Below are 42,272 nucleotides of genomic sequence, written 5' to 3'. Positions count from 1 at the left end.
CAGCTCGTAGGCGTTGGAGACGATCGTCTTGATCTTCGTGCCGAAGATCTTGTCGGCCTCGCGGAGCTTGTTGATGTCGCGCTGCGTTGCGCCCTCGGGTGTCACTTGACGCAGACACCTCCAATGGGTTGCATACCTTCTGTGATCACATACCGGACATCGGGAGCCGCGCCATGGACCCGGTGATCGTCGTCGGCGCGGGACCCGTCGGGCTGTCCCTGGCGCTCGCCCTCGCCGGCTCGGGCGTGCCCTCCGTCGTGCTCGACGAGCGGCCCGGCAAGGAGGAGGTCCGGCCGGCCCGTACGGTCGTCCTGCACGCGGACACGGCCGCCATGGCCCACCGGCTGGGCTGTACGACGCTGCGCGACGAGGGGGCGTACTTCGCCGCCTGGCGCACCATGCGGCGCGGCCGGGACACCCACCGGCTGACCTTCGAGGACCACCCGGCCCCCCTGCACGTCCCGCAGCACGCGCTGGCGCGCGGACTGCGCGACGCCGCCGCCGCGCACCCCCTCGTCCAGCTGGTCCGCGACAGCAGGCTGGACTCCCTCGAACAGGACGAGCGGGGCGTCACCGCGCACACCCAGGGCGCGGAGACCACCTGGTGGCGCGGGAGTTACGTGGTCGGCTGCGACGGGGCCCGCTCCACCGTGCGCAAGCTGCTCGGCATCCGCTTCCCGGGCCGTACCGCCGTCGAGCGGCACGCCGTGGCCGCGCTGCGCACCGAACTGCCGTGGCCCGGCGAGGCCCTGCTGCACCGCAGCGCGCCGCACGAGGTCACCTCGCGGCCGCTGCCCGACGGGGTCTGGCGGCTGGACTGGCTGCTCCCGGCCCGCGGGGAGCTGGTGACCCCCGACGCGCTGGTCACGCTGATCCGCGACACCCTCGCTCAGTGGTGCGGCGGCACGACTCCCCCGTACGACCTGCTCGACACCGGCGTGCACACCCTGCACCACCGGCTGGCCCGGCGCTGGCGCGACGGGCGGGCCTTCCTCGCCGGCGACGCCGCGCACCTGCTGGGCGCACTCGGCACCCAGGGCGTCGAGGAGGGGCTCCGGGACGCCGAGAACCTGGCGTGGAAGCTCTCCCTGGCCTGGCACCAGGGCGCCTCCGAGGCCCTGCTCGACAGCTACGAGGGCGAACGGCGCACCGCGGTGGCCTCCCGGCTGCGCGCGGCCGACCAGGCGATGGCGACCCTGCGGTCCGGGGGCGGCCTGCGCAACTACCTCCCCGGGGCCTCGCGTTCCGCCGAGTCCCTGCTCACCGACGGCCACCTGGGCCGGGGGCCGCTGGGCGCGGAGCCGGCGTACGCGCCGCCCGTCGCCGTGCGCGAGGTGCCGACGGCCACGGAACCGGGCGGTCCGGTGGCGAACGTCCCGGTCACCGCGCCCGACGGGGCCACCGTGCCACTGCGCGACCTGCTGGGTCAGGGCCGGCTGCTGGCGGTCCTGGTGGCCCCGGGCACCGGGGTCTGGGACCGGCGCCACTGGCTGGGTGCCGGGCTGATGCCCCGGCTGGCCGCGGCGGTCAGCGCCCTGCCGGTCCGCACCGACCTGCTGGTGGCCGACAGCTACCCGGGGGCCCCGGCGCACACCGTGCTGCTGGTGCGGCCGGACGGGCATCTGGCGGCGACCTTCGCCGGGGTCCGCCCGGCGGAGCTGTACGAGGCGGCGGACGCCGTCCGGGCCGGCGCTCCCGCGTCCAGGGTGCCCTCGCCCTCGTCCTCGTCCCCGTCCTCGACGACGCCGACCGTGGTGATCGATTGACCGTGCGCGGGGCCGCATGGTTCACTCGCGAAATGACCGGCAACGACGTACGCCTGTGGCGGAGGGTCCATATGGACCTGCTCCGCTACGCGGGCTGCGTGTGTCGCCCTTCCTGCTGATTCGCCCTTTCCTCCGCGCGCCCCGTGCCGTCCTCCGGCCTGCGCGCACTTCCGCGAACCCAGGAACGGTCACCTTCCATGTCTGTGTCTGTACCCGCGCCCTCGTACGCCCCCGAGCCCGTGCGGGCCGGGGGCCCCACGGCCACCGAGCTCCTCGACTTCGCCCTCCGCACCGCGGCCGACCCCGAGATCACGGCCTCGCTGCCGCTCGATCCCGAGGGACGCACATGGATCCGTCTCGACGGGCCCGGCGGCAGCGAGGCCTGGCTGATCGGCTGGCCCCCCGGCACCGGCACCGGCTGGCACGACCACGCCGAATCGCTCGGCGCGTTCGCCACCGCCCGCGGCCAGCTCACCGAGCGCTCGCTGGCCGTGCGCCTGCCCTCGGAGGGCTGGCGGTCGCTGGAGCTGGCGCCCGGTGTCGACCGCAGCCGCACGCTCGCGGCGGGCGGCGGGCGGGCCTTCGGGCGTCACCACGTGCACGAGGTCCTCAACGAGTCGCCGGACGAGCACGCCGTCTCGGTGCACGCCTACTACCCTCCGCTGCCGCTGATCCGCCGGTACAGCCGCAGCGGTCCCGTGCTGCACCTGGAGCACGTCGAGCGTCCGGCGGACTGGCAGTGAGCGCCCAGGCGGACCCGAGCGGCCCGGTCACCCCGGCAGCCCCGGTCGGCATCGACGAGCTGCTGGAACGCGTCAGGGCGGGATACACCCGCGTCGACGCGCAGGAGGCGTACGCGGCCTCGGCGGCCGGGGCCCTCCTGGTGGACATCCGCTACCAGGCCCTGCGGGAGCGGGACGGACTGATCCCGGGGGCACTGGTGGTCGAGCGCAACGAGCTGGAGTGGCGCCTGGACCCGACGGGCAGCCACCGCGCCGCCGAGGCCACGGGCCACGACCTCCAGGTCGTGGTGATCTGCAACGAGGGGTACGCGTCCAGTCTCGCCGCGGCCTCGCTGCACGCCCTGGGCCTGCACCGGGCAACCGATCTGACCGGTGGCTTCCAGGCGTGGAAGTCGGCCGGGCTCCCCGTCGTCCCGGGCACGGCGCCGCCGCACGGCTGATCGCCGCGGGCCCGCACCGCCTGAGCGGTGCGGGCCGGCTCACGGCTGCCAGGGCGTTCCTAGCCCTTCGCCGTGGCGACCTCCACCGGGGCCACCCGCAGCGCCATCCGGCCCGGGAGGGCGGTGGCCGCCAGGGCCAGCAGTCCGGCCACACCCACCACCGACGCGTACGCGACCGGCAGCAGCGCCGGCGCCGCCACGCCCGTCATGCCCACGCTGAACGCGGTCAGTACGGCCAGTGCGATGCCCGACCCCACGACCGTCCCGATCAGGAGCACCGCCAGGGCCTCGGTCCGCAGCATCCGCAGGACCTGGCGCCGCCGGGCACCGGCCAGCCGGAGCATCGCGAACTCGCGGAAGCGCTCGGCGGTCGACATCGCGAGGGTGTTCACCACCGAGACGGCGGTGAAGGCCAGCACGAGTCCCATGGCGAGGAGGTTGATCCCGGCGCCGGCGTCCTGCTGCCGGGCCCGCGCCGCGTCGGCCTGCGCCGCGGAGAGCACCGCCACACCGGGGAAGTCCCGTACCGCGTCGGCCAGCTGCTCCCGTCCCACCCCTGACCCGGGCTCCGCGGCCACGAGCACACCGGCCGCGAGCGGATTGTCCACGTGCGCCGCCACCAGGCCGTGCGGCAGCGTGAGGTCGCCGAAGCCGAGGCCGCGCGCGTACACGGCCGTCACCGTGAGCGTGGCCGGGGTGCCGTCGCCCAGGGTCAGCCTCAGCGGGCTTCCCGGCTTCAGCCCCAGTTGGTCGGCGGCGAGTTCGCTGACCGCTGCCGTGCCCTCGGTGAAGCCGTCCAGGGTCCCTCCGGTCACCCGGGGGTCCCAGGTACGGCTCAGTCCGGCCGGAGTCACGCCCTGGGCGGCGTACTTCACCAGCCCCACCCGTACGGAGGTGTGCACGATCTCGGTGGCCGCCGCGACCCCGGGGGTGCGCCGGACCCGCTCGGCGGCCTCCCGCGTGACCCCGGGGCCCTGCGCGGCCAGCGCCCAGTCGGCCCGGATGCCGTCACGGGCCTGGGCCCGGGCGGCGTTCCCGAGGGTCGGGGTGACGCAGAGCACGGTGCAGGTCATGCCGATCAGCAGCGCGAGCGGGGTGACGGCCGAGGCCATCCGGGTGGCGTTGCCGCGCAGATTGGCGGTGGCCAGGTGGCCGCCCGGGCCGAGCAGCCCCAGCGGACCGGCGAGCAGCGCGGTGGCGGCCCGTACGAGCAGGGGGCCGAGCAGGGAGACCGCGCCGGCCAGGACCACCACGGCCAGGAAGGTGACCGGGGTGGACGCGGGCTCGGTGCGCAGCGAGCCCAGTACGACGACCAGGGCCGCCCCGCCTGCCAGCAGCAGCGTCCCGGCGACGGCGCGGACCGGGCCGGGCCGGCCCCGGTCGACGGCGGCTTCGGCCAGCGCCTCGGCCGGACGGATCCGGGCGGCCCGGCGCCCGGTGACGCGTGCGGCGGACCAGGATCCGAGCAGGCCGGCGGCGACGGCCGCGAGCATCGGAAGAATGCCGGGGGTGCGTTCCAGGGTGGCGGGCACGACCCCGCCGGCGACGAAGCGGCCGTGCAGCCAGGCGGCGAGCGGGAGTCCGGCGAGCGCTCCGGCGATCCCGGCGGCCACGCCGACGAGCAGTGCCTCCCGGCCGAGCAGCTGCCGCAGTTGTGCGGGGGTGGCGGCGACGGCCCGCAGCAGGGCGAGTTCGCGGTGGCGCTGCCGGACGGAGAGCGCGAAGGTGCCGGCCACGACGAGGACCGCGACGAGCAGGGAGGTGCCGCCCATCGCACCGCCCATGGAGACCAGTGTGATGCGGGCGCCGGCGGCGTCCGGGAACTCCACGGGTCCGCGCCCGTCGCCGGTGCTGACCTGTGCCGTGGTGTCCTTGAGGGCCTGCTCGACCCGGGCGGCGAGCTCCGTCGCGGTGACTCCGGGGGCGGGCAGCACGCCGATGGCGCTGACCCGGCCGTCGCGGGCGGCGAGCCGGTGGGCCTCGTCGTCGGTGAAGAAGAGGGCGCTCTGGTGGGCGAGGTCGCCGCGGGGAGTGTGCGCGATGCCGCTGACCCGGTAGGTCCGGGGCTCACCGGTGGACTGCACGGTGAGTGCGGAGCCCGGCCGCAGTCCGGCACGGGCGGCCAGCGCACGGTCCACGACGATCTCGTCGGCGCTGCGGGGTGCCCGGCCGCCGTCGGCGATCGTGAAGGGGGTCAGGGCCGCGGAGCTCCAGGCGTGCCCGTACGCGGGCCCCGGCCCGGCCAGGGTGCCGGCCAGGGGGACGGCCTGGAAGGTCAGCTCGGGCACGACCCGCTCGACGCCGGGGACGGCGCGGACCGTGTCGGCGGTGGCGGCGGGCAGCCAGGCCCGCTCGGCGACCGGCTTGGCCTTGTGCTTGGTCTTCGTCCCGCCCTTCTTCTCCTTGACCGTGGTCTCGTGGACCATCCGGTCGGCGGAGACGAGGACCGGAGCCGCCGCGTAGCGCTCGGTGCGGATCGTTCCGCGGAGTCCCGTTTCGAGGAGGGTGCCGCAGGCGGTCACGAGGGCGGCCGCGCACATCAGTGCGACGAAGGCGCCGAGGAATCCGGCCTTGCGGTCCCTGACGGTCTGAAGGGCGTAGCGCAGCATCATGGGCCCAACTCTGCTGCGCGGGCCCCTCCTTGGCATTGGAGTCGCCCGGCGTCCCGGCCCGGGGGCTGCCCCCACCCCGGGCCCTGCGGCTCACTCCCCCGGGTACCCGAGCTCGTCGGCCTCCTCGCCCTCCGCCTCCAGGGCCCGGCGGACCACTCTCAGGGCCATGCCCTCCGGGTAGCCCTTGCGGGCGAGCATCCCCGCGAGGCGCCGGATCCGCTTGTCCCGCTCCAGTCCCCGGGTGGAGCGGAGCTTGCGCTCCACCAGCTCGCGGGCGGTCTGCTCCTCCTGGTCGGAGTCCAGCTGCCCCAGGGCCTCCTCCACGAGGGTGGCGTGCACCCCTTTGGTCCGCAGTTCCTGGGCGAGCGCCCGGCGGGCCAGGCCGCGGCCGCGGTGGCGGGACTCGACCCAGGCTCCGGCGAAGGCCGCGTCGTCGATCAGTCCCACCTCCTCGTACCGGGAGAGGACCTCCTGCGACACCTCGTCGGGGATGCCCCGCTTGTGCAGGGCGTCCGCGAGCTGTCGCCGGGTGCGCGGGCTCCCCGTGAGCAGGCGCAGACAGATCGCCCGCGCCTGCTCCTCGGGGCTCTGGGGCGGCAGCTCCTGGCGGCCCTCACGGCCGCCCCGGCTCCCGCCGCCCCCTTCCTGCTCGCGCACGGGTCAGCTCTTGGCCACGGCGGCCTTGGCCGTCGTCTTGGCCTTCGACGCGGGCGCGGGCACTGCCGCGGCATCGGCGGCGGGTGCGGCGGCGGCAGCCCCGGCCGCGTCCTCGCCGTCCTTGCGGACGCCCACGCCCAGCTTCTCCTTGATCTTCCGCTCGATCTCGTTCGCGAGATCCGGGTTGTCCTTGAGGAAGTTGCGGGCGTTCTCCTTGCCCTGGCCGAGCTGGTCGCCCTCGTACGTGTACCAGGCGCCGGCCTTGCGGATGAAGCCGTGCTCCACGCCCATGTCGATCAGGCCGCCCTCGCGGCTGATGCCCTGGCCGTAGAGAATGTCGAACTCGGCCTGCTTGAACGGCGGCGCGACCTTGTTCTTCACGACCTTGCAGCGGGTGCGGTTGCCGACCGCCTCCGTGCCGTCCTTCAGGGTCTCGATGCGGCGGATGTCGATGCGCACCGAGGCGTAGAACTTCAGCGCGCGGCCACCGGTCGTGGTCTCCGGCGAGCCGAACATCACGCCGATCTTCTCGCGGAGCTGGTTGATGAAGATCGCGGTGGTCTTGGACTGGTTGAGCGCACCGGTGATCTTCCGGAGCGCCTGGCTCATCAGGCGGGCCTGCAGACCCACGTGCGAGTCGCCCATCTCGCCCTCGATCTCCGCGCGCGGCACGAGGGCCGCCACGGAGTCGATGACGATCAGGTCGAGGGCACCGGAGCGGACGAGCATGTCCACGATCTCCAGCGCCTGCTCACCGGTGTCCGGCTGCGACAGGATGAGGTTGTCGGTGTCGACGCCGAGGGCCTTCGCGTACTCGGGGTCGAGCGCGTGCTCGGCGTCCACGAAGGCGACGGTGCCGCCGGCCTTCTGCGCGTTGGCCACGGCGTGCAGGGTCAGGGTCGTCTTGCCGGAGGACTCCGGGCCGTAGATCTCGACGACGCGGCCGCGCGGCAGACCGCCGACGCCCAGGGCGATGTCCAACGCGGTCGACCCGGTGGAGATGACGTCGATGGGGTCGTTCGGCTTGTCGCCGAGGCGCATGACCGCGCCCTTGCCGAATTGCCGTTCAATCTGTGCGAGAGCGGCGTCGAGAGCCTTCTCGCGGTCGGTGCCTGCCATGGGTTCCACCCGGTTTGCTTGAGTCGATCGCTTCACGCCATTGACGCTAATGCCTGCCACTGACAATGCGCCTCCACGACCGGTTCGGCTGTGGATAACTCATCAGAATGGATGTTCGATTTCCCTGTCAAGCTCGCCACGCCCAGAGCGCTATGCCCCGATTACGTAGATATCCTATGAAGTGTGATCGAGTCTGGACGGCCGCGACTTCGTAGGCGCCCCGGCCCGGGAAGGCTTGTGCGGCTGTCGCCGGTCATCCTGACCATCGTCATCGCCAGCCTGGCATACAACACTCCGCCGGAGATGGCCTTCAGCCGCCTCCTGCCCGCGGCGCCGGCCCTCGCCGCCGCCATGTGGCCGGTGCTGCCCACCGTCCTGCTCGGAACCGTCTGCCTCATCCTGATGATCGGCCTCAGCCTCGTCTTCCCGGACCTCGGGACGTGGTGGACGGCCGCGGGGATCATCGCGGTCACCGTGGCCGCCGCGTACGGGAGCCACGTACGGCTCCAGCGGGAGCGCACGCTCTTCCAGGTACGGCTCGTCGCCGACGCGGCCCAGCAGGTGGTCCTGAGCCCCATGCCGCGCCTCCTCGGCAGGATCGAGATCGAATCGCTGTACCTCGCGGCCGCGGCGGAGGCCCGCATCGGCGGGGACTTCTACGAGGTGGTCGACACCCCGCACGGGGTCAGGCTGCTCATCGGCGACGTACGCGGCAAGGGGCTGCCCGCCGTGGGGGCCGCCGCGGCCATCGTCAACGCCTTCCGGGAGGCCGCCTACGGCGAGACCGACATGGTGGAGGTCGCGCGCCGGCTGGACGCCAGCAGCACCCGCTACAACGCCGCCTTCCCTCCCGAGGGGCCGATGGAGCGCTTCGCCACCGCCCTGCTCGTCCAGATCCCGCACGAGGGCAGGCGCATCGACATCCTCAACTGCGGACACCCCCCGCCCCTGCTGCTGAACCGCGGCGAGCTCCGCACCCTGGAGTCGGTCACGCCCTCGCCGCTGCTCAGCCTCGCGGACCTGATCGGCGACCGGTACAGCATCGACAGCTTCGACTTCGCCCCCGACGACCTGCTGCTGCTCTACACCGACGGGATCGCCGAGGCCCGCGCCCGCGACGGCGAGTTCTTCCCGCTGGCCGCCTGGATGGGCCGACAGCCCCCGACACCGCCCCACGAACTGCTCGCGGCCCTCCACCGCGACCTCCTGCGCTACAGCAGGGGGCGCCTCGACGACGACATCGCGGCCCTCGCCGTCCGCCTGCGCGGCCCCCTGGCCGCGGATCCGCCGTGAGCGCCCCGCGCGCCGCTTTAATCCACCGACACGCGGACGTGATGTCCATACGATCGCCACATGATCGAATTCCTGTATCCGCCCAAGCCCCGTCCGGGGGACCGGATCGCGGTCCTCTCCCCCTCGGCCGGACTGCCCGGCATCTTCCCGCTCCCCTACGAGCTGGGCCTGCGCAGGCTCCGTGACGACTTCGGGCTGGAGCCCGTGGAGTACCCGACCACGCGGAAGATGGGCGCGACGCCCGAGGAGCGGGCCGCCGACATCCACGCCGCGTTCGCGGACCCCGACATCAAGGCGGTGATCGCCAGCATCGGCGGCGACGACCAGATCACCGTCCTCCCCCACCTCGACGGCGACCTCCTGCGCGCCCACCCCAAACCGTTCATCGGCTACAGCGACAACACCAACCTCCTGCTGTTCCTGCGCAACCTGGGCATCGTCGCCTACCACGGCGCCTCGGTGATGGTCGAGTTCGGCCGGCCCGGCGCGATGCACCCGGCCACCGCCGACTCGCTCCGGGCCGCGCTGTTCACCTCGGGCCCGTACGAGCTCAACCGGTCCGGCGAGTACGGGGACGTCAACCTCCCCTGGGAGGACCCGCACACCTTCGAGTCCGAACCCCCGATGGAACGCTCCTACGGCTGGACCTGGCACAACGACGACCGTGTGGTCGAGGGCGCCGGCTGGGGCGGCAACCTGGAGATCCTCGCCTGGATGATGGCGGCCGACCGCGCGGTGCTGCCCGCGGACGCGTACGCCGGCGACGTCCTCTTCCTGGAGACCTCCGAGGAGATGCCGCGCGCGGAGGAGGTCTACCGGATGCTCCGGAACATGGGTGAGCGCGGCCTGCTGCGGCAGTTCCCCGCGCTGCTGATGGCGAGGGCGAAGAGCTGGTCGTTCGAGAACCCGTTCGACACCGCGCAGAAGGAGCGGTACCGCGAGGAGCAGCGCGCGGCCGTCCTGCGCGCGCTGCGGGAGTACGCCCCCGACACCATGGCGGTCTTCGACGTGGACCTCGGCCACACCGACCCGCAGCTCGTGATCCCCGTGGGCGGGCGGATCCGGGTGGACGGGCCCGCCCGGCGGATCACCGTCACCTACTGAGCCCGCCCACCGGGCCGCCCCCGCCCGGCCCGGGCGAGAGCGCGACGCCGAGCGACACGGCGGCGAAGGGCCTCGGCGCACCCTCCTGGTAGAAGACGTCGAGTTCCGTGACCGTGAATCCGGCGGCGGTCAGCAGCGCGACGGTCGGCCGGGTGAGGTGGCACCCGCCGCACAGCCGCTTGTGCAGCGGCTCGATCCGCCGCTGCGCACGGCGCACGCGCGGGTGCCCTTCCGGCGCCAGGCCGTGCTCGACGAAGTGGAGGCCGCCCCCGGGCCTGAGGACGCGCCGCACCTCGCGCAGGACCGCCGCGGGATCCGGGACGGTGCACAGGGTCCACGTGGACAGGGCGGCGTCGAAGGTGCCGTCGCCGAAGGGCAGCGACCGGCCGTCCGGGCCGGCCCGGCGCACCGGGACCGGCGAGGCCCGTACACGGTCGGCCGCGAGCTCCCACCCCAGGTCGGAGGGCTCGATGGCGGCCACGCCGGTGACGCCCGGCGGGTAGAAGGGGACGTTGTGGCCGGAGCCGAAACCGATCTCGACGACCTCCCCGGCCAGGCCGGCGCAGACGCGCCGCCTGAGCGGCCGGGCCGTCCGCGCCCCGCACGCGAGGTCGACGATCCGCGGAACGATCCGTTCGGCGTAGAAGCCCATCGCCACCTCCGAGTCCGCTCCCAGCATGGCACCGGGGGCGGCACGAGGAGAGCACCACCCGCCATCCGCCGTCCGCCATCCGCCATCAAGTGACAACCCGAGGTTGACACCCTCTCGACTGTCAACCTAGGGTTGCACCTATGACGAACCCTTCGGTGGAACCCGTTCGCATGACCAATCCGGTACGCCTCGACGACCTGATCGAGGCCATCAACAAGGTCCACACCGATCCCCTGGAGCAGCTCAGCGGCGCCGTCGTCGCCGCCGAGGCCCTCGGGGACGTCGCGGACCACCTCATCGGCCACTTCGTCGACCAGGCCCGCCGCTCCGGCGCCTCCTGGACCGACATCGGGCGCAGCATGGGCGTCACCCGCCAGGCGGCCCAGAAGCGCTTCGTCCCCAAGGCGGACAAGGAGGGCACCGGCGCCCTCGACCCGAACGCGGGCTTCGGCCGCTTCACCCCGCGCGCCCGCAACGTGGTCGTGACGGCGCAGAACGAGGCCCGCGCCGCCGGCAACACCGAGATCCGCACCGAGCACCTGGTCCTGGGCCTGATGGCCGAGGCCGACGGCCTCGCGGGGCTCGTCCTGCGCGCGCAGGAGGTCTCGCCGGACGACGTACGGGCCGCCGCGGCCGCCGCGCTCCCGCCGGCCCAGGACGACCTGCCGGCCCTCGTCCCCTTCGACGCCTCGGCGAAGAAGGCCCTGGAGCTGACCTTCCGTGAGGCCCTGCGCCTGGGGCACGACTTCGTCGGCACCGAGCACGTCCTGCTCGCGCTCCTGGAGCTGGAGAACGGCGAGGGCCTGCTGAGCGGCCTCGGTCTGGACAAGGCCGCCGCCGAGGCGACCGTCAACGAAGCCTTGGCAGCCGTACTCGGCGGCGCGGACGAGAAGTAGAGGAGTCCGCGTCGCTCGTCAGCTCGTAGCGCCTGACGTACGCGCCGAGGAAGGCCTGGAGCGTGGCGACGGCCGGGATCGCGATCAGCGCCCCGACCGCGCCCAGCAGGGCGGTGCCCGCGATGACCGATCCGAAGGCCACGGCCGGATGGATGTCGACGGTCTTCGAGGTCAGCTTCGGCTGGAGCATGTAGTTCTCGAACTGCTGGTAGACCACCACGAACACGAGGACGTACAGCGCGTACCAGGGATCGACGGTGAAGGCGAGCAGGACCGGCAGCGCGCCCGCGAGATAGGTGCCGATGGTGGGGACGAACTGCGAGACCAGCCCCACCCACACGGCGAGCGCGGGCGCGTACGGCACCCCGAGGACCGCCAGCACGACGTACGTCGCGACACCCGAGATCAGCGCCATCAGCCCGCGGGAGTAGAGGTAGCCGCCCGTCTTGGCGACGGCGATCTCCCAGGCGCGCAGCACCTCGGCCTGCTTGGCGGGCGGGAGTACGGAGCACAGCGCGCGCCGCAGCCGCGGTCCGTCGGCGGCGAAGTAGAAGGAGAACAGCCCGATCGTCAGCAGCTTGAAGAGCCCGCCGAGCACGGTGGCGGACACGTCGAGCACGCCGGACGCACTGTTCTGCACGTACTTGCGCAGCCAGTCGGAGCGCAGCACGCTCTCCTGGATCTCCAGCCGGGAAAGATCAGTGTGGAAGCTGGAGTTGATGAAGTTGATCACCGAGTCGATGTAGCCCGGGAACCCCTCCACCATGGCCACGATCTGACCGGCGAGCAGGGAGCCGAGCAGCGCGAGGAACCCGACGGACACGACGAACACCGCCGTGAACATCAGGAAGGTGGCGAGCCCCCGGCGCATGCCGCCGGCCGCCATCCGGGCGACCGCGGGCTCGATCGCGAGCGCGAGGAAGAACGCGATCAGGATGTTGACGAGCAGCCCGATCAGCTGGTGGAAGGCCCAGCTGCCGAGCTGGAAGCAGGCGACGAGTCCCAGCACGAGGACGACCGCGCGCGGCAGCCAGCGCGGCATGCGCTCGTCACCCCCGGCCGGTGGAGCCCCGGCCGGCGGCCTGCCGGGGCCTGCGGGCCCGCGCGGCGAGGCGGGATCGGCGGGCCAGGCCGTTCCCGCGCCCGCTCCGCCCGGCTCCGGCTCCGGCTCCGCGCCGGGGGCGCCCGGTGCGGCGGGGGCGGCATCCGGGGCGGCCGCCCGGGGCGGCGGCAGCGCGCCCTGGGCGGTTGCGCTCTGGTCGGTCGTCTCTTCGGTGGCTCCCACGCGGCCAAGTCTGTCCCACCGACGGCCCGCGCCGCGAAAGGGCGCTGCCGTCCCGCGCCCGGCCCGCCGTGCGCGCCGCGCGGCCGGCCGGCGCGTCAGCGCAGCGAGGCCGGCACGTCCATGGCCGAACACACCGCGCGCCACACGTCCTTGGTCTCCCAGCCCGCCTCCAGCGCCTGGTGGACGGTCAGGCCGCCCAGCTCCGCCATGACGTGGTCCCGCGCGAAGGAGTCGGCATAGCCGGCGCCGAAGTGCTCGGCCATCCGCTCCCAGAAAATCGTCAACCGCATGCCCCCAGTATCCCGCCCCGGGAGAGTGCACCGGCGGCGTTCGCCCCGCGCCCCCGCGTCACCGCGCCCTACGTTGCAGGCATGCCCGGAGACGAAGCTTCCCCGCGATCCCCGCAATCCCCACAGGCGCCGCTCCCCCCGTCGGCCCCGCTCCCCCCGCAGACCACCCGCTCGCCGTCGGACCCGCAGCCCGCCCTGGCCCGCGCCGAGCGGTTCGTGTGGCTCACGGCCCGCGTGCTGGAACAGCGTCGGTTCGCGTTCCACTTCCTCGGCGGGGACGCCGACCCGGTGGACACCGCCCTCGGTTCGTACCTCAACCCCGACGGCGGCTACGGCCACGCCCTCGATCCGGATCTGCGCGGCCCGTTGAGCCAGCCCCTGCACACCGCGCACGCGCTGCGGGTGCTGGACAGCCTGGGCCGCTGCGCCGGGCAGCGCATCGAGCGGCTCTGCCGCCACCTGACGGGGGTCTCCACCGCGGAGGGCGCCCTCCCGGTGGTCTTCCCGGCGCCGCACGACTACCCCGCGGCCCCGTACCACCCGGTGCACGACGACCCGCCGGGCGAACTGCTGACCACCGGTCCGGTCGTCGGCCTGCTGCACCGCAACCGCGTCTGGCACGCCTGGCTCTTCCGGGCCACGGACTTCTGCTGGGACCGGGTCGAGAACCTGCACCGCACGCATCCGTACGAGGTCCAGAGCGCCGTGGCCTTCCTCGACGGCGTTCCCGACCGGGCGCGCGCGGCGACGGCGGCGGACCGGCTGGGACGGCTGGTGCGCGAGCAGCGGCTCGTCGTGCTCGATCCGCGCCGGCGGGCGGAGTTCCCGCCCGCTCCGGGCTACGCACCGGGCGAGCAGCTGTTCCCGCACGACTTCGCCCGGCGGCCCGAATCGCTGGCCCGCGGCTGGTTCACGGACGAGGAGATGCACCGCTCGCTGGACTTCCTGGCCGCCGCGCAGCAGCAGGACGGCGGCTGGCCGGTGCGCCGCGAGGCCTGGGCTCCGGGGAGTTCCCTGGAGCGGCGGCCGATCGCGACGCTGGAGGCGCTGCTGACCCTGCGGGCGTACGGGCGCCTGCCGGCGCAGGTCAGCCGCCCAGGGCCCGTACCCCCGCGGTGACGACGACGGCGGCCGCGACCACGACCAGGAACGGGGCCCGCAGCAGCAGCGCGAGCCCGGCTGCGGCCAGACCGGCGGCGCGGGCGTCGACGACGAGGGCGGACCCGGTGCTGAAGGTCTGCTGGGCCGTGAGCGCGGCGAGCAGCGCGACCGGCAGCAGCGCGGCCAGGCGGCGCACCAGGGGCCGCTCCAGGGCCCCGGCGGGAACGAGCAGTCCCGCGTACTTCACGGCGTAGCAGCCGACGACGGTGAGCCCGATGGCGATCCAGACGTTCACGAGCGGCGTCCCTTCATCCACAGCACGACGGGGGCGGCCAGGGCCGCGATCAGCACCGGCACCCCGGCGGGCAGCACGGGCAGGAAGCCCAGCCCGAGGACCAGCGCGAGGGCGGCGACCGCCCGCTCGGTGGCCGTCTTCAGCATCGGCGCGAGCAGGGCCAGGAACACGGCGGGTCCCGCGGCGTCCAGCCCCCAGGCCCTGGTGTCGCCGATGGCCTCGGCACCGAGCGCGCCGAGCAGGGTGGTGAGGTTCCACAGCACGTAGAGGGTGAGCCCGGTGACGGTGAAGCCGAGCCGGGCCGACCTGCGGTCGGGCTGGGCCAGCGCCACGGCGGTGGTCTCGTCGATCACCCAGTGCGCGGCGAGGGGCCGCAGGGCGCGCGGCAGCCGGAGCAGCTCCGACAGCCGCAGCCCGTAGAAGGCGTTGCGGGTACCGAGGAAGAAGGCCCCGGCGGCGGCGGTGAACGGGTTCCCTCCCGCGGCCAGCGCCCCGACCAGGGCGAACTGCGAGGCTCCGGTGAACACGAGCAGACTCAGCACACAGGCCTGGAGGGTGCTGATGCCGGCTCCGGCCGCCGTCACCCCGAAGGCGAAACCGGACAGGCCGACGGCGACGCCGACCCCGAGGGCGTCCCGTACGACCGCGGCCCGCGGCCGCCCTTCGGGCGCCGCTGTGTCTCGTATCTCTGGCTCTGTGACCAGCTGCTTCTCTCCCACACCGCGAAAGTACGCGGGCCCCTGCCTGCGGGTCTTGTACGTTCTTGCGCGGCCGGCGTCACTCCCGCCGCCGCAGCGGTTCCCCGAGCAGCGCGGTGAACCGCGCCTCGACGGCGGCGAGCAGCGGGGTTCCGAAGACGGTCAGCGTCCCCTCCCAGGGGTGCCCGAAGGTTCCGAACTCCAGGTCGGGGTGGAGGAAGAGGTAGTAGTCGCCGTCCGGGTAGACCGACCCCGGCCACCTCGGGCGGCCCGGGCCGCCCACCCGGTGCGGGTCGAACGCGTAGCCGATGTGCTGCCAGTCGAGCCAGAACAGCTGCTGCCCGGGCGCGGCGAGCGAGCGCAGCGCGCGTTCGGTGATCCGGCGGAGCTCGTCCAGGGGCTCGTCCCCGCCCCGGTCGACGGCGTCGAGCGACCAGGTGACGGAGGGTGCCGGTGCCTCGAAGCCGGGAAATCTGCTCGTGCTCGGCCGGAACCCGAACTCGCGCTCCAGCCGGTCCCACAGCGGTCCGTCGTCGAGCGCGCCGATGGTCTCCCGGACCGGTCGGGTCGTGGCGGGGGTGCCCGTCGGGGCCCAGCGGTGGGGGCGTACGGTCGTGAGCTCCTCGAAGCCCGCGGCCACGAGCGCGGTCCGCAGCTCGCCGTGGGCCTCGACGAGGCAGTACCGGGCGGCGCGGTCCATCAGGTACGCCTTCTCCCGCAGCCGGGCGAGGTGCCGGACCAGTTCCGGGTGGGGACCGGTCAGCCCGCCGACGACCACGAAATCGGTGTCGGCCGGCCGCCCCGCCCAGCCGGCGCCCGCCGTCCGGCCCCGGTGCGACAGCGCCGCCGCCCCGAACCGCTGGTAGAGGCGGTGGGCGTCCGCCTCGAACTCGCCCAGCGGCAGCGCGTGCGGACCGGTGGTGGCGGCGAGCTCACGTACCCGCACGCTCCCTGCGGATCCGTCCAGGACCAGGGCGCGGACGTCCTCCCGCGCCGCGGTTCCCTCCTCCAGGGCGTCGCACTCCGCCACGAGCAGCGAGCGCTCGGCTCCGGCCTCGAAGCCGGCGGCCGTCAGCTCTTCCGCCAGCCCGGGCGCGTCGCTGCCGTGGACCTTCCACTCGGCCGGCTCGTTGCGCGCGGCGAAGGCGTCCAGCTGCCGCCGTACGGTCGCGGCGCCGGGCGGCCGCGGCAGCGGCCCGTGCTCCACCGTCCCGTGGGTGCCGTAGTGCGTGCGGACGAAGGGTCCGTCGTGCTCGATCACGGCGCCCGCGGGCGGCAGGCGGGGCACCCGGCCCCTGAGCTGCGCGTCGTGCAGTGCCCGTACTCCCCCGATGTCCATGATCGGCAGCCTAGACGGCCCGCTCCCGCCGGTACGCGCCCGGCGGGACCCCCACGATGCGGGTGAAGTGCCGGTTCAGGTGGGGCTGGTCGGTGAAGCCGACGGCGAGGGCCGCCTCCGCCGGCGGGGTGCCCGCGTCGAGCAGCCGGCGCGCCCGCCGGACCCTGGCGTCGGTCAGCCAGGTGTGCGGCGGCATCCCGTACCGGTCCCGGAAGGCCCGCAGCAGGGCGAACGGGCTCGTGCCCAGCTCCGCGGCGAGCTGCTCCAGGGACGGCGGGTCGGCGAGGCGCTCCTCCAGTACGGCCCGGGCCGCGGCCGCCTCGGCGCCGCCCGAGCCGCGGACCGTACGGGCGGGCAGCGGTCCGGCGTACCGGGTCAGCATGCGGGCGACCACCCCCCGCAGGAGGGTGTCGGCGGCGAGCGCGTTCCCGGCCTCGGCGGCGCGGTGCACCTCGGTGATGGTGCGCGAGGCCTGCGGGTCGGCGACGATGTCGGCGGTGAAGCCGGGGGTGCCGCGCAGGGTGCCGATCTCGGCGGCGACCTCGGCGATCAGGGCGCCGGAGGGGTAGAGGGTGGCGTAGGCCCAGCCCTCGGGCGCCCCGGCGCGCGCGGTGTGGGGCACCTCGGGGTTGATCAGGACCACGCTGCCCGGTCCGGCGCGCACGACGTGGCCGGGCAGGCCCACCTCCTCGATGCCGCCGGTGACGGCCGCGATGACGTAGCCGTCGTGCGCGTGGCGCGGGAAGGTGTGGCGTACGTAGTGGGCGCGCAGCAGGTCCAGCCCGGGCAGCTCCGGGTACTGCCAGTGCCGTGCCCACTCCCGGTGGCCGTCTTCCGTCCCCATCCCCCCATTCTGCGCCCCCCGGCCGACGCGCGTTCTCCCAGGTCCGGGGCGTTGTCAGTGGCCGGGTGCACGATGGGGGCATGGCAGGCGCTGCGCTCGACTCGTTCTCCCCCGCGACCCGCTCGTGGTTCACGGGGGCTTTCCGCACGCCCACGAGCGCGCAGGAGGGTGCCTGGCGGGCCATCGGGGAGGGCTCGGACGTGCTGGTGGTGGCGCCCACCGGCTCCGGGAAGACCCTGGCCGCGTTCCTCGCCGCTCTGGACCGGCTCGCCTCGACCCCGCCGCCCGCCGAGTCCAAGAAGCGCTGCCGGGTCCTGTACGTGTCTCCGCTGAAGGCGCTGGCCGTCGACGTCGAGCGCAATCTGCGCAGCCCGCTGACCGGGATCCGGCAGGAGTCCGTCCGCCTCGGGCTGCCGGAGCCGGACATCCGGGTGGGGATCCGCTCCGGCGACACCCCGGCGGCGGAGCGGCGGGCGCTGGCCACGCGGCCGCCGGACATCCTCATCACCACCCCCGAGTCGCTGTTCCTGATGCTGACCTCGGCGGCGCGCGAGGCGCTGACCGGGATCGAGACGGTGATCGTGGACGAGGTGCACGCCGTCGCCGGCACCAAGCGCGGCGCGCACCTCGCCGTCTCTCTGGAGCGGCTGGACGAGCTGCTGCCGCGCCCGGCGCGCCGGATCGGGCTGTCGGCGACGGTCCGCCCGGTGGACGAGGTGGCCCGGTACCTCGCGCCGCGCGGCAGGGTCGAGATCGTCCAGCCGCCGTCGGCGAAGGAGTTCGACCTGTCGGTGGTCGTCCCGGTGCAGGACATGGGCGAGTTGGGCGGCTCCCCCGCGACGGAGGGGCGGGAGGGCGGGGACAGGCCGTCGATCTGGCCGCATGTGGAGGAGCGGATCGCGGATCTGGTCCAGGCGCACCGCTCGACGATCGTGTTCGCCAACTCCCGCCGCCTCGCCGAGCGGCTGTGCAACCGGCTCAACGAGATCGCGTACGAGCGGGCCGTCGGGGAGAAGCTGCCCGAGCACGCCTCGCCGGCCGAGGTCATGGCCCAGTCCGGTGCGGCCCTGGGGGCGCCGCCGCTGCTGGCGCGGGCGCACCACGGCTCGGTGTCCAAGGAGCAGCGGGCGCTGGTGGAGGAGGATCTGAAGGCGGGCCGGCTGCCGGCCGTGGTCGCCACCTCCAGCCTGGAGCTGGGCATCGACATGGGCGCGGTGGACCTGGTGGTGCAGGTGGAGTCCCCGCCCTCGGTGGCGTCCGGGCTGCAGCGGGTGGGCCGGGCCGGGCACCAGGTGGGCGCGGTCTCCACCGGGGTGGTCTTCCCCAAGTACCGGGGCGACCTGGTCCAGGCGGCCGTGGTCACCGAGCGGATGCGGACGGGGGCGATCGAGTCCCTGCGCATCCCCGCCAACCCCCTGGACGTCCTGGCGCAGCAGTTGGTCGCCATGGTCGCGATGGACACCTGGCAGCTGGACGACCTGCTGGCGCTGGTGCGGCGGGCGGCGCCGTTCGCGGCGCTTCCGGAGTCGGCGTTCACGGCGGTCCTCGACATGCTGGCCGGCCGCTATCCCTCGGACGCGTTCGCCGAGCTGCGGCCGCGCGTGGTCTGGGACCGGGTGGCGGGGACGGTCACGGGCCGGCCGGGGGCCCAGCGCCTCGCGGTCACCTCCGGCGGCACCATCCCCGACCGCGGGCTGTTCGGGGTCTTCCTGGCCGGCTCGGACCCGAAGAAGGGCGGCGGCCGGGTCGGCGAGCTCGACGAGGAGATGGTCTACGAGTCCCGGGTCGGGGACGTCTTCACACTGGGCACCACCTCCTGGCGGATCGAGGACATCACCCGCGACCGGGTCCTGGTCACGCCGGCCCCCGGAGTGCCGGGCAGGCTGCCGTTCTGGAAGGGCGACCAGCTCGGCCGCCCGCTGGAACTGGGCCGCGCGGTCGGCGCGTTCCTGCGCGAGCTCGGCGCCCTGTCCGAGGAGGACGCCCGGCTGCGGCTGGTGGCGGCCGGCCTGGACGCCTGGGCCGCCGAGAACGTGCTGGCGTACCTCGCCGAGCAGCGCGAGGCCTGCGGCCACGTGCCGGACGACCGGACCATCGTGGTGGAGCGGTTCCGCGACGAGCTGGGCGACTGGCGGGTCGTGGTCCATTCGCCGTTCGGCGCGCAGGTGCACGCCCCGTGGGCGCTGGCGCTGAGTGCCCGCCTCGCCGAGAAGTACGGCATGGACGCGCAGGTGATGCACGCCGACGACGGCATCGTGCTCCGGCTCCCGGACGCGGACCTGTTGTCCATGGACCTCCTGGACCACGACCCTTCCGGGCCGCCCGCCTTCGAGTTCGACGACGAGCAGGCGCCGCTGGGCGCGGCCGACGTCGCCTTCGACCACGGGGACGTCAACCAGATCGTCACCGACCAGGTGGGCGGCTCCGCCCTGTTCGCCTCCCGCTTCCGCGAGTGCGCGGCCCGCGCCCTGCTGCTGCCGCGCCGCAGTCCGGGGCGCCGCACCCCGCTGTGGCAGCAGCGCCAGCGCGCCTCGCAACTGCTCCAGGTGGCGTCGGAGTTCGGGTCCTTCCCGATCGTGCTGGAAGCCGTGCGCGAATGCCTCCAGGACGTCTTCGACGTGCCGGGCCTGACCGAGCTGATGGGCGACATCGAGGCGCGCCGGGTCCGGCTGGTCGAGGTCACCACCCCGGAGCCGTCCCCCTTCGCCCGTTCCCTCCTCTTCGGCTATGTCGCCCAGTTCCTGTACGAGGGCGACTCCCCGCTGGCCGAGCGCAGGGCGGCCGCGCTGTCGCTGGACTCGCGGCTGCTGGCCGAGCTCCTCGGGCAGGCGGAGCTGCGCGAGCTCCTCGACGCGCAGGTGCTGGAGGAGCTGGAGCGGGAGCTCCAGTGGCTCACCGAGGACCGGCGGGCCAAGGACGCCGAGTCGGTGGCCGACCTGCTGCGCCTGCTGGGCCCGCTGACGCAGGACCGGCTGACGGCGCGCGGTGCGGATCCGGCCTGGGCCGGTGAGCTCGCCGCGGCCCGCCGCGCCATCCGGGTCCGGATCGCCGGCGCGGACCACTGGGCGGCGATCGAGGACGCGGGCCGGCTGCGGGACGCGCTGGGCACCGCGCTGCCCGTCGGGGTCCCGGAGGCCTTCACCGAGCCGGTCAAGGACCCGCTGGGGGACCTGCTGGCCCGGTACGCCCGCACCCACGGGCCGTTCACCACGGCCGCCGCTGCCGCCGCCTTCGGCCTGGGCGCGGCGGTGACCGAGGGCGCCCTGAACCGCCTCGCGGCGGCGGGGCGGGTGGTGCAGGGCGAGTTCCACCCGGCGGGCATCGGCCAGGAGTGGTGCGACGCCACGGTGCTGCGCAGGCTCCGCCGGCGCTCCCTCGCCGCGCTCCGCCAGGAGCTGGAGCCGGTCCCCCCGACCTCGCTGGCCACCTTCCTGCCCCAGTGGCAGCACCTGGGCGGGGCCCTGCGCGGCCTCGACGGCCTGGCGCGGGCGGTCGAGCAGCTCCAGGGCGCCCCGGTGCCGGCCTCCGCACTGGAGCGGCTGATCCTGCCGTCCCGGGTGGCCGGCTACTCCCCCATCCTGCTGGACGAGCTGACGACCACCGGCGAGGTGGTCTGGGCGGGAGCCGGAGCCCTCCCGGGCAAGGACGGCTGGGTGTCGCTCTACCTGGCGGACGCCGCCCCGCTGCTCCTGCCGCCGCCGCACCCCCTGGAGCCGAGCCCGCTCCAGCAGGCGGTCCTGACGGCCCTGTCCGGCGGGTACGGCCTGTTCTTCCGGCAGATCTCGCAGGCGGTGCGCGCCGAGTTCCCGGAAGTGTCGGACCTCGCCCTGTCCGAAGCGGTGTGGGACCTGGCCTGGTCGGGCCGGCTCACCAACGACACCCTCGCCCCGCTGCGCTCGCTGCTCGGCTCGGGGCGCACGGCGGGCGCCACGGCCCACCGGGCCCGGCGCACCGTCCCGCGCGGCCGGTACGGCACACTCAGCGCTACCGCGTCCCGTACGGGCCCGCCCACGGTCTCCGGCCGCTGGTCGCTGCTGCCGTCCCCGGCGCCCGATGCGACCCACCGCGCCCACGCGCTGGCCCGTACCCTGCTGGACCGACACGGGGTGGTGACCCGCGGGGCGGTCGCCGCGGAGGGCGTGGAGGGGGGCTTCAGCGCGGTCTACCGCGTCCTGTCCGCCTTCGAGGACAGCGGGCAGGCCCGCCGGGGCTATGTGGTCGAGGGGCTGGGCGCGGCCCAGTTCGCGATGGACGGCGCGGTGGACCGGCTCCGAGCCGCCGAGCGGACACCTCCCCCGCTGGCGGCGGTGGTCCTGGCCGCCGCCGACCCGGCGAACGCGTACGGCGCGGCCCTGCCCTGGCCCGAGCCCCCGGCCGGCGCGACCCACAAGCCGGGCCGCAAGGCGGGCTCCCTGGTGGTCCTGGTCGACGGGGAGCTCACCCTGTACCTGGAGCGCGGCGGCAAGACCCTGCTGGCCTGGCCCGGCCCGGAGGACCCGCGGCTGACGGCGGCGGTCGCCGCCCTCGCCGCAGGCTGCCGGGCGGGCACCCTGCCGGCGCTGACGGTGGAGCGGATCAACGCCGCGGCCGCCCTCACCTCGCCCCTCGGGCCGCCGCTCGAATCGGCCGGATTCCATGCCACCCCCCGGGGGCTGCGCCTGCGGCAGTGACGGGCGCCCTCACGACCGGCACATCGGGACGTCCGCGCGCCAACGCGTCAGCGCATCACCTTGACGCCGAAGCGGCCCCCGCCGAGCGCGAACTGGACGGCGCTGTGCAGGTGGCCGTACATCTCCATGCCGCGGGAGCTCACCAGCGGGCCGAGGTCGAGGACGTCCTGCCAGCCGTAGGACCGCAGCAGGTCGGTGACCTCCGCCTTCGCGTCGGCGTGCTCGCCCGCGATGAACATGGTGTGGTCGCCGCCCGCCACGGCCCGCGGGTCGACGACGGTCTCCTGCTCCTGGGTGACGCCCGCCTTGACCACCTTGGCCTGCGGCAGCGCCCGCTGGATGCGCTCCCCCAGGCTGTCGTGGTCGACCGGGTCCAGGGCGGGCATCACCCCCCACGGGGTCGGCCAGGGGTGGGCCTGCTCGGGGTTGTAGACGTACGGGACGGCGTAGTCCATCAGGGTCTTGCCGGAAAGATGTCCGGCGATGCCGGTGAGGACGCCGACGGCGCTCGCCCCGTCGATCCCGTTGATGACGAAGTCGGCGGCCGCGGCGGCGTCGCCGAAGTTGCGCAGTTCGATGCCGGGGTAGTCGGCGAGCCACTGGCCGAAGGGTTCGACGCCCATGAAGTCCGGTTCGGTGCGGCCCATCGTCACCTGGGAGTCGCGGGTGCCGACGTACACCTCGTGCCCGAGGCTGAGCAGCCTGGCGGCGTGCGCGCGGCCGCCCGCGCCGGTCCCGAGGACTGCGATCTTCATGCTGGTACTCCGTTCCCGTTGGTGTCGCCCCCAGGGAGGAGCCTGACCACAGGGGACGGGAAAGCCCGCAGAACCCGCCGGGGCGACCCGAACCGGCGGCAGCGGATCGCCGAGGTGGCCGAGGCACCGCCCGGACGCGACCGGGTCCGCCCGGCTCCGCCCGGACGCGACCGCGCGGGCGGGAGTCCCGGCCCGGGGCTCCCGGGCGACAATGGGGGCATGCCCGAAGGCGACAGCATCCGGCGCGCGGCGACCCGTCTGCACGCGGTCCTCGCAGGCCGTGAACTGACCCGCAGCGACCTGCGCGTCCCCCGCTTCGCCACCGCGGACCTCACGGGCCGCGTCACCCTGGACGTGACCCCGCGCGGCAAGCACCTCCTCACCCGCCTCGAAGGCGGCCTCACCCTGCACAGCCACCTCCGCATGGACGGCGCCTGGCGCGTCTTCGCCTCCGGCGAGAAGTGGCGCGGCGGCCCGGAGTACGAGATCCGGGCGGTCCTCGGCACGGCCGACCACACGGCCGTCGGCTACCGCCTCCCCGTGCTGGAACTGATCCGCACCGCCGAGGAGGACCGCGCCGTCGGCCACCTCGGCCCCGACGTCCTCGGCCCGGACTGGGATCCCGGCCGCGCCGCCGCGAACCTCCTCGCCGCCCCGGAGCGCCCCCTCGGCGAGGCCCTGCTCGACCAGCGCAACCTCGCCGGGATCGGCAACATCTACAAGGCCGAACTCTGCTTCCTGGCCCGGGTCACCCCCTGGACCCCGGTCGGCGCGCTCCCCGGGGAGAACCTTCCCCGCCTGGCGTCCGCGGCCCACCGACTGCTCGCCGCGAACTGCGGGGACGAGCCCGGCCACCGGCGCAATACCACCGGCATCCGCCGGCGCGGCCAGGAGCTCTTCGTCTACGGCCGCCACCACCGCCCCTGTCTGCGCTGCGGCACCCCGGTGCGCGAAGCCCCGCAGGACGACCGCCCGACCTACTGGTGCCCCCGCTGCCAGACCGGCCCCACGCCCTGAGCCGGGCAGGAGTTCCGCACGGCAATTGACGATCCGTCAGATCCGGTCGTACCGTCCCGGCATGCCCACACCCACAGCCGCGTACGACCTCACCGGCCGCACCGCCCTGGTCACCGGAGCCGCCAGCGGCATAGGCCGCGCCACCGCCGTCCTCCTCGCCTCGGCCGGGGCCCACGTGCACTGCGCCGACCGCGACGAGCGGGGGCTGGCCGAGACGGCCTCCCTGGCCGCCGCGGCCGGTGGCGGCGGGGCCACCGTCCACCCCGTCGACGTCACCGACCGGGCCTCGGTCCGGGCGGCCGTCACCGCGGCGGGCCCGCTCGACATCGCCGCCGCCATCGCCGGGATCATGCACACCAGCAGCGTCCTGGAGACCGCCGACGAAGACCTCGACCGGGTCCTGGACGTCAATTTCAAGGGAGTCCTGCGCACCTGCCAGGAGGCCGCCCGCTCCATGATCGCGGCGGGCCGGCCCGGAACCATCGTCACCATGGCCTCCGGCGCCGTGGACGCCGCCCAGCCCGGCCTGCTCTGCTACAGCGCCGCCAAGGCCGCCGTCGTCCAGCTCACGAAGACCCTCGCCACCGAGACCGGCCCGCACGGCATACGGGTCAACGCCGTCGCCCCCGGGTGGATCCGCACCCCGATGACCGGCCGCCACGGCCCCGAGGTCCAGGAGCAGACCGAGGCGGCCATGGTCCGCATGTCCCCCCTGCGTCGGGTCGGGGAACCGGAGGACATCGCCCAGGCGGTGCTCTACCTGGCCTCGGACGCCTCGTCCTTCATGACGGGCCAGATCCTGCGTCCGAACGGTGGGGTGTCGATGCCCTGGTAGCCGCGCCGGCCGCCCGGACCGCTCCGGCCCCGTCACCGCCGGGGTCCCCCGCGCGGCCGTCCCGGTCCTCGCGCGCCTCCCGGCCGGCCCGCCGGCGGGCCCTGCGCAAGGGCGCCGGTACGCAGTGCACCGGGAGCAGCCCCAGTCCCCAGCCGCCCACCGCCACGGCGCCCTCCACGGCCCCCGACTCGGCGGGCGCCAGGACCAGCCGCAGCACGGCCCACCACCACAGGGCCCCCACCGTCAGCGCGAGGGCCGACACCACGGGGAAGCGAGACACCGCGGGTATGCGCAGCGACGTCCGCACTGCCACCTCCAGGGGGCCGGGACCCGGACCGCCCCATCGTCTCGCACACCCCCCGCACCCGCACCCAGAACGGCCGGGAGCCCCGGCCGGTGCTCCACGCACCGGCCGGGGCTCCGGCCAAGCTCAAACACGCACGTGCTCGCTCACGCGGCTACTACATTCACCGCTTCCGCAGGCGCCTTGATGGTCACCCGTTCCGGACCCGCGACCGAGGCCATCGAGACCGAATTGAGCATCGGGCGGACCGGTACGGTGACCGGTTCGCTTGCCGCGGCCGACTGTGCCAGCTCAGCGAGCGACAGTTCATCACTGACTTCGCGCATCAGCTCGGACATCCGTACGTCCAACGCGTCGCAGATCGCGGAGAGCAGCTCGGAGGATGCCTCCTTCTGCCCCCGCTCCACCTCGGAGAGATAGCCGAGCGAAACTCGGGCCGACGAGGAGACTTCGCGCAGAGTACGGCCCTGGCGCTGGCGCTGCCGACGCAGCACGTCACCCAGCAGGCGACGGAGCAGAATCATCGGTGGCTCCCTCCTCTGACCGTGTAGCCGCATCCTTCACGCCCCACCGTACCGCCTCGCGCCGCGGCCGTGCGGGGAGCGATGTCGTGTTCACTCAGGGCTGCAAACATCAAATCCCCCCGTTCTGTTCCGTATCCTGCCCCCGCGCATTCTCGCGGAGTTCGTCCGCGAGAAGCCCGAGCACTGTCCGTGCACTCTCCCTACGGATTTCCGCGCGGGAGCCGTTCAACCTCAGACGGACCGTTTTCCTGCCCCCCGGACCGTCCACGGCGACGAAAACCGTGCCCACCGGCTGCCCGTCCTGCGGGTCGGGGCCGGCCACCCCGGTCGTCGCGATCCCCCACGAGGCGCCCATCACCCGGCGCACACCGGCCGCCATCTCCGCCGCGACCTCGGCGTTCACCGCGCCTTCGGCTTCCAGCAGTCCCGCGTCCACTCCCAGGACCCGGTGCTTGATCTCCGTCGCGTACGCCGTGACCGAGCCGCGGAACGACCGGGAGGCGCCGGGAACGGCCGTGAGCTCGGCCGCGACCATGCCACCGGTCAGGGATTCCGCGACAGCGAGCGTCTGGTCACTCTCCGCGAGGAGCTGGAGCGCGTACGCGGCGGGCGTGCGCCCCCCGCTCGCTCCGGCGCGCCCCTGCGCCACCGGAGAATCCCCCGCCCCATCGGTCACCGCGCGGCCCGCTCCGCGGCGAGACCCTGGCGCCGGAGCACGATCGCCTGGCGGATGTAGTCCAAACCGGTGACGACGGTCAGCACGACCGCGATCGCCATCACCCAGAAGCGCATCGTCGCCAGCGCACCGGTCAGTGCGAGGACGTACATGCCCACGGCCGTGCCCTGGGCCAGCGTCTTCAGCTTGCCGCCGCGGCTGGCCGGAATCACCCCGTAGCGGATGACCCAGAAGCGCAGCAGCGTGATCCCGAGCTCCCGTCCGAGGATCACCCCGGTCACCCACCACGGGAGGTCGCCCAGCCAGGAGAGGCAGATCAGCGCCGACCCCATGATCGCCTTGTCGGCGATGGGGTCGGCGATCTTGCCGAAGTCCGTGACCAGGTTGTACGTGCGGGCCAGGTGCCCGTCGAAGATGTCCGTGATCATGGCGACGGCGAACGCCGCCCAGGCCCAGGCCCGCCAGGCCGGGTCGTAGCCGCCGTCGGCGAGCAGCAGCAGGACGAACCCCGGCACCAGCACGAGCCGGATCATCGTCAGGATGTTGGCGATGTTCCACAGGCTGGCCTGATCGACCGCCGCGGCCCCCAGCTTCGCGCCGGGTACGGGCCGGCGGCCGGTCCCGCCCGCCGCAGATGCCGGGACACCGGTCATCCGGCCGCCTCCTCAAAGTCCAGGTCCAGGGGCTCGGCCACCAGGTCCACTCCCAGCGTGCCGACGACCTTTGCCGTGACGATACGCCCGGGGACCAGGCCCGTGCCGTCGGTGAAGACGACCTGGCCGTCGGTTTCGGGGGCCTGGTGCGCGGCGCGCCCGTAGGCTCCCTCGCCCTCCTCGGCCTCGTCGAACGGGACGACCGTCTCCACGAGCACTTCCAGGGTCTCCCCGATCCGCTCCTCCGCGCGCTGGGCGGTGAGCTCCTCGGCGAGCCGCTGCATGTGCGCCAGGCGCTCGGCGATGGTGTCCTCGTCCAGCTTGTTCTCGTAGGTGACGGCCTCGGTGCCGTCCTCGTCGGAGTAGCCGAAGACGCCGATCGCGTCGAGGCGGGCGTTGGTGAGGAAACGCTCCAGCTCGGCGAAGTCGGCTTCCGTCTCGCCGGGGAAGCCGACGATGAAGTTCGAGCGGACACCGGCCTGCGGGGCCTTGGAGCGGATGGTGTCCAGCAGCTCCAGGAAGCGGTCGGTGTCGCCGAAGCGGCGCATGGCGCGCAGCACGTCGGGGGCGGAGTGCTGGAAGGACAGGTCGAAGTACGGCACGACCTTGGGGGTCGAGGTCAGTACGTCGATCAGGCCCGGGCGCATCTCGGCGGGCTGGAGGTAGCTGACCCGGACGCGCTCGATGCCGTCGACGGCGGCGAGCTCGGGCAGCAGGGTCTCCAGCAGGCGGATGTCGCCGAGGTCCTTGCCGTAGGAGGTGTTGTTCTCGGAGACCAGCATGATCTCCTTGACGCCCTGCTCGGCGAGCCAGCGGGTCTCGCCCAGCACGTCGGAGGGGCGGCGGGAGATGAAGGACCCGCGGAAGGACGGGATGGCGCAGAAGGAGCAGCGCCGGTCGCAGCCGGAGGCCAGCTTGACCGAGGCCACCGGGCTCTTGTCCAGGCGGCGGCGGAGCGGGGCGCGCGGACCGGAGGCGGGCGCGACACCCTCGGGCAGGTCCGCGGGGGCCTCGGCGGGCTCCTCCGCGGGCGTCTGGGCGTGGCCGGGGAGGGCGACGTCGGCGGCCTGGCGCGCGGCGGGGCTGATCGGCAGCAGCTGGCGGCGGTCGCGCGGGGTGTGGGCTTCGACACTGCCGCCGCTCAGGATGAGCTGGAGGCGGTTGGAGATGTCGGAGTAGTCGTCGAAGCCGAGGACCCCGTCGGCCTCGGGAAGGGCCTCGGCGAGCTCCTTGCCGTAGCGCTCGGCCATGCAGCCGACGGCGACGACGGCCTGGGTCTTGCCGTGATCCTTGAGATCGTTGGCTTCCAGCAGGGCGTCTACGGAGTCCTTCTTGGCGGCTTCGACGAAGCCACAGGTGTTGACGACGGCTACGTCCGCGTCGGCGGCATCCTCGACGAGCTCCCAGCCATCCGCCGCCAAGCGGCCTGCGAGCTCCTCCGAGTCCACCTCGTTACGGGCGCAGCCAAGAGTGACAAGGGCGACGGTACGGCGTTCGGGCATGGACTCAAGACTACTTCGTCCCGGCGCGGGCCCCTGCCGCAAGTCCCCGCACACCAAGATCCCCGGGGTGCGCGCGGCACCCCGGGGATCTTGGTTCACGTCCTCCGCCCGTGGGCGGCCCCTGGCTCAGCCCGCCTGCGGCTGGCCCTGGGAGGGGTCTTCCTTGGTGTAGGTGAGACGTTCCACCTGGCCCGGCTGGAAGTCGTCCTTGATCTCCTTGCCGTTCACGAAGAGCTTCACGACCCCGGCGTCGCCGAGCACGAGGTCGACGGACTCCTTGTCCGTGAAGGTCTTCGACTGGCCCTGGACGAGGGTTCCGTCGAACAGGAGACGGCCCGTGGAGTCCTTCGCGGAGATCCAGCTCTCGCCCGAGTCGGCCGTCAGGACGACCGTGACGAGATCCTTGGGCGCCGCGGCGATGGCGCTGTCCGAGGGCTCCGGCTTGGCGGCCGGCGGGACCTGTGAGGGCTGGGCGGGCTGCGCGGCCGGCTTGCCGCCGGACTGCTTGGGTGCGGGCTTGGGGGCGGCGGAACCTTCCGCCACCGGGCGCTTCTCCTTCTCGGCGTCGCCGCTGAAGGCGGTGAAGCCCACGAAGCCGATCACGGCGACGATGGCGGCGACCATGGCCGCGGTCCAGTTGGGCCGCTGCCGCTCGGGGCGGATCCGCTCGGCGTCGAACATCGGCGCGGCGGGGGTGGGTGCCGGCCGGCCGCCGTGGGCCGCGTCGTAGCTCTCGACCAGGGGTGCCGGATCGAGATGGACGGCGCGGGCGAGCGTACGGATGTGACCGCGGGCGTAGACGTCGCCGCCGCACCGCGTGAAGTCGTCCTCTTCGATCGCGTGCACGATCGGGATGCGCACGCGGGTGAGGGAACTGACCTCGTCGACTGTGAGCCCGGCGGCGATCCGGGCCTTCTTGAGGGCCGTCCCGATGGACGGCTCTTCGACGGAACGTTCGACGAGCCGGTCCTCGGACCGGTCGTCGGTCGAAGGCCGCTCTTCTTCGGGGGAGTTGGAGTTGCCGATGGACACAAGGGCGCCTTTCGAGCGTGTAGCCACCTGCTGGATGTCCAGTCTAGGGGGGTGACGAAAGGGTGGAGCAACCGGAGGGTGCCCTTCCTACGCCATACGAATGGCGACGGGAGGTCCCCTTCGGCTCGGCGGCCCGACGCCGTACGCGAGTCGTGCGCGGCGCCGCCCTCCGTTCAACTTGACGCGGGCCCAAGGGAAACGGTTGCCCGCGATTTCACTACGAATCCGTCTCGCCGCGGATGACCGCGAGCACCTCGTCCAGCTCGTCGGCCTTCAGCAGGACGTCGCGCGCCTTCGAACCCTCGCTCGGGCCGACGATGCCCCGCGACTCCATGAGGTCCATGAGCCGCCCGGCCTTCGCGAAGCCCACCCGCAGCTTGCGCTGGAGCATCGAGGTGGAGCCGAACTGCGTGGTGACCACGAGCTCCGCCGCCTGGCACAGCAGGTCCAGGTCGTCGCCGATGTCCTCGTCGATCTCCTTCTTCTGCTTCTGCCCGACGGTGACGTCGTCGCGGAAGACCGGAGCCATCTGGTCCTTGCAGTGCTGGACGATCCCCGCGATCTCGTCCTCGGTGACGAAGGCGCCCTGGAGGCGGACGGGCTTGTTCGCGCCCATCGGCAGGAACAGCCCGTCGCCCTTGCCGATGAGCTTCTCGGCGCCGGGCTGGTCGAGGATGACCCGGCTGTCGGCGAGGGAGGAGGTGGCGAAGGCGAGCCGCGAGGGCACGTTCGCCTTGATCAGGCCCGTGACCACGTCCACGGAGGGCCGCTGCGTGGCGAGCACCAGGTGGATGCCGGCGGCGCGGGCCAGCTGGGTGATGCGGACGATCGAGTCCTCGACGTCGCGCGGGGCCACCATCATCAGGTCGGCCAGCTCGTCGACGATCACCAGCAGGTACGGGTAGGGGCTGAGCTCCCGCTCGCTGCCCGGGGGGAGTTTGATCTTCCCGTCCCGGATGGCCTGGTTGAAGTCGTCGATGTGCCGGTAGCCGAAGGCGGCCAGGTCGTCGTAGCGCAGGTCCATCTCGCGCACGACCCACTGCAGCGCCTCGGCGGCCCGCTTGGGGTTGGTGATGATCGGCGTGATCAGGTGCGGGATGCCCTCGTACGCGGTCAGCTCGACCCGCTTGGGGTCGACGAGGACCATCCGGACGTCCTCCGGGGTGGCCCGGACCATGATCGAGGTGATCAGGCAGTTGATGCAGGAGGACTTTCCGGAGCCGGTGGCGCCGGCGACCAGCACGTGCGGCATCTTGGCGAGGTTGGCCATGACGTAGCCGCCCTCGACGTCCTTGCCGAGCGCGACCAGCATCGGGTGGTCGTCCTCGGCCGCGTCCGCGAGGCGCAGGACGTCACCCAGGTTGACCATCTCGCGGTCGGTGTTGGGGATCTCGATGCCGACCGCGGACTTGCCCGGGATCGGGCTGATGATCCGCACGTCGGGGCTGGCCACGGCGTAGGCGATGTTCTTGGTCAGGGCCGTGATCCGCTCGACCTTCACGGCCGCGCCGAGGGTGACCTCGTAGCGGGTGACCGTCGGGCCGCGGGTGAAGCCGGTGACGTCGGCGTCGACCTTGAACTCGGAGAAGACGTTGCGCAGCGAGGCGACCACGGCGTCGTTGGCGGCGCTGCGGGTCTTGCCGGGCCCGCCCTTCTCCAGCAGGTCCAGCGAGGGCAGGGAGTACGTGATGTCCCCGCGCAGCTGGAGCTGCTCGGCGCGGGGCGGCAGCGGCTGGGCCTCCGGCGGGGCCTTCGTCAGGTCGGGCACCGCGAGGGTCCCGGAGGCCGCGGCCGTGGTGGCGTGCGGCGGCTCTGCGGGGTCCGCGGCGGCCGGGGGCGCGGCGGACGGGGCGGGTGCGGCGGGCCGCGCGGAGCGGTCGCCGCGTGCGGTCGGCACCGGGGCGGTGACCTCGGCGCCGTCCCGGTCGGCGGCGATCCCCTGCGTGAGGTCGGCGACGAGCGGGGAGGGCGGCATGCCGCCGTAGACCGCCCCGTCCAGCGCGGCGGCGGCGGCCGCGGCCACGTCGACGGCGTCCATCTCCCGGTCGACGGCCGGCCTGCCGGCGGCCTTGCGCGGTCGGCGCCGCCGGGCCAGCGCCTCCTCCTCGGCGGCGTCCGCGGGGTCGCCGGAGCCCGCGCCGGCCCCCGAGCGGGCCCGCCACTGGTCCGGGTCGTGCCGGGACGCGGGGCCGCCCTCGTCCTCCCCGTAGCCCTCGTCGTACTCGTTCGGGGCGATGATCCCGAGCCGGATGCCGAGCCGGCGCAGCCGCTGCGGGATGGCGTTGACCGGGGTCGCGGTGACCACGAGCAGCCCGAAGACCGTCAGCAGCACCAGCATGGGCACGGCCAGCGGCGCGCCCATGGTGAAGATCAGCGGCTTGGAGGCGCCCCAGCCGATGAGCCCGCCGGCGTTCTGCATGGCGGTGGTGCCCTCGTCGCGGCCGGGCGCTCCGCAGGCGATGTGGACCAGCCCGAGGACGCCGATGACGAGGGCCGACAGTCCGATGCCGATCCGGCCGTTGGCGTCGGCCTGGTCGGGGTGGCGGATGAAACGCACCGCCATGACGCCGAGCAGTATCGGCACGAGCAGGTCCAGCCGCCCGAACAGGCCGGTGATCAGCATGGTCACCAGGTCCCCGACGGGGCCGCTCAGGTTCGACCAGGTGCCGGCGGCGACGATCAGCGCGAGGGCGAGGAGCAGCAGCGCGACGCCGTCCTTGCGGTGGGCGGGGTCGAGGTTCCTGGCACCCTGGCCGATCCCGCGGAAGACCGCGCCGACCGCGTGCGCGCAGCCCAGCCACAGGGCCCGCACCAGTCGCAGCACGCCGCTCGTCGGGGACGGCACGGGCTTGGCCGCCGCCTTCTTGGCCGGGGCGCGCCTGGCGGCCGCGGCCTTCTTCGCCGGGGGCTTGCGTGCGGGGGCCGCCTTCTTGGCGGGCGCCGCCGTACGGCCGGTGCGGCCCTTCGCGGTGCCCGCGGCGCTCGGGGAACCCTTGCCGGACGTACGTGAGGCCATGGGCCCGAGGTTACCGGTGCGCGCGCCGGTGGACACGCGTGCCCACCCCTTCACCCGTTCGTGTCGTGGCCGGGGTAGGTGCTTTGACGCTCCGCCAGGCGGGACGCGCGCGGTCAGTTCTGCTTCAGTGCTGCGTCAGTTCTGCGAGGGCAGCGCCGGAGCGCCCCCGGCGCTGCCGGGCTCCAGCGCGTCGAGTGCCCGCCGCAGTCCGGTGAGTTTGCGTTCCAGGTGGGCCGCGGTCGCCACGACCCCGGCGTCGGCCGAATCCTCGCCGAGCTGCTTGGTCAGCGCCTCGGCCTGCTCCTCGACCGCCGCGAGCCGCGCGGAGAGCTCGGCCAGCAGGCCCGCCGTCTCCTTGCCCGCGTCCACGCCGTTCGAGCCGCCGCCCTCCAGCTGGAGCCTCAGCAGGGCGGCCTGCTCGCGCAGTTGGCAGTTCTTCGTGTACAGCTCCACGAAGACGGAGACCTTCGCCCGCAGCACCCACGGGTCGAAGGGCTTGGAGATGTAGTCGACCGCACCCGCCGCGTAACCGCGGAAGGTGTGGTGCGGACCGTGGTTGATCGCGGTGAGGAAGATGATCGGGATGTCCCGGGTCCGCTCCCGCCGCTTGATGTGCGCGGCGGTCTCGAAGCCGTCCATGCCCGGCATCTGGACATCCAGCAGGATGACCGCGAAATCGTCCGTGAGCAGCGCTTTGAGCGCCTCCTCCCCCGACGACGCCCGGACCAGTGTCTGATCGAGCGCGGAGAGGATGGCCTCCAACGCCAGCAGATTCTCCGGCCGGTCGTCGACCAGGAGGATCTTGGCCTTCTGCACCATGCCCTGTCCTCCTCGCCCCGGCATGGGGCCTCCCCGGCTCCTGGCACCGGCCTGTGCGCCGGGCCCCGCCCCAGAGGACGACACCCGTGCGCCGTCCGTCCTTGTGCCGGTCATCGTAGCCCCAGTCCCGAGATCGCCACACCCTGTCACCAGGATGTCACTGTGCACGAAGCAGAAACGCGGTGGGAGAGCAGAAGGTTCCCCGTTTACCGCCCTTCCACACCGCTACGGCCACAGTGTGTCAGCGGTCGGTTCCCTTCCGCTCTCCCTCCTCTCACTTGCCCCGCATCCACTGCTCCATGACCGACAACAGGTAGTCCGGGTCGACCGGCTTGGTGACGTAGTCGGAAGCACCGGAATCGATCGCCTTCTCCCGGTCCCCCTTCATCGCCTTGGCGGTCAGCGCGATGATCGGCAGGCCGGCGAACTGCGGCATCCTCCGGATCGCCGAGGTCGTGGCGTACCCGTCCATCTCGGGCATCATGATGTCCATCAGCACGACCGTCACGTCGTCGTGCTGCTCCAGGACCTCGATGCCCTCGCGCCCGTTCTCCGCGTACAGCACCGCCAGCCCGTGCTGTTCCAGCACGCTGGTGAGCGCGAAGACGTTGCGGACGTCGTCGTCCACGATGAGCACCCGCTCGCCGCGGAAGTCGTACGTCCGGGCCACCACCGGAAGCTCTTCCTCCACGGTGTCCCAGGCGTCCTCCGCCCCGGCCGCGTTCGGCTGCCCCGGCACCGCCGTACGCGGCTCCAGGTCGCTCAGCGCCTTGCGGCGCCGCCGGAACAGCGCGGCCCCGCCGCCCTGCCCCGCCCCGGCCGCCGACGGCGAGGACGCCGCGGGCCGGGCCTGCGCCGCCTCCGGCGCGGCGGAGGGCCCGGCCGGGAGCACCGGCAGCCCGGGCCGCGCCCCGTCGAGGGAGCGGCGGTACAGCTCGCCGCGGGCGCCTCCCGGCGTGGGCGGCGCGTACCCCTGCGGCGGCAGCTCGCTCGGGTGCAGCGGCAGGTACAGCGTGAAGGTGGAGCCGCGGCCGGGCTCGCTCGCCGCGTGGATCTCCCCGCCCAGCAGCCGGGCGATCTCCCGGCTGATGGACAGCCCGAGCCCGGTGCCGCCGTACTTGCGGCTCGTGGTCCCGTCCGCCTGCTTGAAGGCCTCGAAGATCACCAGCATCTTGCTCGCCGCGATCCCGATGCCGGTGTCGGTGACCGAGAAGGCGATCAGGTCCGCGTCCGCCTCCCGGAGCGAACCGGCCTCCAGCAGCTGCTCGCGGATCTCGGTGGGCACGTCGCCGCCGGCGGGCCGGATCACCAGCTCCACGGCACCGGTGTCGGTGAACTTCACCGCGTTCGACAGCAGGTTGCGCAGCACCTGCAGGAGCCGCTGCTCGTCGGTGTGCAGGGTCGCCGGCAGCTCCGGCGAGACCCGCACCGAGAAGTCCAGGCCCTTCTCCGCCGTCAGCGGCCGGAAGGTCGCCTCCACGTAGTCCACGAGCTGGACCAGGGCGATCCGGGTCGGCGAGACGTCCATCTTCCCGGCCTCGACCTTCGACAGGTCGAGGATGTCGTTGATCAGCTGCAGCAGGTCCGAGCCGGCGCCGTGGATGGTCTCGGCGAACTCCACCTGCTTCGGCGACAGGTTCTCGTCCGCGTTGTCGGCGAGCAGCTTGGCCAGGATCAGCAGCGAGTTGAGCGGGGTGCGCAGCTCGTGCGACATGTTCGCCAGGAACTCGGACTTGTAGCGCATCGAGACCGCGAGCTGCTCGGCGCGCTCCTCCAGGACCTGCCGGGCCTCCTCGATCTCGGTGTTCTTCACCTCGATGTCCCGGTTCTGCTGGGCCAGCAGTTCGGCCTTCTCCTCCAGCTCCGCGTTGGCGGCCTGGAGGGCCTTCTGCCGGTTCTCCAGCTCGTCGGAACGCTCCCGCAGCTGCTCGGTCATCTCCTGCGACTGCTTCAGCAGCATCTCCGTCTTGGAGTTGACGCTGATGGTGTTGACGCTCGTACCGATCATCTCGGCGATCTGGCTGAGGAAGTCCTTCTGGATCTGCGTGAACGGCGTGAAGGAGGCCAGCTCGATGACGCCGAGCACCTTCCCCTCGAACAGCACCGGCAGCACGATGACGTGCGCCGGCGGAGCCTCGCCGAGGCCCGAGGAGATCTTCAGGTAGCCGGGCGGGGTGTTCTCGACGAGGATCGTCCGCTTCTCCTCGGCGACCGCCCCGATCAGCCCCTCCCCCGGCCGGAAGGAGATGGGCATCTGCCCGCCCGCGTACGCGTAGCTCCCGCGCATCCGCAGCTCGTACGAGCCGTCCGCGCCGCCTTCCGTCCCGATCTCGGTGGTGCCTCCGGCGGGCACCGCCAGGAAGAAGGCGCCGTGCTGCGCGGAGACCACCGGCGTCAGCTCGCTCATGATCAGCGAGGCGACGTCGTCGAGGTCGCGGCGGCCCTGCATCAGGGCGGAGATCCGGGCCAGGTTGCCCTTGAGCCAGTCCTGCTCCTTGTTGGCCAAGGTGGTGTCGCGCAGGTTGACGATCATCGTGTTGATGTTGTCCTGGAGGACCTGGATCTCGCCCGCCGCGTCCACGTCGACCTTGAGGCTGAGGTCGCCGCGGGTCACCGCGGTGGCCACGGCCGCGATCGCGCGCACCTGCCGGGTGAGGTTCCCGGCCATCTCGTTCACGGACTCGGTCAGGTCCCGCCAGGTGCCGTCGACGTCCCGGACCCGGGCCTGGCCGCCCAGGATGCCCTCGGTGCCCACCTCCCGGGCCACGCGCGTCACCTGGTCGGCGAAGGAGGAGAGCTGGTCGACCATCGTGTTGATGGTGGTCTTGAGCTCCAGGATCTCGCCGCGCGCGTCGATGTCGATCTTCTTGGTCATGTCGCCCTTGGCGATGGCGGTCGTGACCATGGCGATCTGCCGCACCTGACCGGTGAGGTTGGAGGCCATGAAGTTCACCGAGTCGGTGAGGTCCTTCCACGTCCCCGAGACCCCCGGCACGTGCGCCTGCCCGCCGAGCCGGCCCTCCGTACCCACCTCACGGGCCACGCGCGTGACCTCGTCGGCGAAGGACGACAGGGTCTTCACCATCGTGTTGACGGTGTCGGCGAGCTGCGCGACCTCGCCGCGCGCCTCGACGGTGACCTTCTTCGTCAGGTCGCCGTTGGCGACGGCCGCCGAGACCTGCGCGATCCCGCGCACCTGGGCCGTGAGGTTCCCGGCCATCGTGTTGACGTTGTCGCTGAGGTCCTTCCAGATGCCGGTGACCCCGCGGACCCGGGCCTGGCCGCCGAGGATGCCCTCGGTGCCCACCTCGCGGGCCACCCGCGTGACCTGCTCCGCGAAGGAGGACAGCTGGTCCACCATCGTGTTGACGGTCGTGACGAGTTCGAGGATCTCGCCCTTGGCGTCGACGGTGATCTTCTTGGAGAGGTCGCCCATGGCGACCGCCGTCGTCACCTCGGCGATGTTGCGCACCTGCGAGGTCAGGTTGTTCGCCATGAAGTTGACGGACTGGGTGAGGTCCTTCCAGGTGCCGGAGACACCCTTGACCTCGGCCTGACCGCCGAGGATGCCCTCGGTGCCCACCTCCCGGGCCACCCGCGTCACCTGCTCGGCGAAGTTCGAGAGCTGGTCGACCATCGTGTTGAGGGTGTTCTTCAGCTCCAGGATCTCGCCCCGGGCGTCCACGTCGATCTTCTGCGACAGGTCGCCCCGCGCCACCGCCGTGGCGACCTGGGCGATGTTGCGCACCTGCGAGGTCAGGTTCCCGGCCATGCCGTTCACCGAGTCCGTCAGGTCGCGCCAGACACCGGCCACGCCGGGCACCTGCGCCTGGCCGCCGAGGCGGCCCTCCGTACCCACGTCCCGCGCCACCCGGGTCACCTGCTCCGCGAAGGCGGAGAGCTGGTCGACCATCGTGTTGATGGTGTTCTTCAGCTCCAGGATCTCGCCCCGGGCGTCCACGTCGATCTTCTGCGACAGGTCGCCCCGCGCCACCGCCGTGGTCACCTGCGCGATCTGGCGCACCTGCGAGGTCAGGTTCCCGGCCATGAAGTTGACGGAGTCGGTGAGCTCCTTCCAGGTGCCCGAGACCCCCTCGACCCTGGCCTGGCCGCCGAGGCGGCCCTCCGTACCCACGTCCCGCGCCATCCGCGTGACCTGGTCCGCGAAGGACGACAGCTGGTCGACCATCGTGTTGACGGTGTTCTTCAGCTGGAGCATCTCGCCGGAGACGTCGACCGTGACCTTCTGGGACAGGTCGCCGTTGGCCACCGCCGTGGTCACCTGCGCGATGTTGCGGACCTGCCCGGTGAGGTTGCGGAAGGCGGTGTTCACCGAGTCGGTGAGGTCCTTCCAGGTACCGGCGGCCCCCGGCACCTGCGCCTGACCGCCCAGCTCACCCTCGACGCCGACCTCACGGGCCACTCGCGTCACTTCCGCACCGAAGGACTGGAGTTGGTCGACCATCGTGTTGACGGTGTTCTTCAGTTCCAGCATCTCGCCGGCGACATCGACCGTGACCTTCTGGGACAGGTCGCCGTTGGCCACCGCCGTGGTCACCTGCGCGATGTCGCGCACCTGGGTGGTGAGATTGCGGAAGACCGTGTTCACCGAGTCGGTGAGGTCCTTCCACGTCCCCGCCGCCCCGGGCACCTGCGCCTGACCGCCGAGCAGGCCCTTGGCGCCGACCTCGCTGGCCACGCGCGTGACCTCGTCCGCGAAGGTCCGCAGCGTCTCCGTCATCTGGTTGATCGTTTCGGCCAGCTGCGCGACCTCGCCGCGCGCGCTGACCCGTACCTTCTGCGACAGGTCGCCGTTCGCGACCGCCGTCGTCACCTGCGCGATCCCGCGCACCTGGGCCGTCAGGTTCCCGGCCATCGTGTTGACGGAGTCGGTCAGGTCCTTCCACACGCCGGCGACCCCGGGCACCTTGGCCTGGCCGCCCAGCTCGCCCTCCGTGCCCACCTCGCGTGCGACCCTCGTCACCTCGGAGGAGAAGGACGACAGCTGGTCCACCATGGTGTTCACGGTGTTCTTCAACTGGAGCATCTCGCCGGCCACGTGCACGGTGACCTTGCGCGACAGGTCGCCCTTCGCGACCGCCGTCGTGACGAGAGCGATGTCACGCACCTGCGCGGTGAGCCGGTACGCCATCGTGTTGACGGAGTCGGTCAGATCCTTCCAGGAACCAGACATTCCGCGCACCTGGGCCTGGCCCCCGAGCTTGCCCTCGGTGCCCACCTCCAGCGCCACGCGCGTCACCTCGTCGGTGAACGCGGACAGCTGGTCGACCAGGTTGTTGACGGTACGGCCGACCTTCAGGAACTCGCCGCGCAGCGGATGCCCGGCCCCCTCGGCGGCCTGCGTCCGCAGGTCCATCCGCTGGTCCAGATCGCCCTCGGCCACCGCCGACAGCACCCGCCCCACCTCGGACACCGGCCGGGCCAGATCGTCGACCAGCTGGTTCGAGGCGTCGATCGCGGCCGCCCAGGAACCCTCGCAGGCGCCCGTTTCCAGCCGTTCACTCAGCTTCCCCTCACGGCCCACCATCCGCCTCACCCGGGACAGCTCCCCGGTCAGGTGGAGGTTGCGGTCGGCGACCTCGTTGTAGACGGCGGCGATCTCCGCCATCACGCCTTCGCCGGACACCGTCAACCGCTTGCGGAAGTTGCCGTCCCGCATCGACACCAGGGCCGTGAGCAGCCGGTTCAGAGCGGCGGTATCCACCTCTGTCGTGCCGCCGCGCCGAGACCGCCCGCCCTTCGGCCGCGTTCCCGTACGCCGCACCACTGCGCCAGACTCCACCGTGTCCCTCCCGAAAGGGTCGACCACTGTTCCACCGGACACCTGACTCGTCACAAGCCGGCTCTGCAAGCCTGCCCAGTGTTTCACCCTGGCCGAACCCGGCCATAACACTTCGGCACCATCGCACACCGGTCGTACCCTGCGAGTGGATTCCCGGACGACGGCACCATGCCGTCCGCGAAGGTAAGTAACCTGGCAACCGATGTCCAACCGCGTCGAAGGAGATTCGTGATCACGGCACGGGCGGCTGCCAGCTTCGATCCCCTCGGGCGCTCGGTCGCCGCCGCTCGCGCGTTCGTCCGCGACACCCTGCAGGGCTGGGGCTTCGCGGACATCGTCGACGACGCGGTGGTCCTCACCAGCGAGCTCGTCACCAACGCCGTGGTCCACGCCGGAACCAGGGCGGAGGTCCTGTGCCTGCGCACCGAGGACGGCGTCCGGGTCGAGGTCGCCGACCGCTACCCGGAGCGCGAGCTGCCGCTGCGGCACCCCGGCGAGCGCCCGTACGCCGACCCCGACCGCGAGAACGGCCGCGGGCTGATGCTCTGCGCCGCCCTGGCCACCCGCTGGGGCGTCGAGTACACCGCCACCCACAAGCACGTCTGGTTCCGCCTCGATCTGCCAGACCGGCCGGTCGGTACCCGCTCGGCGGGTCCCGTCGTACCGGACCGGATGCTCCCGCTCACCGACAGCCGGGTCCGCGTCGCCGTCCTCCAGATCGACTCGGCCGACACCGTCTCCGCCTGGAACGAGGACGCCGAGCACATCTTCGGCCATCCCGCCGAGAAGGCGGTCGGCCGCCCGCTCGCCGAGCTCGCCGCGTGGCCGCAGACCCCGGGCACCGGAACCGGCATCGCCGAGGCCCTGCGCCTGTCCCGCTGGGAGGGCAGCTACGGCGTCCGCGGGGCCGACGGCCGCGTCATCCCCGTCTACGCCTCGCACCTGCGGGTCCGCGACGCCCACGGCGAACCGTCCACCGTCTGCCTCCTCGTCCACGACGACGAGCGCGCCCTGCTCCAGAGCCCGGTACGGGTGCCCTCCGGCGACGGCGGCCACTTCGCCGAGCCCCGCACCGCCGACCCCTTCGAGGTCTTCATCGGCTCGCCCGCCCCCGACGACCTCGACGGCCTGCTCCAGCGCACCGTCGAGCGGGCCCGCGACCTCCTGGACGCCGACGCCGCCTTCCTGCTGCTCGCCACCGACGACGAGACCGAGCTGGAGGTCCGCGCCACCACCGGCCTGCCCTCCACCCGCCAGCGCTTCGCCCGCGTCCCCGTCGAGGCCGGCACCAACCGCTACGGCTCCGCCCGCATGCCCGCCGTCCACGACGACCTCGTCGCCGTCCCCGGGGCGGTTCCGCTCCTGGACGCCACCGGCATGCGCTCGGCCGTCACCGTCCCCCTCAAGGTCGAGGGCCGGCTCACCGGCTCCCTCGGCGTCGCCGCCGAGAGCCCCGGCCGCTACTCCAACGAGGAGGCGCTCCACCTCCAGTTCGCCGCCGACCGCATCGCCCTGGCGGTGGAGTCCGCCCGCCTCGGCGAGCTGGAGCGGCTGCGCCGCGGTTCCCTGTCCTTCCTCGTCGAGGCCTCCGACCTGCTGGCCGGCACCCTGGACCGGGACCAGACCCTGGCCCTCATGGCCCAGATGACCGTCCCGACCCTCGCCACCTGGTGCGCGGTCTACACGATCGCCGACCAGTCCTCGGACCCGTACCTCAGTTACGTCCTCCACGAGGACGAGGACCGCATCGACGGCCTGAAGGAGCTGCTGTCGCGGGTCAGCCCGCCCGATCCGGTCCGCGAGGCCGGCGCCCGCCCCTGGTCCGAAGCCGCTCTGGCGGTCGGCGGCGAGACGGTGGTCCTGCCCCTCCTCGCCCGCAACCGCGTCATCGGGATGCTGACCCTGGGCAAGCCCCGGGAGGAGCACTTCCGCCAGGAGATCCTCGAACTCGCCGAGGACCTCTCCCGCCGGGCCGCCCTCGCCCTGGACAACGCCCGCCTGTACTCCGAGCGCACCGCCATCAGCCGCTCCCTGCAGCGCAGCCTGCTGCCGCCCGGCTCCCCCGCCATCCCCGGCATGGAGGTCGAGGTCATCTACCGCGCGGCCGGCGAGGGCAACGAGGTGGGCGGTGACTTCTACGACGTCTTCCCGATCCGCGACGGCGCGTACGGCTTCGCCATCGGCGACGTCTGCGGGACCGGCCCGGAGGCGGCCGCCGTGACGGGCCTGGCCCGGCACGCGCTGCGTCTGCTGGCCCGCGAGGGCCTCGGCGGCCCGGCCGTCCTCGAACGCCTCAACGCGGCCATCCTCGACGAGGGCGCCCGCAGCCGCTTCCTCACCCTCCTGTACGGCGAGCTCCACCCGCAGCCGGACGGCGGCGCCCTGATGAAGGTCGTCTGCGCGGGCCACCCGCTCCCACTGCGCCTGCGTCCGAACGGCGAGGTCGACGCGGCCGCGGAACCGCAGCCGCTGCTGGGCGTGATCGAGGACCTGGACCTGTACGAGGAGACCCTCACCCTCGACCCGGGCGATGTCCTGCTGTGCGTCACGGACGGCGTGACCGAGCGGCGCGAGGGCAGCCGGATGCTCGGCGACGACGGCCTCACGGAGGTCCTCACGACCTGTACGGGCCTGACCGCCGGCGCGGTCGCCTCCCGTGTCCTGCGCGCGGTGGAGCGGTTCGCGGCCGAGCCCGCCTCGGACGACATGGCGATCCTGGCGTTCCGCGTGCCCCATCCGCGGGCGGGCGATTAATCCTGGTGCGGGCGGCGACGGCCTGGGCTAGCCTCGGCGCCCATGCCGACTCCCCGTACACGCCCTGATTACACCGCCGACGAGCGCACCCAGCTCCTGGGCTGGCTCGACATGCACCGCTCGATCATCCATTGGAAGTGCGAGGGCCTCTCCGACGAGGACGCGCACCGCTCCGTGCTCCCGTCCTCCCCGCTGATGACGGCGGCGGGGCTCGTCGCCCACATGCGCTGGGTCGAGCACTGCTGGTTCGAGGTGATGCTGATGGACCGGCCCTCCGACATCAATCCCCAGTTCGGGGACGTGGAGGACGCGGACATGCAGGCCGAGGGAATCCCGCTCGGCCGGCTCCTGGAGGAGTACGACCGCCAGTGCGCGGTGTCGAACGAGGTCCTGGCCTCGCTCTCCCTGGACGACACGGGCCGCAACACCGAGTTCAAGGCCGGTGCCGCTTCGGTGCGCTGGGTCATGCTCCACATGATCGAGGAGACCGCCCGGCACGCCGGCCACCTGGACGCGATCCGCGAACTGCTGGACGGTGAGAAGGGCTACTACTGACCCCGGGAACGCAAAAAGGCCCCCGCCTGATGGCGGGGGCCTTTTTATGTGGAGCCCTTTAACGGAATCGAACCGTTGACCTTCTCCTTACCATGGAGACGCTCTACCGACTGAGCTAAAAGGGCGGGTTGTTCGGCGGCGTCCTACTCTCCCACAGGGTCCCCCCTGCAGTACCATCGGCGCTGAAAGGCTTAGCTTCCGGGTTCGGAATGTAACCGGGCGT

The 42,272-nt window shown here is 73.1% G+C and carries 32 protein-coding genes, 1 tRNA gene and 1 rRNA gene; 13 read left to right on the top strand and 21 right to left on the bottom strand.

Annotation, left to right across the window (positions count from 1 at the left end):
- Positions 1-173 precede the first annotated feature (173 nt).
- The 4 genes from AB0O53_RS36640 to AB0O53_RS36625 all read left to right on the top strand — a co-directional run bounded on the left by AB0O53_RS36640 (position 174) and on the right by AB0O53_RS36625 (position 2,949).
- Positions 174-1,766, top strand: a complete 1,593-nt coding sequence (locus tag AB0O53_RS36640; RefSeq protein ID WP_351000872.1) for an FAD-dependent oxidoreductase — start codon at positions 174-176, stop codon at positions 1,764-1,766.
- A gap of 32 nt (positions 1,767-1,798) precedes the next feature.
- Positions 1,799-1,885 carry a putative leader peptide gene (locus tag AB0O53_RS36635; RefSeq protein WP_311318651.1) on the top strand — a complete coding sequence of 29 codons (87 nt, stop codon included), beginning with the start codon at positions 1,799-1,801 and terminating at the stop codon, positions 1,883-1,885.
- Between the two features lie 78 nt (positions 1,886-1,963).
- A complete protein-coding gene (locus AB0O53_RS36630) occupies positions 1,964-2,509 on the top strand; it encodes a cupin domain-containing protein (protein WP_365201424.1) in 546 nt (181 codons plus the stop codon).
- Positions 2,506-2,949: a rhodanese-like domain-containing protein gene (locus AB0O53_RS36625; protein WP_365201422.1), complete on the top strand. Its 444-nt coding sequence runs from the start codon at positions 2,506-2,508 to the stop codon at positions 2,947-2,949. Before AB0O53_RS36630 ends, AB0O53_RS36625 begins: the two co-directional genes overlap by 4 nt.
- Before the next feature lie 59 nt (positions 2,950-3,008).
- On the opposite strand, the gene AB0O53_RS36620 is transcribed toward AB0O53_RS36625, so the two are convergent.
- From AB0O53_RS36620 to recA, 3 genes are all read right to left on the bottom strand, one after another.
- Positions 3,009-5,561, bottom strand: coding sequence for an FtsX-like permease family protein (locus AB0O53_RS36620; protein WP_365201419.1), 2,553 nt, complete (start codon positions 5,559-5,561; stop codon positions 3,009-3,011).
- A 90-nt stretch (positions 5,562-5,651) separates the two neighbouring features.
- Positions 5,652-6,218: a recombination regulator RecX gene (gene recX / locus AB0O53_RS36615; RefSeq protein ID WP_351000883.1), complete on the bottom strand. Its 567-nt coding sequence runs from the start codon at positions 6,216-6,218 to the stop codon at positions 5,652-5,654.
- Between the two features lie 3 nt (positions 6,219-6,221).
- Positions 6,222-7,346, bottom strand: a complete 1,125-nt coding sequence (gene recA / locus AB0O53_RS36610) for a recombinase RecA (RefSeq protein WP_351000886.1) — start codon at positions 7,344-7,346, stop codon at positions 6,222-6,224.
- Positions 7,347-7,574: 228 nt separating this feature from the next.
- Between recA and AB0O53_RS36605 the strand changes: the two genes are divergently transcribed.
- A complete protein-coding gene (locus tag AB0O53_RS36605) occupies positions 7,575-8,630 on the top strand; it encodes a PP2C family protein-serine/threonine phosphatase (RefSeq protein WP_351000888.1) in 1,056 nt (351 codons plus the stop codon).
- Between the two features lie 60 nt (positions 8,631-8,690).
- The gene (locus AB0O53_RS36600) at positions 8,691-9,734 is read left to right on the top strand and encodes a S66 family peptidase (RefSeq protein WP_351000891.1); all 1,044 of its coding nucleotides are present in this window, start codon (positions 8,691-8,693) and stop codon (positions 9,732-9,734) included.
- Here AB0O53_RS36600 and AB0O53_RS36595 read toward each other — a convergent pair.
- Positions 9,724-10,413 carry a class I SAM-dependent methyltransferase gene (locus AB0O53_RS36595; protein ID WP_351000893.1) on the bottom strand — a complete coding sequence of 230 codons (690 nt, stop codon included), beginning with the start codon at positions 10,411-10,413 and terminating at the stop codon, positions 9,724-9,726. The two genes, AB0O53_RS36600 and AB0O53_RS36595, sit on opposite strands and share 11 nt — an antisense overlap.
- 113 nt (positions 10,414-10,526) lie before the next feature.
- Between AB0O53_RS36595 and AB0O53_RS36590 the strand changes: the two genes are divergently transcribed.
- Positions 10,527-11,282, top strand: coding sequence for a Clp protease N-terminal domain-containing protein (locus AB0O53_RS36590; protein ID WP_351000895.1), 756 nt, complete (start codon positions 10,527-10,529; stop codon positions 11,280-11,282).
- Here the strand turns inward: AB0O53_RS36590 and AB0O53_RS36585 are convergent.
- Positions 11,236-12,516 carry an AI-2E family transporter gene (locus AB0O53_RS36585; RefSeq protein ID WP_403141367.1) on the bottom strand — a complete coding sequence of 427 codons (1,281 nt, stop codon included), beginning with the start codon at positions 12,514-12,516 and terminating at the stop codon, positions 11,236-11,238. The two genes, AB0O53_RS36590 and AB0O53_RS36585, sit on opposite strands and share 47 nt — an antisense overlap.
- A gap of 146 nt (positions 12,517-12,662) precedes the next feature.
- Positions 12,663-12,857 (bottom strand): DUF3046 domain-containing protein, encoded by a 195-nt coding sequence (locus AB0O53_RS36580; protein WP_037929867.1) that lies wholly within the window; start codon positions 12,855-12,857, stop codon positions 12,663-12,665.
- A gap of 81 nt (positions 12,858-12,938) precedes the next feature.
- Here AB0O53_RS36580 and AB0O53_RS36575 point away from each other — a divergent pair, with 81 nt between their 5' ends.
- Positions 12,939-13,976: a hypothetical protein gene (locus AB0O53_RS36575; protein WP_351000901.1), complete on the top strand. Its 1,038-nt coding sequence runs from the start codon at positions 12,939-12,941 to the stop codon at positions 13,974-13,976.
- Here the strand turns inward: AB0O53_RS36575 and AB0O53_RS36570 are convergent.
- The 4 genes from AB0O53_RS36570 to AB0O53_RS36555 all read right to left on the bottom strand — a co-directional run bounded on the left by AB0O53_RS36570 (position 13,945) and on the right by AB0O53_RS36555 (position 17,134).
- Entirely contained in the window at positions 13,945-14,253 is a 309-nt protein-coding gene (locus AB0O53_RS36570) for an AzlD domain-containing protein (protein ID WP_030664986.1), read from the bottom strand. The two genes, AB0O53_RS36575 and AB0O53_RS36570, sit on opposite strands and share 32 nt — an antisense overlap.
- Complete coding sequence (locus AB0O53_RS36565) at positions 14,250-14,939, bottom strand: AzlC family ABC transporter permease (protein ID WP_403141369.1); 690 nt, start codon at positions 14,937-14,939, stop codon at positions 14,250-14,252. The genes AB0O53_RS36570 and AB0O53_RS36565 overlap by 4 nt, the downstream gene beginning before the upstream one ends.
- Before the next feature lie 91 nt (positions 14,940-15,030).
- Entirely contained in the window at positions 15,031-16,290 is a 1,260-nt protein-coding gene (locus AB0O53_RS36560) for a DUF2716 domain-containing protein (protein ID WP_351000906.1), read from the bottom strand.
- A 10-nt stretch (positions 16,291-16,300) separates the two neighbouring features.
- A complete protein-coding gene (locus AB0O53_RS36555) occupies positions 16,301-17,134 on the bottom strand; it encodes an AraC family transcriptional regulator (RefSeq protein WP_351000908.1) in 834 nt (277 codons plus the stop codon).
- Positions 17,135-17,214: 80 nt separating this feature from the next.
- Between AB0O53_RS36555 and AB0O53_RS36550 the strand changes: the two genes are divergently transcribed.
- Positions 17,215-21,804 (top strand): ATP-dependent helicase, encoded by a 4,590-nt coding sequence (locus AB0O53_RS36550; protein ID WP_365201411.1) that lies wholly within the window; start codon positions 17,215-17,217, stop codon positions 21,802-21,804.
- Between the two features lie 47 nt (positions 21,805-21,851).
- Here AB0O53_RS36550 and AB0O53_RS36545 read toward each other — a convergent pair whose 3' ends face one another.
- Positions 21,852-22,559 carry an NADPH-dependent F420 reductase gene (locus tag AB0O53_RS36545; protein WP_365201408.1) on the bottom strand — a complete coding sequence of 236 codons (708 nt, stop codon included), beginning with the start codon at positions 22,557-22,559 and terminating at the stop codon, positions 21,852-21,854.
- 219 nt (positions 22,560-22,778) lie between these two features.
- Between AB0O53_RS36545 and AB0O53_RS36540 the strand changes: the two genes are divergently transcribed.
- Positions 22,779-23,576, top strand: a complete 798-nt coding sequence (locus AB0O53_RS36540; protein WP_365201405.1) for an Fpg/Nei family DNA glycosylase — start codon at positions 22,779-22,781, stop codon at positions 23,574-23,576.
- A 61-nt stretch (positions 23,577-23,637) separates the two neighbouring features.
- Positions 23,638-24,411 (top strand): SDR family NAD(P)-dependent oxidoreductase, encoded by a 774-nt coding sequence (locus AB0O53_RS36535; RefSeq protein WP_351000919.1) that lies wholly within the window; start codon positions 23,638-23,640, stop codon positions 24,409-24,411.
- A gap of 450 nt (positions 24,412-24,861) precedes the next feature.
- Here the strand turns inward: AB0O53_RS36535 and AB0O53_RS36525 are convergent, their stop codons facing one another.
- From AB0O53_RS36525 to AB0O53_RS36490, 8 genes are all read right to left on the bottom strand, one after another.
- Positions 24,862-25,239: a helix-turn-helix domain-containing protein gene (locus AB0O53_RS36525; RefSeq protein WP_030664971.1), complete on the bottom strand. Its 378-nt coding sequence runs from the start codon at positions 25,237-25,239 to the stop codon at positions 24,862-24,864.
- Between the two features lie 109 nt (positions 25,240-25,348).
- On the bottom strand, positions 25,349-25,888 hold the full coding sequence (locus AB0O53_RS36520) for a CinA family protein (RefSeq protein ID WP_351000925.1): 540 nt from the start codon (positions 25,886-25,888) through the stop codon (positions 25,349-25,351).
- A gap of 23 nt (positions 25,889-25,911) precedes the next feature.
- Positions 25,912-26,568 (bottom strand): CDP-diacylglycerol--glycerol-3-phosphate 3-phosphatidyltransferase, encoded by a 657-nt coding sequence (pgsA, locus tag AB0O53_RS36515; protein WP_030029316.1) that lies wholly within the window; start codon positions 26,566-26,568, stop codon positions 25,912-25,914.
- A complete protein-coding gene (gene rimO / locus AB0O53_RS36510; RefSeq protein WP_351000928.1) occupies positions 26,565-28,070 on the bottom strand; it encodes a 30S ribosomal protein S12 methylthiotransferase RimO in 1,506 nt (501 codons plus the stop codon). The genes pgsA and rimO overlap by 4 nt, the downstream gene beginning before the upstream one ends.
- 126 nt (positions 28,071-28,196) lie before the next feature.
- A complete protein-coding gene (locus AB0O53_RS36505; protein ID WP_351000931.1) occupies positions 28,197-29,102 on the bottom strand; it encodes a helix-turn-helix domain-containing protein in 906 nt (301 codons plus the stop codon).
- Positions 29,103-29,319: 217 nt separating this feature from the next.
- Positions 29,320-32,118, bottom strand: a complete 2,799-nt coding sequence (locus tag AB0O53_RS36500) for an FtsK/SpoIIIE family DNA translocase (protein ID WP_351000932.1) — start codon at positions 32,116-32,118, stop codon at positions 29,320-29,322.
- Positions 32,119-32,253: 135 nt separating this feature from the next.
- Complete coding sequence (locus AB0O53_RS36495) at positions 32,254-32,937, bottom strand: response regulator (RefSeq protein ID WP_030821150.1); 684 nt, start codon at positions 32,935-32,937, stop codon at positions 32,254-32,256.
- Between the two features lie 274 nt (positions 32,938-33,211).
- Positions 33,212-38,662, bottom strand: a complete 5,451-nt coding sequence (locus AB0O53_RS36490) for a HAMP domain-containing protein (RefSeq protein WP_403141358.1) — start codon at positions 38,660-38,662, stop codon at positions 33,212-33,214.
- Between the two features lie 246 nt (positions 38,663-38,908).
- Here AB0O53_RS36490 and AB0O53_RS36485 point away from each other — a divergent pair, with 246 nt between their 5' ends.
- Positions 38,909-41,494, top strand: a complete 2,586-nt coding sequence (locus AB0O53_RS36485; RefSeq protein ID WP_351000936.1) for a SpoIIE family protein phosphatase — start codon at positions 38,909-38,911, stop codon at positions 41,492-41,494.
- 42 nt (positions 41,495-41,536) lie between these two features.
- Positions 41,537-42,049, top strand: coding sequence for a DinB family protein (locus AB0O53_RS36480; protein ID WP_351000938.1), 513 nt, complete (start codon positions 41,537-41,539; stop codon positions 42,047-42,049).
- Positions 42,050-42,098: 49 nt separating this feature from the next.
- On the opposite strand, the gene AB0O53_RS36475 is transcribed toward AB0O53_RS36480, so the two are convergent.
- A tRNA-Thr gene (locus tag AB0O53_RS36475) sits at positions 42,099-42,174 on the bottom strand.
- A gap of 5 nt (positions 42,175-42,179) precedes the next feature.
- Positions 42,180-42,272, bottom strand: a 5S ribosomal RNA gene (gene rrf, locus AB0O53_RS36470); the annotation flags it as partial.

The organism is Streptomyces erythrochromogenes (genome assembly GCF_040684695.1).
GTDB classification, from domain to species: Bacteria; Actinomycetota; Actinomycetes; order Streptomycetales; family Streptomycetaceae; genus Streptomyces; species Streptomyces erythrochromogenes_C.
Note: the sequence above shows the minus strand (reverse complement) of the source record. Positions and strands in the feature narration are given on the sequence as shown.

Excerpts from the sequence above, each read along its gene's own strand:
- AB0O53_RS36550 (WP_365201411.1), top strand. The coding sequence starts at position 17,215 with ATGGCAGGCGCTGCGCTCGACTCGTTCTCCCCCGCGACCCGCTCGTGG.
- AB0O53_RS36495 (WP_030821150.1), bottom strand. The coding sequence starts at position 32,937 with ATGGTGCAGAAGGCCAAGATCCTCCTGGTCGACGACCGGCCGGAGAAT.
- pgsA (WP_030029316.1), bottom strand. The coding sequence starts at position 26,568 with ATGACCGGTGTCCCGGCATCTGCGGCGGGCGGGACCGGCCGCCGGCCC.
- AB0O53_RS36630 (WP_365201424.1), top strand. The coding sequence starts at position 1,964 with ATGTCTGTGTCTGTACCCGCGCCCTCGTACGCCCCCGAGCCCGTGCGG.
- AB0O53_RS36560 (WP_351000906.1), bottom strand. The coding sequence starts at position 16,290 with ATGGACATCGGGGGAGTACGGGCACTGCACGACGCGCAGCTCAGGGGC.
- AB0O53_RS36485 (WP_351000936.1), top strand. The coding sequence starts at position 38,909 with ATGCCGTCCGCGAAGGTAAGTAACCTGGCAACCGATGTCCAACCGCGT.
- AB0O53_RS36640 (WP_351000872.1), top strand. The coding sequence starts at position 174 with ATGGACCCGGTGATCGTCGTCGGCGCGGGACCCGTCGGGCTGTCCCTG.
- AB0O53_RS36480 (WP_351000938.1), top strand. The coding sequence starts at position 41,537 with ATGCCGACTCCCCGTACACGCCCTGATTACACCGCCGACGAGCGCACC.
- AB0O53_RS36555 (WP_351000908.1), bottom strand. The coding sequence starts at position 17,134 with ATGGGGACGGAAGACGGCCACCGGGAGTGGGCACGGCACTGGCAGTAC.
- AB0O53_RS36595 (WP_351000893.1), bottom strand. The coding sequence starts at position 10,413 with ATGCTGGGAGCGGACTCGGAGGTGGCGATGGGCTTCTACGCCGAACGG.
- AB0O53_RS36580 (WP_037929867.1), bottom strand. The coding sequence starts at position 12,857 with ATGCGGTTGACGATTTTCTGGGAGCGGATGGCCGAGCACTTCGGCGCC.
- AB0O53_RS36590 (WP_351000895.1), top strand. The coding sequence starts at position 10,527 with ATGACGAACCCTTCGGTGGAACCCGTTCGCATGACCAATCCGGTACGC.
- AB0O53_RS36635 (WP_311318651.1), top strand. The coding sequence starts at position 1,799 with ATGACCGGCAACGACGTACGCCTGTGGCGGAGGGTCCATATGGACCTG.
- rimO (WP_351000928.1), bottom strand. The coding sequence starts at position 28,070 with ATGCCCGAACGCCGTACCGTCGCCCTTGTCACTCTTGGCTGCGCCCGT.
- AB0O53_RS36525 (WP_030664971.1), bottom strand. The coding sequence starts at position 25,239 with ATGATTCTGCTCCGTCGCCTGCTGGGTGACGTGCTGCGTCGGCAGCGC.
- AB0O53_RS36540 (WP_365201405.1), top strand. The coding sequence starts at position 22,779 with ATGCCCGAAGGCGACAGCATCCGGCGCGCGGCGACCCGTCTGCACGCG.
- AB0O53_RS36575 (WP_351000901.1), top strand. The coding sequence starts at position 12,939 with ATGCCCGGAGACGAAGCTTCCCCGCGATCCCCGCAATCCCCACAGGCG.
- AB0O53_RS36620 (WP_365201419.1), bottom strand. The coding sequence starts at position 5,561 with ATGATGCTGCGCTACGCCCTTCAGACCGTCAGGGACCGCAAGGCCGGA.
- AB0O53_RS36600 (WP_351000891.1), top strand. The coding sequence starts at position 8,691 with ATGATCGAATTCCTGTATCCGCCCAAGCCCCGTCCGGGGGACCGGATC.
- AB0O53_RS36545 (WP_365201408.1), bottom strand. The coding sequence starts at position 22,559 with ATGAAGATCGCAGTCCTCGGGACCGGCGCGGGCGGCCGCGCGCACGCC.
- AB0O53_RS36535 (WP_351000919.1), top strand. The coding sequence starts at position 23,638 with ATGCCCACACCCACAGCCGCGTACGACCTCACCGGCCGCACCGCCCTG.
- AB0O53_RS36500 (WP_351000932.1), bottom strand. The coding sequence starts at position 32,118 with ATGGCCTCACGTACGTCCGGCAAGGGTTCCCCGAGCGCCGCGGGCACC.